The following is a 42,808-nucleotide window of genomic DNA, read 5'->3' on the forward strand; positions in this document are numbered from 1 at the left end:
CGCCTGTGGCAGAGAAGACCACGTCGGTGGAGACCAATTCGTCCAATTGATAGGTACGGCTAAAGTCGGTGATGCCGATCCGGCGGGCGCGGCCCTTTTCGTCCTCATTGCGGAAAACCAGACGACCTTGGAATTGCCCACCAACGCATTTGAGGGCTGCTGCTGCCAACACGCCTTCGGGTGCGCCGCCTTGGCCCAAATAGAGGTCGATCCCGGTTTCGGGGTCTGTCGTATAGATAACGCCAGCAACATCGCCATCAGTAATCAAATGGACCCGCGCGCCAACCGAACGCAAGCTTTCGATAATGCCGCTATGGCGCGGACGGTCGAGGACGCAAACGCCAATCTCTTGCGGCTCAACGCCTTTGGCCTTGGCCAAAGCGATGACGTTTTCCGCTGGCGTACGGTCAATATCCACAACACCCAAGGGCAGACCGGGGCCAACCGCGATTTTGTCCATATAGGTGTCTGGTGCATATAAGAGCCCGCCCTTCGGCGCGATGGCCAAAACGGCCAAGGCATTGGGCATGGCTTTTGCCGTCAAAGTTGTGCCTTCCAACGGATCGAGCGCAATATCAAACTCCGCGCCTTCACCAGTCCCGACTTCCTCGCCGATATAGAGCATGGGCGCTTCATCGCGCTCGCCCTCACCGATAACAACGCGACCTTTCATGGCGATGGCGTTGAGGCCCGTCCGCATGGCGTCCACAGCCAATTGATCGGCGGCTTTTTCGTCACCCCGACCAATGCCACGATAGGAAGCAATGGCGGCGGCCTCCGTAGCTGCCAAAGCACCTGCGGCGATATCAGGAGGAAGGTTTACGGTCATACAAGGTCCAACTTTACTAAAGATCAGGAATAGGCCGAATGGCCTCAATTAGTCTTCCAGAGGCATCAAGACGGGTGCCTCAACGAGGACATCCAGTCGAGAAAGCTCAGCCAAGGCGTCCAACAAATCCTGTTCGGCCATGGGCTGGGTGGTCAGCACGATGGGTACACGCGCTGCATCTTCGGGGGGCTTTTGCAGGAAGCTTTCGATGGAAACAAGGTGTTTTGCCAGCGTATCGGTGATTTTCGCGATGGTTCCAGCCCGATCAGGAACGCGCAGACGAACATAAAATTTCGAGTTCGCCAAAAGCCCACCCGTGGCTGCGGTCAATTGATTGGCTTGACCTGGGCCAGAGAACACGGGGCGGGAATCTTCATGCGACAAGTCGATCAAATCGCCAGCCACAGCCGAAGCGGTCGGACCCGCGCCAGCGCCTGCCCCGACAAGTGACAGGCGCCCCACAGGGTCTGCATCAATCACCACAGCATTTAACGGGCCATTGACGCGGGCAATCGGATGATCTTGCGCCAGCAAAGTTGGACGCACCGATTGAATCACACTGTCTCCCACGCGGGCAGCTTTGGCCAACAATTTCACACGGCGGCCCAAGAATTTGGCGCTTTCCAAATCAATCGGCTCAATCGCTTGAATGCCTTCCAGACGCAGCGCTTTAAAGTTCGGCGCGCCACCAAAAGCAATGGCGGAAAGAATGGCGAGCTTATGACCTGCGTCGGCCCCAGAGACATCAAGCGTTGGATCGGCTTCGGCATAGCCCAAGCGCTGCGCATCGGTCAAAACGTCGCCGAAGCTGCGCCCGGTCAGGTCCATCTCCGTCAGAATGTAGTTGCAGGTGCCATTCAAAACGCCACTGACTGCCGAAATGTGATTGGCGGCCAAGCCTTCACGCAAGGCCTTGATGACGGGGATGCCACCCGCAACGGCCGCTTCATAGCGAATTTCTGCGCCATTTTTGGCTGCGAGGGCGGCCAGCGCTGCCCCATGTTCTGCCAACAGCGCCTTATTGGCGGTGACAACATGCTTGCCAGCCGAAAGCGCAGCTTCCACGGCAGCCTTGGCACTGCCTTCAGAACCGCCCATCAGTTCGACAAACACATCAATGTCTGGGCTTTTCGCCAGCGCCACCGGATCATCAAACCAAGCAATGTCGGAAATATCGACCTCGCGCGTCCGCCCTCTGGTACGGGCCGAAACGCCTGTGACTTTCACGGTCGACGCCAAGGGCCCCTGCCCGTATGCCAGCTTCAAAAGCCCGCCACCAACTGTGCCGAGGCCGGCGATCCCAATTCTCAAGACACCCATGTAAAACTCTCTATCAGGCCCAATGGCCCGTTGATGACGACACTTGAGCAGTGCAAGCCTAAAGCGACCCGCTCTCCTCGGTCAAAAACTTCCGAACCGCGCGCGCGGCTTGGCGAATTCGTTGCTCATTCTCTACCAGAGCAATGCGGACATATTCGTCGCCATATTCACCAAAGCCTGCCCCCGGGGCGACCGCGACGCCAGCCTTTTCCACCAATCTTTTGGAGAATTCAACTGAACCAAGACCGCGGAATTTTTCTGGGATCAAAGACCAAGCAAACATAGACGCCTGGGGTTCCGGCACGTTCCAGCCTGCGCGCGAAAATGAGTCGATCAGCGCATCGCGGCGCGCCTTATAAATGCCCCGCATCTCAGCCACACAATCTTGCGGCCCATTCAGTGCTTCCACAGCGGCGACTTGCACCGGGGTGTAAGCCCCATAGTCCAGATAGGACTTGACCCGCGCCAAGGCTGCAATCACGCGTTCATTGCCTAAGGCAAAGCCAACGCGGAAACCGGCCATGGAATAGGTCTTCGACAATGTATTGACCTCCACCACCACATCCTTGGCACCTTCAACTTGCAGGATGCTGGGGGGCGGCTTGGATTCGTCAAAATAAATTTCCGAGTAGGCCATGTCGGAGATCACCAGCATATTGTGCTTTTTCGCGAGCGCGACGACTTCTTTATAATAGTCGAGCTCAACCACTTGAGCAGTTGGGTTGGCTGGATAGCAGACGATCATCGCAATGGGCGGCGGCACGGAGTGGCGAACAGCCCGGCTAATGCCAGCCAAATATTGTTCGGGACTATGGGCCTCAATCGAGCGAATAACGCCACCGGCCATGATGAATCCAAACGCATGGATCGGATAAGACGGATTGGGCGCAATGACCACATCGCCGGGCGCACAAATGGCTTGCGCCAAATTGGCAAAGCCTTCCTTCGAGCCCAATGTGGCGACAATCTCGGTGTCTGGATTGAGCTTGACGCCAAATCGGCGGTCATAATAGCCCGCCATCGCACGACGCAGGCCCGGAATACCGCGCGACGCCGAGTAGCGGTTGCTGCGGGGCTTACGCGCCGTTTCAACCAATTTTTCAACAATATGTTCTGGCACGGGCAAATCAGGATTGCCCATACCAAAGTCGATTATGTCGGTGCCTGTTGCCCGCAGGCGGGCTTTGAGTTTGTTGACTTCCTCAAACACATATGGCGGGAGGCGCTTAATCTTATAAAAATCGCCGATCATGGCGGAAAACCTTTTTATCACTTGGGACCTTATGGCCCCTTTTATCAGGGTAGATGCTCTATCGCGCGAAACTAGGTTGGAGGCAGACGCGCGATGTCCGCCTCCATTTTTGCTCGTGCGGCTGCCGCCCAAGCGTCGGACTCCGCGTTGGTTTGGGTGGTCTGAGCTGAGGCAGTATTTGTCTCAATCGCTTGCTTTTCAGCCTTTGCCCAAGTCTGATCGATCTCACCGGCAGCAACTGGCTTGGAACCAGGATTGGCTTGCATAATCTTAGCATCGGCCTGCAAACCTGCCTGCAAATCGGCCCAAGACTTTTGGCTTGGCAAATTTGTTGGGGCGTCTGGGATCTTAGTTAAATCTGGATAGTCACCGGGCTTCAGGACGGCACTGGCGGAGCGGATCGTGTCGGGCAAAAAACCTTCCTCTTGGCCGAGCGTCTGACACGCACCGAGCGGCAGGACAATGAGCCCCAGCGCGAGCATCATCGGCACGCGCCCGATCAGGCGTAGACGTTGGACGTGGGCTGGTGTCGCTTTCATCGGCATCGCCGCAGCACTTTCCTGTGTCACATCAAGGGGAGCGGCAGTGCATCCCGATCTAAACGCGTCATGTTACCGCTCAAGGTTTAGAGCCATAAGCAGTGGAAGTTCCAGCCGCAAATCGCTACAGTGTTTTATTGCGCCGCTGCGGTGTTTGCTGCAAGGCAAAGAGTGCATAAATTCATGATAATCGCGGCGAATTGGCAGAAAAGACGGGGCAAGGATAATGGCTAAACACAAATCGGATGGCCAAGATGCTGAGAAGGCCCGCAAGAGCGCTGCTGCCGAGCCACCACCTGCCAAACCCAGTGAAGCCGCAAGCTTGATGGATGCCCTGCAAGCCCAGAATCTTGAGAGCCTTGAAACCCTGACCCGAAATTTGGGTGACGCAGTTACCCGCATGGGCGCGCTGGGTGCGACGGCTGTTGATGGCGTGATGGCCGATGATGCGCGGCCCTTGCGCGCAGACCCTTATGGGCTTGCACCTTATGCCGCCGATGTCGCAACGCGGCTTGCTGGCAATCCTGAGAAGCTGATGGCTGCCCATCAACAGCTTTGGCAGGGCTTTGCCGAAATCTGGGCCGACTCCATTAAATCCAGTCTCGGGGACGGTGCCGCAGAGGCCAAGCCTGACCCCAAATATGCCGATAAGCGCTTTGCCGATCCCGATTGGCACAATTTGCCGATGTTCAATCTGCTCCAAAAAACCTATTTGCATACCGCTAATTGGTTCACGGGCCTTATTGATCATGTGGATGGCATTGATGATATGACGCGCCGCAAGGCGACTTTCTTCAACAAGCAATTTGCCGACGCTTTTGCGCCCTCCAATTTTTTGATGACCAATCCGGTTGCGCTGCGCGAGGCCTTGCGCACCGGCGGGCAAAGTGTGGTGCGCGGTCTGGCCAATCTTGAACAAGACCTCAAGCGCGGACATGGCCGCCTCACTCCGGCTCAAGTCGATGAGCGACCCTTTAAGATCGGCGAGAATATCGCCATCACACCGGGCAAAGTCATTCATCGCGGCGAGATTTTGGAGATCATCCAATATGATCCGGTGACGCCAACTGTCTTTGCGACGCCCATCCTGTTTTTCCCGCCTTGGATCAATAAATTCTACATCTTGGACATGCGCCAGGACAATTCGATGGTGAAATGGCTGACCGAACAAGGCCATAGCGTCTTTGTCGTCTCCTGGCTCAATCCGGGCGTGGAACATGCCGAAAAGACGTTTGAGGATTATTCCCGTCTGGGCATTTATGAAGCGCTCGACGTCGTCACCAAGGCCACGGGACAGGATAAGGTCAATACGGTAGGCTATTGTATCGGCGGCACGCTTCTGGCCTCGACGATGGCCGTGATGGCCCAGACTGGAGACAAACGGATCAATTCGGCCACGTTCTTTGCTTCTCAGTCTGACTTTGAAGAAGCTGGCGATTTGAAGGTCTTCACCGATGATGCCGCCATCCAATATATCAAGGATGAGATTGAACATGCGGGCGGGGTCTTGGATGCCACGGTCATGGGCGAGACGTTCAATTTCTTGCGCGCCAATGACCTCGTCTGGTCGTTTGTGGTCAATAATTATCTGATGGGCAAAGACCCCAAGCCCTTTGATCTTCTGTTCTGGAATGCAGACCAGACACGCATGCCAAAAGCCCTGCACCTCTATTATCTGGACAATTTCTACCGGCAGAACCGGTTAGGACGCGGCGAGATGACCCTTTCGGGCTATCGTCTCAATCTCAAAGACGTGGAGACGCCGATTTATATGCAGTCCTCGAAAGAGGATCATATCGCGCCTTGGCGGTCGATTTATCGCGGCGCGAAGCTGTTTGGCGGCCCAGTACGGATGATCCTTGCAGGATCTGGCCATATTGCAGGCGTGATCAATCACCCTGAAGCTAAGAAATATCAGCATTGGTTACCGCCCGAAACCATGACCGAGCTGCCAGATACGTCTGATCAATGGCAGGCGAAACTGGTGGAATTTAAAGGCTCGTGGTGGCCCGATTGGGCCAAGTGGTTGGGCGAACGCTCTGGCGCACAAGTGCCTGCCCGCGTGCCCGGTGACGGGGGTGTAAAAGTAATCGGCGATGCGCCCGGGACCTATGTGCTGGTAAAATCGTCGGACTAAGGTGCGGCGCTGGCCTGATCTCGCCTTAAACAGCCAATAGCAATCCGGCCCGAAGCTTCAGACGTAGATAGTCACATGCAACCTGCCCAATCTGGCCCTAACCCGCCTGCGCGCCCGTCCCTTGTCTGGTTTCGCGAAGACTTGCGGATAGATGATCACCCGGCTTTAGCGGCAGCTGCTCAAGCTGGCCCAGTCTGCGCTGTCTATATTCTCGAAGAGGGTGCGGATTTAGGTCGGCCCTTAGGTGGCGCGTTGAAGTGGTGGCTGCATCACAGCCTCACAAGCCTACTGGCAAGCCTTGCTGAGCACGGCATCGAACTGATCCTGTTACGGGGCGATCCGCGCCAATTGATACCCACCCTCGCTAAGTCCTTGGGTGCCGAGTCCGTCCATTGGAACCGGCGCTATTATGCTTGGTCGCGGCCTGTCGATGCCGCCATCAAAGCCGACTTGACAGGCTTAGGCGTCCAAGTCGGCACGCATAAAGCCTATGTTCTGACCGAACCTTGGGAGATCAAGACCGGTTCTGGCGGCAATTTCAAAGTCTTCACGCCGTTTTTTAGAGCAGCCCAATCCAGTTGTGACGCGTGGGCCGAGCATGCGGCCCCTGCCCCAAAGCTCACGGGTTGCACATCCTCCCAGATAAATTCAGCAGCCTTGGACGACTGGGACCTGTTGCCGATAGCACCCGATTGGTCTGGTGGCCTATCTCAGACTTGGCAGCCTGGAGAGGTTGGCGCACACAAACGGCTCAAACATTTTATCGAAAAAGCGCTTTTGGGCTATGGCGAGGGGCGAAATATCCCCAGTAAACCAGCCACTTCCTTTTTATCCCCACACCTACATTTCGGTGAAATCTCTATCCGACGGGTGTGGAATGCGGCGCGTGCAGCCATGCGAGCCAATCCTGCCCTACAGCACGACGGGCAAGTCTTTTTGTCTGAACTCGGTTGGCGGGAATTCTCTACGCAGCTGATTTATCATTATGAAGACTTCCCGCAGGAAAGCTGGAAAGAGGCCTTCCGCAGCTTCCCATGGAAAAATGATTCATCCGCTGTGCGGGCTTGGCAGCGCGGACAAACAGGTTACCCCATTGTGGACGCAGGCATGCGTCAATTATGGAAGACAGGTTGGATGCATAATCGGGTTCGCATGATTGTCGCCTCCTTCTTGGTGAAGCATTTGTTGCAAGATTGGCGCGCGGGTGAAGCTTGGTTCTGGGATACGTTGGTGGATGCCGATGTCGCCAATAATGCGGCTGGTTGGCAATGGGTTGCGGGCTGTGGCGCAGATGCTGCGCCCTATTTCCGTATCTTCAACCCAATGTCGCAAGGCGAGAAGTTTGACCCAGATGGCCACTATGTTCGCACATGGGTGCCAGAACTGGCAAAACTACCCAACAAATATCTACACCGCCCGTTTGAAGCGCCAACTGAAATCTTGCGGCTTTCGGGCGTTCATCTCGGGCGCACCTATCCGCTTCCCATCGTCAATCATGAAAAAGGCCGCAAGCAGGCACTCGATGCCCTCGCCAGCCTCAAGCAGACCCATTCTGGAGACCTAGTATGAAGATCGCAATCATTGGCACAGGGATTACAGGACTGTCTGCCGCTTGGGCCCTGAAGGACCAGCATGACGTGACGTTGTTTGAGAAAGAAGGCCGCCTTGGCGGGCATTCCAACACCGTGACGGTTGATTATGACGGCAAGAAACTCGACGTGGATACCGGATTCATTGTCTATAATGCGCTGAATTACCCCAATCTGATCGCCTTGTTTGAAGCCTTAAAGGTGCCGACACAGCAGTCGGACATGAGCTTTTCCGTGCGCGATGGCCGCCCGGGCAGCGAATGGGGTTCTGACGGTGCGCCGGGCTATTTTGCGTGGAAGCGGAACGCGTTCGACCTCAATCATTGGGCCCTTTTGGCCGATATGTTGCGCTTTAATTCCCAAGCCCAAAAGGATGTGCAGGACCCCATTTTGCATACCCTCTCGCTGGGCGACTATAGTGCGCGGCTGGGCCTGTCGCAGCGCTTTTTAGAGCGCTATCTGGTGCCAATGGGTGCCGCCATCTGGTCAACGCCTGAAAAGGGCATGTTGGATTATCCCGCTGCAAGCTTTGTCCGCTTCTTCAACAATCACCGCCTCGTGCATTTTGAGCGACCCAATTGGCGCACGGTCACGGGTGGCTCACGCCGCTATGTCGAGAAGTTTTCAGAAAGCTTGGGCGACCGCGTTCGTCTCAACGCGGCTGTTACCCAAGTTCGCCGCGATGCAAACGGTGTCGACGTGGTGGTTGGCGGGACCACGCATCGCTTTGATGAAGTTGTTCTTGCTTGCCATTCCGACGAGGCGCTTGCCCTTTTGGCTGACGCTTCAGCGCAGGAGCGCGACATTTTAGGTGCGGTCCGCTATGCGCCCAATGAAGCGATCTTGCACCGCGATGCCAGCTATATGCCGACCCGCAAAGCGGCTTGGGCGAGCTGGAATGTCTCGCGCGGCGATCCCGATGCGCCCATCGAGCTGACCTATTGGATGAACCGCCTGCAAGGCCAAGACGCCAATTGCCCGTTGTTTGTAACTTTGAACCCCGCCAAGCCAATTGATCCGGCGAACGTATTTGCCCGCTTCAATTATGCGCACCCGCAATTTGACGCACCAGCGGCAAAAGCCCAACGGCAAATCCTGTCGATTCAAGGCGTCAATAAAACGTGGTTTGCAGGTGCTTGGCAGGGTTATGGTTTCCACGAAGATGGCTTGCGGGCCGGACTGCGGGTGGCTCTGAAACTGGGTGGGCAGATCCCTTGGACATTTGTGGATGACGATATTCTGCGCGATGCACCCCAATCGTCCACAAAAACAGATACACAGGGTGCCTCTGTCCTAGAAGCAGAACCCGCCCTGTGACAGACATGACCCATCCTGGCTTGATGCGCGGTCGGACCATTCACGTCCGATTTCAGCCGTTTGAGCATCGCTTGGCTTATGACCTCTATCAGGTCTTAATCAACGTCGATGACCCCGGCAGCCAAGTTCGTGGCCTTAAATGGATGGCGCATAATCGGTTTGCGCCGTTGGCCTTTTACGACAAGGATCATGGCGACCGAACCGGTGCGCCCTTGCGGGGCTGGGTCGAAGCGCAATTGGCCGCGGCTAAGATCGCCTATGACGGTGGCCCCATCCATTTATTGACCTTCCCGCGTGTGCTGGGCTTTGTATTCAATCCAATCTCCGTTTTCTTGGCCTATCACCGCGACCTGAGTTTGGCAGCGGTGATTTATGAGGTGAACAACACCTTTGGCGAGACCCACAGCTATGTCGCCCCGGCCAGCGGCCAGATGGTTCAGCACCAAGAAGCCGACAAAATCTTCCACGTCTCGCCTTTCTTTGATGTATCTGGCCGTTATGCGTTTACCCTGCGGACAAGTGGCGAGACCCTCTCCTTGACCATCGACAAGTTTTCAGATGCAGTTCGCGATCATCTGGCCACGCTGAAATTGCGTAGAGAGGCAATGAACGACAAAAATCTGGCGCGAGCTTTTTTTGCCATCCCGTTCTTGACGTTCAAAGTTGTCTTAGGCATTCACTGGGAGGCCTTGAAATTATTAGTAAAAGGTGCACGCTACCACCACAAACCAAAACCTCCCATTGCCGCCAGTGTTGCCAGATTAAGCAGGATTCCATCGCCCCATGAGTGACGATCAAAACGCAAATACCTTGTTGATGACGCCAAAGCTGGCGCGTCAACTTCGCCAAGTCCCGATGGCCTTCAAGATGGCGGCGGTCGCGATGAGCAATATTGTGGAAGGGGAAATTCGGGTTTGGCTGCCAGATGGGCGCGAATTGATTTTCCAAGGCCACAAGCCCGGCAAAAGCGCTGTCCTTCAGATCAAGAATTTCAGCTTCATCAAGCGCGTGGCCGCCCAAGGTGATATTGGCTTTGCAGAAGGCTTGATGGCCGGTGAATGGGACACGCCAGACCTCGCCGTTTTGCTAGAGGTCTTCTCGTCCAACTTGGATCTGATGCCAAAGCTTTTGATCGGCGGTCCCCTGTGGGCGGTGATCAATAATTTCCGCCACAAATTCCTCAAGCGGAACACCAAGACCGGATCGAAGAAGAATATTCTGGCCCATTATGATCTGGGCAATAATTTCTATTCGCGTTGGCTGGATCCCAGCATGACTTATTCTTCGGCCGTCTATGAAAAGGACGGCCAAGATTTGACCAGCGCGCAAATGAACAAATATCGCGCCTTGGCAGAGCAAGTTAGCCTGAAGGCCGGACAGCATGTGCTGGAGATTGGCTGTGGCTGGGGCGGCTTCGCCGAATTTGCCGCCCGCGAATATGGCGCGCGCGTGACGGGCGTTACGATCTCCGAAGAGCAATTTAAGTATGCGACCGAACGTTTGGCCAAGGCGGGCTTAAGCCACTTGGCCGAAATCCAGCTCATGGATTATCGCGACATCAAAGGCCAGTTTGATGCCGTGGTTTCGATCGAAATGTTTGAAGCGGTCGGCGAACAATATTGGTCGACCTATTTTGATAAGGTCAATTCGGTTCTGAAGCCCGGCGGTAAAGCAGGCCTGCAAATCATTACGATTGATGAGCGCTTGTTTGAAGACTATCGCAGCCGAGCAGACTTCATTCAAAGCTATGTTTTCCCTGGCGGCATGTTGCCCAGCGTCCCCCGTTTGAAACTGGAAGTGGCACGCGCTGGCTTAGTCTGGCAGAGCACGGCGGCTTTTGGTCTCTCCTATGCCGACACCTTGGCGGCTTGGGCAAAGACCTTTTTGGCAGAATGGATCCACATCAAAGACATGGGTTTTGACGAGCGGTTCAAGCAATTGTGGCGCTTCTATTTGGCCTATTGCGAAGCAGGCTTCCGGACTGGCCGCATCGATGTCGGTCATTTCTCGATGGTCAAGCCATAAGGCGTTCAACCAAACATAAAAAAGGGCGCGAGACCAATGGTCCCGCGCCTTTTTCATTTTGAAACAAACGTTTCTTAGCGCTTGATTTGACTAGCAATATAGTCGCGCACGCCCTTGCCATAGGGTGGACGCAACGCCTTCATCGGCCCCAAATCCTTTTTCAACTGGCTATAAACCGAGCGCGCATGGCTGAATTCCTTAAAGCCATCATGGCCATGGTAAGAGCCCATGCCGGACGGGCCAATACCGCCGAATGGCAAATCTTCCATGGCGATATGGAAGATCACATCATTGACCGTCACCCCGCCCGATGTCGTGTTGGTCAGAACATATTCTTGTTCACTTGGGTCAGCCCCAAAGTAATAAAGGCCAAGCGGGCGATCATTGGCATTCACATAGCCGACCGCTTCTTTGACATCCGAATAGGTCTTAATCGGAAGCACGGGGCCAAAGATTTCTTCTTGCATGATGCTCATGTCTTCGGTGGTATCCAGCACTAGGGTTGGCGGAATCTTGCGGCCATTCTGGGTGGAGAAGTCTTCGCCCGCCGGATTAATCTCGACAATCGTCGCGCCCTTTTCTTTCGCATCGGTCAGCAAAGCTTGGATACGATCAAAATGGCGTGGTGAGATGATGGCGGTATAGTCTGGATTATCGCGCAGCTTTGGATACATAGACGTAACCGACTTGGTCAAAGCGCCAACCAATTCGTCGCGCTTTTCAGTTGGCACCAACAAATAGTCTGGAGCCAAGCAGATTTGGCCAGCGTTCAAGGTCTTGCCTGCCATGATCCGGTCTGCGGTGGTTGCAACGTCAGCTGAGCGGGAGACGATCACTGGGCTCTTGCCACCCAATTCGAGCGTCACAGGCACAAGGTTTTCAGAGGCGGCGCGCATGATGTGGCGCCCAATGGACGTGCCGCCGGTAAAGATCATGTGGTCGAACGCCAAACGCGAGAAAGCTTGGCCAACATCAGGCCCACCGGTGATCACGGCGATTTCTTCTTCCGAAAAGGCCTTGGCAAACATCTGACGCAAGAGTTCAGAAGTTACAGGCGTCAATTCCGATGGTTTGATCATAGCACGATTGCCAGCGGCCAAAATCTGGGCGAGCGGGGCAAAGGTCAGATTTACCGGGAAATTCCAAGGCGCAATAATGCCCACGACGCCCTTAGGCTGATAGCGGACCTCAGCCTTCGCACCGAGCAAGCCCAAAAGAGAGGGTGAGGTTTTGCGCTTTTCTGGGCGCATCCATTTTGCCAGATTCGCCTTGGCATCTTTAAGAGGGCCAAGCGAGCTTGCCACGTCTGTGATCAAGCTGGTTTCACGCGCACGGCACGAGAAATCCTCTGACAAGGCATCGGCGATTTGCTCGGCATGATCTACCAGCAGGCCAATACAACGATCGATACGATTGATCCGGACTTCGGCGGAGGGAATGCCATCGCGCAATTGGGCAGCCTTTTGCATGGCCAAAATCTGATTCAATCTCGCAATAGTCTCGCCGTCTCCGCGTACTGAGAAGGTCATGTCGTTCATGATGCTGGCTCCCTAAGTCTTTTATTTGCGCCGCATGGCACTTTTTCAGCGGTAACTATGCGCATGAATTGCAGTTTTTTCCAAGCCTGCAAGTAAAATTAGTCTTCGCGTTTACGCAATCTCCATACTGCCACTCCTATAAAGTAATCAAAGCAATAGGTCGCGTGGTGAAAAAAGTGGTTGAAAGCCTAATCGGTGAACAGGGGATGATGGTAGCGGATGCTGCGCTGAAATCGCTTAAAGAGCGAAAAATCACGCCTTCGCCTGAGAATTACGCCATTTGGCTGGCCTATCACTCCTCCGTTCAAGCAGCCCTACGTGCCGAACTCGACATGATGATCGCTGGCAAGCGTGCAATTGACGACCAAGTCTGCGATCAGCTCTACATCAAATATTTTGAAGATGTCGCCATCGGGTCGCGGATGATGAAAGCCGGCGGCAAAATCGCTGCCGAGATGGAAGATGTCCGCAAAGGCTTGTTGAAGGCTGGGGTCAAAACAAAGGCCTATGGCGAACAATTGGAAGTGGCCAAGCGCGAGCTCGCGAAAACAGACAGCCCGCTGATCACGCGCGAATTGGTCGATAGCCTGGTTGGCGCAACCGGTGAAATGGCGGCTCAGTCGAAGCATCTTGAAACCAAGCTCGCCGAATCAAGCGTTGAGATTGAAGCCTTGCGCGTGCAGTTGGAACAAGTTCGGATCGAAGCGGCGACAGATTCATTGACGGGTCTCGCAAATCGCAAGGAATTTGACACACGTCTCTTGGACATGTGCAACGCGTCTGATCGTGGTTCCGGCCCGGTGACCGTCATTATGGCCGATATCGACCTCTTTAAGCGCATCAATGATACATTCGGTCACCAGACTGGCGACCAAGTCATTCGCTTTGTTGCCACCGTTATGGACCGCGCCAAGCCCAAAGGCGGCATTGTCGCGCGCTTAGGCGGCGAAGAATTTGCGATGATCGCGCCAATGACAGACCGGAAAACCGCGATGGCGATTGCAGAGAAAATCCGCCAAGCTGTCGAAAGCAAACGTCTGGTGCGTCGCGCTTCAAATGAGGACTTGGGTAAAATCACGGTGTCCCTAGGTGTTTCCCAACGTCGCCCCGGCGAGAAACCAACTGACATGGTCGAGCGCGCTGACGCGGCCCTCTATGCTTCCAAGCGCAATGGCCGCAATCGGGTCAGCCAAGAAGAACTCACAAAAGCCAAAGCGGCTTAATTTCGCTACAGCCTGCCTGTTTTGCCTAAGGCAAAGATTAGGCGTGCGCGTGCTTCTGGCATGGTCTTGCGCACAGGGTTGAGCAATTCACGTTCAATGAAATGGCCCATCAGGGCAAATCCGTCCGCGACATCTCCACTGACAGGTCTGTTCTGCCCACCCAGCAGGAAAGGCGGCAGGACCAATAATTTGTCGGCAAATGGCTCGCCCGCAGCGCGAGACGCGGCGCGGCCCGTCTTGGGGCTCACCCAAGCAAGGTCATCGTGCGATCCTGTCAAAGCACATTGAGACAGATCCAACCCATAGCCCATTTCCGCCAATAGCCCCATCTCCCAGCGAATATAAAGCGCGGGCCAGGCTTGGGTATCGCTGAGGGCTTGCAGGAGAATTTCGCTGGCTTCAAACAGGCCCACACAAGGCTGACGTTCGGGGGCAACTTCTAAGAGTAAGGTCGCCACGCAAGACAAGGCCGCCAGCGCGGCAGCATCCTCCATGACATCAGCAGGCCCGCCGCCCCTGCCCTCCATCTCATCAAAGAAACCAAGCTGGTCTTCAAGACGAGACTTCCACGCGACATGCAGGCGGGTGCCGGGTTCAATCAAGGCACGCTTGCGCTTGCCTGCTCCGCCATAGACAAGCCCTGAGGCCCGACCAACTTGATCGCTGAGGACATCCAAAATGACGTCATTCTCGCCAAAGCGGCGCGCCGACAAGGCGATGGCGTTACCCGTCCACGCGCTCATCTCCGACCTCTAGGCATCAAAGTCGAGGCCCAAAGCCGTGTAGCGGGCCCGTTCTTCGATCCAGTTTTCACGTACCTTCACATGCAAGAACAGATGGACCGGCCGTTCAATGGCTTCGGCAATGTCTTTGCGAGCGTTTTGAGAAATCCATTTCAGGGTTTCACCACCCTTGCCAATGGCAATCCCTTTGTGGCCGTCGCGCATGACATAGAGGGTCTGGTCGATCCGCACCGAACCATCCTTTTTCTCGGTCCAAGCATCGGTCTCAACGGTCGCATGATAGGGCAATTCCTCATGCAAACGCAGGAATACCTTCTCACGCGTGATTTCAGACGCCATCACGCGCATCGGCGTGTCGGCCACTTGTTCTTCCGGATAAAGCCACGGCCCCAACGGCATACGCTCGGCCAACAAATCATTGAGGCGCTTCAGGCCGGACGACTTCAGAGCGGAGATCATCACGACCTCATCATAGACACCCCTCTCATAAAAGGCCTGCGACAGGTCGAGCAATTTGGCGCGATCCAGCACGTCGACCTTATTCAAGGCTAGGATTGCTTTGCGGCCTTGTTTCTGCAGACCTTCGATAACTTGTTGGACGTCCTCATGCGTGCGCTTGTCGCTGCCATCACCGCGGCCTTCGCTGGTCCGGCTAGCCGCCGGCGCATCGACGACATGGACCAATGCATCGGCATCGGCCGCCCCGCCCCAAGCCGAGGCTACCATCGCACGATCTAAGCGGCGCTTTGGCGTAAACACGCCTGGCGTGTCGACTAAGACAATTTGCGCGTCGCCATGAATAGCGACCCCACGCACGGGAAAGCGCGTGGTTTGGACTTTCTGGGTCACAATCGAAATCTTCTGCCCAACAAGCGCATTGACCAAGGTTGATTTGCCAGCATTTGGCGCACCCAATATGGCGGCAAAGCCGCAGCGGGCTTGTACCGTCGCCGCTGGTGTGGGTGTAGTTTCACTATTCTCAGACACGTAATCCGCCTTGCTTCAGAAGCGCTTGGGCCGCAGCCCGCTCTGCATTTTGTTTCGAAGAACCCTCTGCCGTCGCAACATGAGCCCCAGCCGTGACCTCTATCACAAAACGAGGCGCATGGTCAGGTCCATCGCGTTCAAGGACCTGATAAACTGGGGGCGGAAACCCGCGCTTCTGCGCCCATTCCTGAAGCGCGCTTTTGGGATTGCGATGAAGCCCAGATTGTTCTTGCTGACCGGCCTGCCAAGCCAGCTCAAACAGGCCCTGAACGGCTGGGCGGCCACCATCAAGCCAAAGCGCAGCCATCAAAGCCTCGAATGCGTCGCCTAGAATCGAGTCATTTTCGGCGACCGCATCCGCGCTAAAGCCGCGCGAAACCACCATGAGCTCAGCCATACCAATGCTGCGCGCTGCTTCCGCACAATTTTTGCCCGAGACGATGGCGTTGAATTGACGCGTCAACTCACCCTCTTCGGCCCGACCATGGCGCTCAAACAAACGCTCCGCCGCCATCAGACCCAAGACCCGGTCGCCTAGCCATTCTAGCCGCTCATTATGGGCAAAGCCCTTTTGGCCGTCGCCACGCGACTTATGCGTCAGCGCGCGCTCCAACAAGGATCGGTCCGAAAACTGATACCCGATCTTCTCTTGCAGCGCGTGAAGCTTTGCGTCTCGGCTCATCGAATAGGGACGGCGAGCCGATCCCACCGCAGGCCCGTGAACCAGGTCCATGGCAGATAGAAACGGGTGGTCTCATCAAAGGAAAGCAACACAATCCGCCCACGACCGACTAGATTTTCCGCAGGCACAAAGCCAACACCCGATTGCAGGATCGGATCGGCGCGGCTGTCGGTTGAATTGTCGCGATTGTCGCCCATCATGAAATAATGGCCTTCGGGCACCACAAAGACTTGGGTATCGTCGAACATGCCGTTGGTCTCAAAATCATAGGTCACATAGGACCGGCCGTTCGGCAGGGTTTCGCGAAAACGTGTCGTTGTACGCACATTGCCATTCTGTTCGGTGATGGTCTCAGGCTCCAGCATCTCTTGTTTGACGGGGGTGCCATTCAAAATCACTTGCCCGCCGACAACCTGAATCCGGTCACCGGGCATACCAATCAAGCGCTTGATATAGTCCTGCCGAGGGTCTGAGGGCAGCTTGAATACGACGACGTCGCCACGTTCCGGCTTAGACCCTAGGACGCGACCATTGAGGATTTTCGGCGAAAACGGAATGGAAGCATTGCTATAGCCATAGTCCCACTTCGAGGTCCAAAGGTAATCGCCAACCAAGAGGCCGGGACGCATCGATTCAGAGGGAATGTTGAACGGCTGAAACAAGAAAATCCGCAGGAAAAGCGCAATGCTCAAGGCCATCACGATGGTCTTGATGCTCTCAATCAGGCTGTCACCCTTTGGCGCTGGTTTCACCACCTTGCTTGAGGCGGCCTTAGAGTTTGTTGTGTCAACCATAGGATTCGTTTTCTTTTCAATTTGGTTCAAGGGGCCGCAGCCCGATCACCACAAAAGCCATAGCCAAAGGGTGGTCATCGGTCAGACTAAGATGAATGTCCGCAGCAAAGCCAGGTGGTATCAGTTCTTGCAACCGCTTTAGCGCGCCGCCCGTCAAACTCAAAGTCGGTCTGCCAGTTGGCAGATTGACGACTTCCATGTCGCGCCAAGCCACACCGCGCCGCATGCCTGTTCCCAGCGCTTTAGAACAGGCTTCTTTCGCGGCAAAGCGCTTGGCATAGGTATCTGCCCGTTTGGCTGGCCGACGATTGGCACGGGCTTGCTCACCCGCTGTAAAGCAGCGCGCTTCAAAGCGGCTCCCAAAGCGCGCCAGGGTCGCCTCGATCCGGTCAATCCGACACAGGTCTGAGCCAATTCCGACAATCATGCGCGCGCTTCATCCATGAGGCGACGCATACGGCCAATCGCATCTTCAAGGCCAATGAAAATTGCTTCACCTATGATGAAATGACCAATATTTAATTCAACCAGCTCGCGAATGGCCGCAATTGGCTTCACATTGTCAAAGGTCAGCCCGTGGCCGGCATGGACTTCAAGACCGCGCGCAGTGCCAATTCTTGCGGCCTCTGCCAACTTTTCAACGATCTGTTGGGCTTCCTCAACATGTCCCTCAAGCGCAGCTTCTGCATACGCGCCAGTATGCAATTCCACGACTTGCGCGCCCATGGCCTCTGCGACAGCCAATTGGATGGGGTCAGGTTCAATGAACAGCGAAACACGGCGACCAGCCGCTGCAAGCTTGCGTACCATGGGCGCAATCGAATTGTGCAAGCGCGCTACATCGAGACCGCCCTCGGTCGTCCGCTCCTCGCGCTTTTCCGGCACAATGCAGACCGCATGTGTTGGGTGACGAAGCGCGATGTCGAGCATTTCTTCGGTGGCGGCCAGTTCAAGATTGATCGGCAATTCCACTTGCGCGATGAATTTCTCAAGGTCCTCATCACGAATATGGCGACGGTCTTCACGCAGGTGAAGCGTGATGCCATCGGCACCGGCTTTGGCTGCCATATGGGCAGCGCGCAACGGATCGGGATGAGGGCCACCCCGCGCATTTCGGATCGTTGCCACGTGATCAATATTGATCCCAAGCCGCAAGCGATGGTCAAAGCTCATGAGGATGTACTTTGCGACAAGGCCCGGCTGCCGGGCTTAATGGCCGGAATGCCCTTGAGGTCATCTGGTATTTCATCGGGCGCAAAGCTTTCGACTTCAATCGAAGCCAAGGCGACCAGCTCACAGCCGACATCGGCCCGGCCTGCACTGCGATCCACAATCACAGCCGCCCCTAAGATCACGCAAGGTGCATCCTTGATCGCTTCGAGTGTTTCGCGCACCGAGATGCCCGTCGAAACGATGTCTTCAACGATCACGACGCGCGCCTCAGCTGGCAAGGTAAAGCCGCGACGCAGGCGGAACTTACCGTCTTCGCGCTCCACATAGACGGCTTTGGCACCTAAATGCCGCGCCGTTTCATAGCCTGGAATGACCGCACCCACAGCAGGCGACACCACATAATCCACGTGGCCCCAACGCTCTTTGATCTTGTCTGCCAAGCCCCGGCAGAGTTTTTCGGTTGCAGGTGGGTCCATAAACACAAAGGCCTTCTGCAAGAAGGTGCGGCTATGGCGGCCCGAAGTTAGAATGAAATGGCCCTCAAGCAGGCCACCGGCCGACTTAAAGGTGGAAAGAACGTCGTCATTGGTCATAAGGCTTATGTATCACTTTCTAAGCTGGTTTCACCAGTCCTGCGTGTTTCCGGTCCAGTCCATGAAGCGGCCGGTGCCCGATAGTTGCAAATTTTCGGCGAGTTGAATGAGGCCATCAGCGCTGGCCTTGGCGTCGATCTCGGCCCCTGCCCCGCCCATATCGGTGCGAACCCAGCCCGGGTGACACGCTACAATCGCAATGCCATCGCGCTTAAGGTCAAGCGCAAAAGTCTGCACCAGTTTGTTCAAGGCCGCCTTGGAAGCCCGGTAAGCCGGTGCCCCATCTGATGAGCCTGAAAAGCGGCCCATGCCGGACGAAATCATCAAAACCCGACCTTGGGCGGACTGCTTCAGATGCGGCAAAAAGGCTTGCAACACGCGCCACGGGCCAACCACATTGGCATTGAGGACGCCCAGAAAATCATCGGGTTCAAGATCGGCCAATTCCTGTGGACGCGGGCCAAATACCCCTGCATTTTGAATCAGGACATCGATGTTCTCGCCTACACTTTGTGCTGCCGCGCGAACCGACGCCGTGTCGTTCATATCACACGCGACGACTCGAAAATTAGGATTTTCCAAAGGTGCCTGTCCGTCGCGGGTCGTACCGATAACCGTGTGGCCCCGCGCCAACAAGCCTTCTACCAACGCACGGCCAATGCCGCGGTTCACCCCAGTCACCAAATAGGTTGCCATCTTTACGTTCCTTGCCGTCCGCTCAGCCCCGTAACCGCTTCACATCAACAACAACAGGCAAAGCCCGCAAGGATGCTGCAATCACGTTCAAATGCTTGGAATCTGCGACTTCAACGTCGACCAAGAGATCGATGAAGTCTTCGCGCCGATTTTGTGCGCGCACATTGGTAATATTGCCATCACACTCGGAAATGATTTTGCCCACTTGGGCAAACACGCCCTTGGTGTTTTCACAACTCATAACCAAGCGGCCCAGAGCCAAACCATTGCGTTTGGCCTCATCGGTCCACGCCAGATCAATCCATTGATCTTCATTGGCATCATGCTCGGCCAAATGGTCACAATCGATTGTGTGCACTTCCACCCCTCGGTCGGGCACATGAACCCCGACAATCCGGTCACCCGGCAAGGGCGAGCAACAGGGCATGAAATGGAGTGCGACGCCGGACATCAGGTCTGACCCCCGGACAAAATCTCCAGCATGGTCATTATCGATCATTAAACGCGGTTCACCCAAGACACTCTTGCGCACAAAACCAGGGACGGCCGCTTCTGCAAGGCTCGCCCCCGTTAAGCGACCGCGCCCAATGGCGGCATAAAGCTCATCCATCGTATCGTAATTCAGGCGCTGGCGCGCATCTTCGAGATTGATGTCCTCAGGATTGAGACCAACGCGGCGCAGCGCATGGCCAGCCAACCGGCGGCCCAAGGTCGCAAACTCCTCGCGCTCACTTTCACGCACCAAGCGACGGATGGCAGAACGTGCCTTACCGGTCACCGCGACAGACTCCCAATCCGCCACTGGCTTTCGCATCTCTGACCGTAAGATTTCCACGACGTCGCCATTGGAAAGCGCGGTCCGCAATGGACGCTCCTCCCCGTTGATCCGAGCACCGACTGTTGTATCGCCAATGCGGGTATGAACGGCATAGGCAAAATCCAGCGGCGTCGCGCCATACGGCAGAACAATCAAATCGCCTTTGGGCGTAAAGGCAAAAACCTGATCCTGAAACATTTCCAGCTTGGCATTTTCCAGAAACTCTTCCGGATCTCCGCCATGCTCGAGAATTTCAACCAGATTGCGCAAGGGTGCCAAGGGATCGGATTGCTTGCCGTCCATCGGGTGGTAGCCATAGGTGCTATTCTTATAGCGCCAATGCGCGGCAACCCCGTCTTCAGCGATCCGGTCCATTTCGTCGGACCGAATTTGAATATCAACCGACGTCGAGCTCGGTCCCACAACGCCGGTATGGATGGAGCGATAGCCATTGGGCTTGGGGACAGAGATAAAGTCCTTAAATCGGCCCGGCACGCACGACCAAGCTTCGTGGATCACGCCGAGGGCCGCATAGCATTGGGCGGTATCATTCACCACGACGCGGAAACCATAGAGGTCCGAGACGTCGGAAAAGGAAATCGACTTACGCTCCAGCTTCTTCCAGACCGAATAAGCGCGCTTTTCACGGCCCATCACGCGCGCTTCAATGCCTGCAGCTTCTAAAGCCGCGCCGATCTTTTGGGTAACTGCTGCCACGGCACCCGCGCGCTCTGCCCGCAGATTGGCCAATTGCTCATTTATAGTCTTACAAGCTTCGGGGTGAAGGTGCTGGAAGGCCAGCTCTTCAAGCTCCCCCGAAAAGCGCTGGATGCCCATGCGCCGCGCCAAGGGGGCGTAAATATCGGCCGTCTCGCGGGCAATCCGCTCTCGCTTTTCGCGCTTCTTAATGAAGTGAAGCGTGCGCATATTGTGCAGACGGTCCGCCAGCTTCACCAACAAAACGCGCACATCTTTCGACAAAGCGAGGATGAATTTCTGCAGGTTTTCAGCTTGCTTGGTACGGTTTGAGTTGAGCTCTAGCTGGGAAAGCTTTGTCACCCCATCAACCAATTGCGCCACTTCATCGCCAAATAACTTGCCAATCTCAGCGGTCGTGGCGGTGGTGTCTTCAACCGTGTCGTGCAACAGGCCCGTGATGATGGAAGCCGCATCGAGCCGAAGCTCGGTCAGAATACCGGCAACTTCGATTGGATGGGCAAAGTAAGGATCGCCGGAAGCCCGCAACTGGCTGCCATGGCGCTGCATCGCAAATACATAAGCGCGATTAATGGCATCCTCATTGACATGAGGATCATAGGCCCGAATGCGATCAATCAGCTCATACTGACGCAAAATTCGGCCCCGACTAGGAGGCCGCACGATTTGCGCCGGGAACGGCAATTCCCCAGATTCTTCTAACGTCTCAGAGGCCCTGCCATCGTCCATGGTGAACCTTTAAGATCAATAGGGGTCTTCGCGGACTGCTTCTTGCTCTTGCTGCAAAGCGCGCAGCACATCGTCTTCAGTTGCAAGTACAGGGGCTTCCAGAGCCAAGAGATCGCTCTCTTCTTCTTCACGCACAGCATGTGGGCGAACTTCGCGTAGCGAAGCAACCAAGCCATCGCGCAACTCTTCGGTTTCTACCGTGGCGTCGGCGATCTCGCGCAAGGCCACGACAGGATCTTTATCGCGATCGCGGTCGAGCGTGAGCGCTGCACCACCAGAAATCTGGCGGGCGCGATGCGCTGCAAACAATACCAGAGAGAATCTATTTGGGACGCGTTCAACGCAATCCTCTACCGTCACGCGGGCCATATATCTAATCCTGTCGGAAAGTGAGTAATCTCTTTACGGGAAGTCTTGTCGTTTCTCAACCATTGCACGCAGATAAAGGCGCAAGGCCCAAAAGCAAGCAAGCGCAGCTTGCCTGCCCTCAATCCAGTCGCACGCAATCGTTGAGATTTCCTGACTCTCGCAACTGTTGCAGCAAAACCCGTCCAAGCGTGCCCGACACGGGATGTCGCCAATCTGGCGCAATTTCTAACAGCGGTAGTAATACAAAGTCTCGCTCTGCTATTCGAGGATGCGGCAATGTTATAACGCTGCAATTGACACTAACAATGCCATTGTAATCGACTATATCTAAATCCAATGTTCTGTTTGCCCAACGATCATTGAGGGAACGAATGCGGTTCATCCGCGCTTCTATTACCTGACACCTTTGAAGAAGAGCCAAGGGGTCTTCGTCAGCGGTTTCAATGCGACAAATCGCATTCAAATAGTCGGGTTTTCCGCGATTTGGCGGCCAAGCTTTGGTTGACCAAAACGATGACAGAGTGGTGACACGGTCACCATTTTGTAGTAACAGATCCAAGGCGTCGAGGAGAATATCTCGCGGCGCTTTAGAGCCCAAGCCTAGGTTCGATCCTAGGCCAATAAATATTCCGGAAGGCTCTAGAGGCATTTTTGGATGGAATAGTTCAGAGGAAGGCCGCGTCACAATGACTTTTTATCCCAATGAGCGAATCGCTCTGTTTATCGATGGTGCAAACTTCTACGCAGCAGCGCGCACTTTGGGCTTCGACGTTGATTATCGCAAGCTTCTTGAAGAGTTCAAGAAGCGCGGCCGTCTCGTTCGCGCCAGCTATTACACCGCCATTCTCGAAGATGTTGAATATAGCCCAGTTCGCCCACTCGCCGATTGGCTAGACTATAATGGCTTCAACGTCATCACCAAGCCTGCCAAGGAATTCACCGACACCTTGGGCCGTCGTCGCGTCAAAGGCGACATGGATATTGAAATTGCTGTCGACATGATGGAGCTAGCCTCTCATGTTGACCATATCGTGCTGTTCTCCGGCGATGGAGACTTCCGCGTCCTGATCGAAGCGGTTCAGCGTCGGGGTCCTCGTGTCTCGGTGGTTTCCTCCATCAAGACCCAACCACCCATGATTGCCGATGAACTTCGCCGCCAGGCGGACACCTTCATCGATCTGGCGGATCTGTCGGCCCTGATTGGTCGCCCGCCGCGTCCAGATGGCTTTGAGAACCCACGCGCCAACATGCGCCCAGCACGCCCAGCAGAGGGCGATGTGTTTGTCGACGAGTTTGACGACGAGCTGGAAGGCATGGAAGACGAGCTTGAGGGCGAGACGGAAGCCTAGTTCAAAGCGGGCAGATCAGCTGTGCAACAACCCACACGCGATTGCCCGCTGTGCCCCCGATTGGTTGCTTACCGTGCAACCAATCGGCTAGAAAATCCAGACTGGTATAATGGCCCTGCCCCCTCGTTTGGGGATGACGACGCTTGGCTGTTGATCGTGGGCCTCGCCCCTGGCCGGACCGGAGCCAATCGTACGGGTCGGCCCTTTACCGGCGATTGGGCGGGCGACCTGCTCTATCAGACCCTCGCGCGCTTTGACTTGTCGGACGGCACCTATGCCGCCCATGCGGGCGACGGTTTGTCGCTAAAGGGCGCGATGATCACCAATGCCGTGCAATGCGCGCCGCCAGCCAACAAGCCTGAGCCTTCTGAAATCGCCCAATGCGCACCGTTTTTGAAGGCGCAGATTGCAGCGCTGACAAGCCTCACAAGCCTCATCTGCCTTGGCAAGATCAGCCATGATGCAACCGTTCGCGCGCTGGGGGCCAAGCCCTCTGCCTATAAGTTCGCCCATGGTGCGGTTCACCAGATTGGCGACAAGACCCTTTATGACAGCTATCATTGCAGCCGCTACAACACCAATACGGGGCGGTTGACCACGCAGATGTTTGAGGATGTGTTTGCTAAGGCCTTGGCTGACAGGGGCTAGGCCCCTGCCGTTTCAGTCCTCTGATATTTCGGCAGGCTCAACATCAAAACACCCGCCAAAACCAATCCGACAGACGATGCGATCAAGACCTGATCGTAAGATCCCAATTTGTCATAAACGATACCGAAGGCGAGCGGGCTAATCCCGGCACCCAGCGTATAGAAGACATATTGCCAGCCATAAATCTTGCCGTAATTCTTCATGCCGAAATAGCGACTGGTGAAGAAGGCGATCAAATCAAGCTCTGCGCCTAACGCCACCCCAACTAGGATGACGGCCAAAACGGCCGGCCCATGACCGCCCCCCATCAAGAGGTAGCAGCCAATGGCTGGAATGGCGAAACAGGCCGCCGCAATCGGTGGGGCGTGGAATTTGTCGATCAAATAACCAACCGCTAAACGCGCCACGAGAATCGAGACCCCAATCAGGCTAGCGATCTGGGCTGCTTGAGCACCCGACAAGCCATTGTCCTTCATCATCGCGACGATATGCACAGCAATCCCGCTCATGGCGAAGGTCACAAAGAAGAAGGCGATCCCCATTTTCCAGAAAGTGGCCGTCCGCACCGATTCGCCTAGCGTCATGCCGGTGGCAGTCAATGCCGCTTGCGCCTGATGGGCTACGCTGCGGTCCTTGAACAACGCTAGAAAGATCGGCAGCCATAGCACTAAGACTATGCCAAGCGCGACGTAGAACACACCTTTCCATCCAAAGGCATCAATGCCCATCTTGTAAAGGATCGGCAGGGTAATCGCACCGAACGACGTCCCCAAAAGCGTGAGACCAAGTGCCAGCCCGCGTGACTTATCAAACCACTGATTGATCGTGCGGGTATAGGTCAAAGGCAAGGTGCCCGCCGCCACAATCGTCATGATGAAATAGGTCAGCCAGAATTGCTGGAGATTGCCATCATTCAAGGTCAGCAGAAACAAGCACAATGCCAACAAAAGCCCTGAGACCAAGGCAACCGGGCGCGAACCAAACCGGTCCGTCACTGCGCCAGCAACATAGGACGAAAGCAGATTGCCCAGCCCCATCAAAGTCACCGCCATGGACACATCGGTGCGGCTCCAACCAAAGGCTTCTTTTAAAGGGCCAAACAAATTCTGCACCGCATAAAAGGGCAACGTCGCCAGAGACGCATAGACGCCGACAATGGAAGCCAGAAGGATAGGCCAACCGAGCACAAACTCATTGGTCGGCTTTGTCGGCATGGCTTGATCTTGTTGACCACTCTCTGTCATCTGGCGAGACTCCCCTTGCCTGCTCTAGTATCAGCAAGCCTGACAATGATATATCTTTTCAAAGAAGCAAATAAAAAGAACGCGACCCATGCCTAAAACACTGCAATCAAACGCCCTACCCGCCTCCCCAACCGCTTTAGCAGGCGTTCGGGTGCTTGATCTATCCCGCGTACTGGCCGGGCCTTGGGCAACTCAGACCTTGGGTGATTTGGGCGCTGACGTCCTTAAAATCGAAAAACCCGGCGTCGGAGATGATACGCGCAGCTGGGGCCCGCCATTTCTAATCGACGAGAGTGGTGCCCAAAGCGACGCCGCTTATTACACCTGCGCCAATCGCAACAAATCCTCCCTTACCCTCGACTTCACTTCGCCAGAAGGCAGCGAAATTTTGCGTGCACTTATCCCGCATCATGATGTGCTTGTTGAGAATTTCAAAACCGGTGGCTTGGCCAAATATGGCTTGGACTATGAGAGTGTCGCAAAGATCAATCCAAAAATGGTCTATTGCTCGATTACCGGATTTGGCCAGACTGGCCCGTATGCGCCGCGCGCTGGCTATGATTATCTGGTGCAAGCTGCAGGTGGCTTGATGAGCGTAACTGGCCAAGCGGACGGCACGCCGGGGGCAGAGCCGTTGAAAGTTGGGGTGGCGGTCGCAGACCTCTTCACCGGCCTTTATGCGACCATCGCGATCCTGGCCGCCTTGCGCCATGCCGAGGCCACGGGTCAAGGCCAGCATATTGATATGGCTTTGCTCGATTGTCAGACTTCTGTGCTCGCCAATCAGGCGGCCAATTTTCTGGTCTCGGGCAAAGCGCCGACGCGCTTGGGCAATGCACATCCAAACATCGCCCCGTATCAGGTTTTCCCAAGTGCCGATGGGCATATTGTGCTGGCGGTTGGCAATGATGGCCAGTGGCAACAATTTTGCGCCGCTGCTGGTCAAACCGAACTCGGCGCAGACGCCCGCTACAAGACCAATGCCCAGCGTGTGGCCCATCGCGACAGCCTGATCGCAGGGCTTTTGCCCGTAATGGCCAGCAAAACAACCGCGAGCTGGATTGAAGTTTTGGAACAAGCTGGCGTGCCATGCGGGCCGATCAACACGATTGATCAAGTCTTTGAGGACCCTCAAGTGATCGCACGGGGGATGCAACAAGAGCTGTCACGCGCGGATGGCACCACCATCCCGCTCGTGGCCAATCCGATCAAAATGAGCCTCACGCCCCCTATTCCGCGTCGCGCGCCACCAGCATTGGGTGCTGATACCGAAGCCGAGCTCAAAAGCCTCTTGGGCCTCAGCGATGCGCAGATTGAAGGTCTGCGCGCGAAGGGGATCATTTAGCGGTCAGGCTTGCACATTTGTCCTCGAAGACCCCTTCAGTCCGATCGGGCTCCCGTGAATGGGGAAGCGAAGCCGGTGAAGGGGTAGGAGCGCGCAGCACTAGCTGCGCCTGTTTACGCGTTAGGAAGCGCAACTCGTGTTGCGCGGTCCCTTCCGTGCTGCCACTTCCCCGTTTAAATGGTCCCAGCTTTGCTCTGACGCGGTGGCGGGGAGACGCAGCCCCCTACTCCGCCTTCTTTACATGACTGTCGTACCAGCCAATTGTGCTGAGGATTGCGGCCAGCCATTGGCTGGGGCGGCCAAAGCCGTGGCCGGCTTCGGGTAAGCGCACCAAGGCGCTTTCGACGCCTTGCAGTTGCAAAGCTTGGAAATATTGCTCGCTGTCACTCATGGGCGTGCGATAATCGCTTTCGCCTGTAATGATGATCGTTGGCGTGCGGACATTCCCCACCAAGGATAAAGGCGAGCGCGCCCAATATTTCTCCGGCTGCTCCCAAGGCTTTTTCTCAAACCAATAGCTGGTGACAACAGCGCCAATGTCGCTGGTCAACGCTTCAGACGTCCAATTAATCACCGGACGCTTGACCGAGGCGGCGGCAAAGCGGTTTGTCTTGCCAATCGCCCACGAGGACAACACGCCACCGCCAGAGCCACCGCCGATATAGAGGCGATTGGTGTCGATGAAGCCACGCGCGATAACGGCATCGACACTGCTCATCAGATCGTCATGATCTTGGCAGGGGTAGCAAAGATTGATCAGGTTCGCGAATTCTTCGCCATAACCGATTGAGCCGCGCGGATTGGTGAAGAGGGTAACATAGCCTGCTGCCGCATAGAGCTGATGAGTAATGGAGAACATCGGGCCATAATCGGTATGCGGCCCACCATGAATATCCATTGCCAGCGGGTATTTCTTGCTGGGGTCGAAATTGGGCGGATAGAGGATCCAGCCGTGCACTTTGCGGCCATCGGCAGACGATGGAGTCCAGATTTCTTCCAGCTTGCCGATGGATTTACCAGCCCGCCAAGCCGCATTCATATCCCACAGGATGGTTTCCTTGCCCTGCGACCACAGCGCCAAATTAGCCGGACGATCCGCTTCGACACTGGGATAAACCGTCTTGCTGCCATCGGTGGAATAGCTGCCGCCCGAGGATGGCAGGAGAAGACGTGTATTGCCGACTTCTGGCGTGGCAATGCTGACTGACCCGTCTAAAGGCGCAAAGCCCACCCGGCTGATGCCGACATCCTGATAAAGGAAATTCACGCCCTTCCCGTCCTTGCGCCAGCTAATCTGGCTGGCGGGGCGGTCGAGTTTCAGGGTCAGATTGCGGCTTTGGGTGGTAAGGCCTGTTGCTGGCAAAGACGCGACAAACACATCGGTGCGTTGGAACGAGGTTTGCCGATTGCGCCAGCCGACATAGGCCAAGGCCTTGCCATCTGGGCTGACAACGGGGCTGTTTTCAAAGCCATCATCGGCGGTGAGTTGGCGGGCTTTGCCGCCGCCAGCAGCGGGCCACGCATAGAGGTCGGACTGGACAGGCTTCAAATGAGCATCAGGCGCCGGATTGCCGCTGACGATGACAAATTGGCCATCGGGTGTCCAAGCGGGTTGGCCATCTTCTCGGCCCCAATCGCCACCACCGCTGGTGACTTGGGTAACAGTTCCGCTGGCGACATCGAGGGTAAAGACCTGATAGTCGCCCGGCGTCAGCCAGCCTTCGGGATCGGTGCGATAGGGAAAGGTGCGCACCACGCGCGCAGGCGCCGCCCAAGTCGCGCCCTCGGGCTTCTCCGGCAATTTATAAATGGCCTCAGGCTTTTCCTCGACCAGATTCACAAAGGCGATCTTCTTGCCGTCTGGCGACCAGGACAGAGCGCTGGGCGAGAATTTGAGCGTGGTGAGCGGCTTGGCGATGCCTTCCTTCACATCCAGCACAAAGATCTGCGACTTGGGGCCATCCTTGCCGACAAAGGCAATCGCGCTGCCATCTGGTGACCAGCGCGCAGTGGACGGTGCACGATCCGCCCCGACCAGAAGGCGACGGCCCTCACCGCTACCGCCACCGGGGACCGGCACCAGCCACAAGTCTGTCAGGACCCGGTCGGTTTGAATATCGCGGGTTTGGCGCAAGACGGCGACTTGTTTGCCATCGGGCGACAATTGCGGATCAATTGGTTGTTCGAGGCGATAAAGGTCGAGCGCTTCAACCGGCTTTGGAGCTTCTGCCCACGCAGGGCCTGCCAACACAAAGGCCAGCCCAATCAATCCCGAATAAACCCGCATGATTTCTATCCCCCAAGAACACCTAGATGCAGGTGTAGCAAGAGCTGAAAGGAAGTCGAGCGGACAGGTGACCTAAACGAAAAAAACCCTGCCAGATGGCAGGGCTTTTCCACAAGAAAAGGCGAAGGAGCCTTAGTCTTCCTTTGGGGTCAAAACCTGACGGCCGCGATACATGCCGGTCTTCAGGTCGATATGGTGTGGACGACGCAGTTCGCCCGAATCCTTGTCTTCGACATAGGAATTCACGCCCAACGCATCGTGCGAACGACGCATACCGCGACGAGAAGGAGTAGTTTTGCGCTTAGGCACTGCCATGGTGCAGGTTCCATTTCAAAAGATAAGGCGGCCCCGGTAAGAGCCGCCAGTAAAACTGAAGCGCGTCTCTACGCGTGCTCTTCCCCAAATGCAAGACACTATGCCAGTGGGAATTGAACTTATCCTAGCTCAACTGGGCTGTGCGATTGTCGGCACTTCCCAGGTCGTCGATTCCTCCGGGGTCCGGACACGTGGGTGCAAGAACCAAATGGTGCTGAGGGCAGCAGCGGCCATGGACGAGAGTGCCCAAACGAAGGCTTCAATTCCCCTTGCCAGATAAGGCAACAAGGCTTGGTCGCTATTATTTAGGGGTGCGGCAGCTTCAAGGACGTTTTGAAGCCCCCAAAATGGCAACCACAGGACAAAAAACAAGAGAAAGGACAGCCACAAACGCCATTTACGAGACGCCACCGCCTTGTAAGATCGCAAAAAGTTTGGCTGTCCATCCACCAAGACCTGAACGCACAGGCAGAAAGTGTAATGCACGTAAACAACAAAAAAGGCGATTATCGCAAGCGAGATCAACGCCTTCAAGCCAGGATGAGCTACATAGGTTAAGAGCTCTGTGACGCCCGACATAATCAGGAAAAGCCCGATTTCGAGCGCTAGGATTACGACAGCCGCCATGATTCTGGATCGCCAACTTGTCTCCACCCCGGTGAACTTTAAGAATAAGCTCGTCAAGCCAATTGCCATGGCGGCGGTTACAGTGGCTTCAAAAAGCTCATTGGGAATCACACCTTCAAGCTGTGCCGGCAACACATAACCCAAAACCAAAGCCATCAGCGTTAGCGGGATCATAAGCAACCGAAGGTGCCACATGAGGCGTAACGAAGCCCGAAGGCCCCATTCCCAATCATGCAATGGTTCAATCTTAAAGCCTGACATCACAAACCTCACATCAATCCCACAACCATAAGGCTCTATTCCGAGATGTAAAGTAAAATCAGTCGGGCAGAAACGAAAGGGGCGTTCAATCGTGCTGGATCAAACGCCCCTTGCCTGCCAACGCTTTATTTCTCGTTAGGCAGACCAATTTTGCCAACAACTGCTTGGATCGTCACCGAAACGACGCCCTCATGCGAGAATTTGCGAACGGTGGCCCCTTCCCGCCCATACTGCGTCGTATAGCTGGTGGTCCCGTAATTATAGGGATTGTAGGAATAATTGGTTTGGCTGATGAGTTGGGTCTCAAACGCCTTTACTTCGACGCCAGCTGATTGCGGGTTGGTTTGCACCAACACAAAGCGCGCATCATCACTCGGGCGAAACTGCACGCCAAACGTATTGCCCACATTGGCAAACCGATCTGCGGTGAAGGTCCGGATCGGCTGCCCGTCTGCATTGAGGACAGAGACCAAGGGCCCAAGAATTCGCAGAACCTCATATGCACCGCCAATGGTAAGTGTATGATTCGATGGCGCTGCGGGTAGTGTATAGAGGACATAATTGCTTGGCTTGCCCTCCAGATTTAGGCAAGGCGACATTGCGTCAACATCGGTCGCGATCGAGTGCCACTGCGCCTTACGCTTGGGCGTCATGGCGATCGCCTTGGTCAAATCGGGCTTATCTGTGCACGTCTTTCCCGTGATTTCAGAAACAGCCAAGGGTGGTGGCGGCGGCGGTGTTGTTGAACACGCGCTGACCAAGCCGCTAACGCTCAACACAAAAAGGGAAGCTCGCATCTTTTGCATCAGATCACCTCAACAAATCTGCTGTCGCTTTGGCCGTTGCCTGTAGAGCGGCCTTTAAGCCTTCTGCAGCTTTGGCAGGGTCTGCTTCAAGGTCGTCAATCTTCTGAAAAGCAAAAGCCTCATCAACAGGGATGGAGATCGTAACATCGGATTTAATCACTGGATTATAAGTGATTTTATTGTCCAACAGGATCTTCTTTGGATCCTTATGATCCACCATACGAACATGCAGGGTCACGAACGGACGCCATTGCGTGGAATTCCCAACCAGCTGATAGCCATAATTGAAGCCCAAAGTGTCGAGGACGGCAGAACCTGGCTCCGCGGCTTCATTCGCTGGAATGACAACCAATTCACGGGCTTTCGTCCGTGGGATCGCAATGGGCGCAACTGTGTAATTCTGTCCCTTGAGGGCTTCCTCCAAAGCGGCGTCAAAGATGGCTTCGCCGTTGAAATTCTGGGTGGCAAGCGCCTTTTGAATGCGCTCACGCTGGCCTGCCTCAATACCGGCCTCGATCCCAGCAGCCACAGCACCCACCAGCAAGCCAGCCAAGCCAGCACTTGAGGCCGCTGACATCATGTTTTCGCCATTGGTAGCCAATTTTTGGGTCCCAACTTCCGGCGGCAGCGTATTATCAACCACAGCAATCTTGGAGACGGGCGTTGCTGTCCGATCAAAAGGCACAGGTTGATAAGGTGTGACGCAACCGGCCAGCACCAACGAACTCACCACCGCCAAGATTGCAAATCTTCTCATATTTCCCCCCATGCCTCCAAACTCGACTAGAAGTTTGTTGCGATATTGTGGAGCCGACCCTAGCGGAAGGCATGGTTTGGACAAGATGGTTTCTACAGACCTAAACCAGACGGCTCTGCACCAAGGCTGCGCGAACAAAATCCGCAAACAGAGGATGTGGTTCAAAAGGACGGGACTTGAGTTCGGGGTGATACTGCACGCCGACGAACCAAGGATGGTCTGCCCGCTCAACAATTTCGGGTAAGACACCATCGGGTGACACGCCGGAGAAAATCAAGCCTTGGCCCTCAAGCATTTCCCGATAAGCCATATTGACTTCATAGCGGTGGCGATGACGCTCTTGGATGCTAAGCGCGCCGCCATAGGCGCGGGAAACAACTGAATCTGCCTTTAAAACGGCTGGATAGGCACCCAGTCGCATGGTGCCGCCCAAATCGGTCTCTTCCCCGCGCAATTGGCGTTCATTGCCCCTCACCCACTCCGTCATCAGGCCGACAACAGGCTCAGAGGTTGGACCAAATTCGGTGGAGGAGGCTTGAGAAATGCCCGCCAGATTGCGGGCCGCCTCGACACAGGCCATCTGCATGCCAAAGCAAATGCCAAAGAAGGGAATCTGACGCTCGCGCGCAAATTGAACGGCCTTGATCTTACCTTCCGCGCCAGAATCGCCAAACGCACCTGGAACCAGAATCGCATCCACGCCCTCAAGCTCTGCCGTCAGCATGTCTTGGTCGGCATCAAAGGCGCGCGCATCGACCCAATTGATATTCACCTTCACATCATTGGCGAGGCCGCCATGATGGAGGGCTTCGATCAAGGACTTATAGGCGTCCTTCATGGCGGTATATTTGCCAACAACCGCAATGGTCACATCGCCATCAGGTGCGCGCAAGCGCTTTGAGATGGCTTGCCATTTGGTCAAATCGGGCTCTGGCGCGTCGGTAATGCCAAAACGCCGCAAGACTTCGCGGTCCAAGCCTTCTGCATGATAGTCCATCGGCACTTCATAAATGTGCGCCGAATCGAGGGCTTGGATCACAGCACCTGCCCGCACATTGGTGAAGAGCGCGATCTTGCGCTTTTCATCTTCCGGGATCGGACGGTCACAACGGCAAATTAGAATATCGGGCTGAATACCGATTGAGCGCAATTCCTTCACGCTGTGCTGGGTCGGCTTGGTTTTCATTTCGCCAGCCGTGTGGATGTAGGGCAAGAGTGTCAGGTGAATATAGACCGCCTGCTGAGGATCTAATTGCTGACCAAGCTGACGAATGGCTTCGAAGAAGGGTAGGCCCTCAATGTCGCCAACCGTGCCACCAATCTCGCACAAAACAAAGTCCGCATCGCCCGCATCGGACAAGACGAAATCTTTGATCGCATTGGTGACGTGGGGAATGACCTGGATGGTCGCCCCCAAAAATTCACCCTTGCGCTCCTTGGCGATGATTTCCTGATAGATGCGCCCGGTCGTAATATTGTCTGCTTTAGCAGCAGAAACGCCGGTAAAACGCTCATAATGGCCCAAATCCAAGTCGGTCTCTGCGCCATCGTCGGTCACAAAGACTTCGCCATGTTGATACGGGCTCATCGTGCCGGGATCGACATTGAGATAAGGATCGAGTTTACGCAGCCTCACTTTATAGCCACGAGCTTGCAGCAGCGCGCCTAACGCGGCTGATGCAATGCCTTTTCCGAGCGAGGAAACCACGCCCCCAGTGATGAACACATATCGGGTCATGGGAGGTCGTTCTAAGCCGCAACGCCTGTAAAAGGGAAGAGGCGCAACTGGAAAGAAATGGGGGTTAGCCGCTTATTTTTTTTCTGCTGGTGCTGGCTCGGTCGCTGGCGCGGCAGGCGTCGCAGGGAATAGAGGCGCAGGCTGAGGTGCTGTTGGCGCCGAAGCTGGTATTCCGCCAGTGGGTGCAGCAGGAACTGGCGCAATGGCATTGGCCGGCGTGGTTGGCACGGAAAGATCAATGCCCTTGGTTGGCAAGCCATCCTTGGTACGGCCGTCCTGCATCAAGGAATCAGCGGGCTTGGTCGCGGATTTGTTCATGATGGTCAAGGTGACGCTGGTCAGCAAGAATGCTGCCCCCAACAAAGTCGTGGTGCGCGTCATGAAGTTAGCCGCAGATCGGCCAGACATCATGGAAGAAGGACCCCCGCCCATACCCAAGGCCCCGCCGCCTTCCGAACGCTGCAACAAAATGGCACCAATCAGCGCCAAACAGATCAGCAGGTGGAGAATGAGAACAGCTTGGATGAACATGGAACGGGCCTAAAGGTGAATGGATGGGGCGCAAAACCCTGCGCTCGAGGCTGCTATGTCGCTCTTTCGAGGCCGAACTTCAAGAGACCAACGACAGCGCCAAGGTATGACGGCGTTTCGCGCGCTCTTTTGCCTTGTCCAATCGACCGCGGACTTTGTCCAAAGTCGTCTCCAATTCCGCCTTGAATGCCTCTCCACCTTCAACCGCATAGGCGACATAAAGCGCGAGGGCGAGTTGCCGCGTTAGATTGGCGTTTTCGACGCGTTCTGGCCCTGGCGCACTGGTGCGAGCAGCGACATTTTCCAAAACCATGGCAATTTCTTGCACTTCATCAATATCCAGACGCTTTGCAGCGCGAACAAGCTCGGCCGAGCTTTCCAGCAAATCGACCACAAAGCCTGCGTTTGCATCCCCACGGCCTTGGGCTTGGATGATGACTTCGGCAGCCATGGCAATGCGACGGGCAAGCTTTGCCAACCGATCTTGGTCGACTTTCCGGCGCGCGGTGGCCAAGATTTCAGATTGAGTCACCGGATCATAATTGCTCATCAAGACCCGGTCGCGCAGCGTGTTTGGCGGATCAAAGGTCTCTGGGGCCATTTGGTTACTCGATGAACGACCACGGTCTGGCCCCACATAGTCCGAAGTCACAACAAATTGTTTGCGCGCAGAGATGATCGCGCGGACCCGCTCTAGGGTTTGAATTTGAGAGAAGGGCCGCAAAAGCACATCATCACAGCCAACATTCATCAGGTCGGCGACCAAGTCGGTTGATCCAGCCCACAGGGTGGCAATGACAGGAATGAATGGATTAACCCCCAACTCGCCCAGACGCTGCGCGCGCAGCAATTGGACCACTTCGCTGTGATTTTCGGTGGCTTCAACAACCAAAAGGGAAATGTCGACGTCGCGCAGCCGGCGGGTCAATTCGCTTAGCGAGGTCATCCCCTCGATACGGCGAAACCCAATCCCATGCAAAACAGAACGTGTCATCAGCATGTTGCCGCGCACAGGATCATAAATCAGCACGGTCGCTGCTGCGAGTCTTTGCTTGTCCAAAGGACTTTCACCCCTCAATCCGGATATACCGTTTGCCACAGGGTTGTTGCTAAGAGGTTACGATGATTGCTTCATTCTTGAATTGCGTGCAAAATTTTCAAGAATCCATCCGCTGTGAGGCTCGCGCCGCCGACCAAAGCCCCGTCGACATGGGCCAAATGCAACAGGTCACCCGCATTTTGTCCATTGACCGAGCCGCCGTATAGAATCTGGATGCTGGCACCTTTTGCGCCAAAGCGGCTGACCAAACTTTCGTGAACGGCTTGATGCATCGCCAAGACGTCTGCCGCGCTCGGGACCAAGCCCGTCCCGATCGCCCAAACCGGCTCATAGGCAATCACCAGACCACCGTCTGGGAAAGTCTCTGGCACTGAGCCTTCAACTTGGGACAGAACGATCGCTTCGGCTTGGCCTGCTTCTCGCTCGGCGCGGGTTTCGCCGACGCAAACAATGGGAACAAGACCCGCCTCTAGGGCTGCTTGCGCCTTGTTGCGAACCATCTCGCTGCTCTCGCCATGATCGGCACGACGCTCAGAATGGCCGACGATGACAAAATGGCCGCCTGCATCCTTGACCATGGCAGCAGAGATATCGCCGGTATGCGCGCCAGATGCTTTCGCATGGCAATCTTGCGCGCCGGTCAAAAGCCCGGTGCCAGCTGTCGCTTCACTTAAACGCGCTAACAACGTAGCCGGAGGGCAAATGGCCAGTTGGATCGATTGGCCCAGAGCGGTCTTAGCAGCAGCGGCAATCAGGTCCGCCTCCTGCAAGGCCAACTTCACCCCATTCATTTTCCAGTTTCCAACCAACAGTTTCGCCACAATTTTCTCCATCGTAGAGCTTAGCAGACACCCTCTTTTGAGCATCAATTCCAGTCTGGCATAGGCAGGTGAGTCACACTTTGCAAATCACCAGACCGAGACCTGCAGTCTAAGGCCCGCGCTGTGCAGGCCTTGCCTTGCCCCCTCATCCAACGATCCTTATGCTAAGGACAGTTTTCATCAGGATCTTCCATGCTCACAGCGTTTCGAAAATTTGCCCGCTCATGGGTCTCCGGCATCATCATTGGCCTTTTGGTTATCTCGTTCGGGATCTGGGGGATCAATGATATCTTCACCCGGGGCAGCCCTGACGCCGTCGCGAAGGTCGCGGGCGAGTCGATCACGCAAGGCGAATATCGCAAGGAATTTGATCGGCTCTTAAAACGCGCGAAAGCCGATGCGAAACGCGACATCTCAACTGAAGAGGCTCGGGCCCAAGGTCTGGATAGCGCCGTGCTCGAGCAAATGGTCGCAAGCCGCGCTTTTGCAGCGATGACCGACAAACTCGGCCTGAAGGCGGCAAATAGCGTGGTTCAGGCTGAAATCGCGAAAATCCCAGCCTTCCAAGACCAAATCACCCGCCGCTTCAGTCAAGACTCCTATCAAATGGCGTTGCGCGAAAATGGTTTTACGCCGGTTGAGTTTGAGGGCAGCGTGCGTTCCGATCTGACCCGCCAAAGCCTGACCTTGGCCGTAAGCTCTGGCTTCCGCGCGCCACGTGTGTTTGCCAGCCAGACATTGGCCTATGGCACCGAGCGCCGCATGGTTACGATTATTCCGGTTCCTGCAGGCTTTGTCGGCGGCCCACGTCAACCAACCGACGCGCAGTTAAAAGCTTTATATGACGAAAGCCGGACCCAATTAATGCGTCCGGAATCGCGCAATCTCACGATGGTTGTTGCCAGCCTTGCCGACTTTGAAACCAAAGTGAAGGTGGATGAAGCTCAGGCTCAAGAAATTTTTGGGCGCAACAAAGAACGTCTTTCAACCCCAGCCAAGCGCGGCTTGATCCAATTGGTAGCTTCTGATCGCGCAAAAGCTGATCAAGCTGCTGCGCGCTTGCGTGCCGGTGAAGCCCCAGAAGCCATTGCCAAAGCGCTTGGTCTTTCCGTCCCAGTGGTGCTGTCAAACGTGACCATCGGCGGCATCCCCGATCAGAACGTGGCCAAAGCTGCCTTCGAGATGAAGCAAGGCGATGTGCAAGTCGTGGCCGCTAAGCTCCAGCCCTTCGCAGCGATCAAGGTTACCGAAGCAGTGGCAGCCAAGGAAGCCAAGTTTGAGGATTCTGCGGAGGAGATCCGCACGCAGTTGCGCCAAACCGCAGCCGGCGAACTTTTGACCGACGCGACGGAAGCCTATGACAAGGCGATCACCGAAGGTGCCACACTCGAGGCAGCCGCCGCTAAAGCAGGCTTCAAATTGGTGCAGATTAAGGACGTGATGGCCGACGGCAATTCAGCCATGACTGGCCAGCCAGCGCCCGAATTTGCCGAAGCACCGAACGTTTTGAAAGATGCCTTCACAGGCGGCAAAGGCGATACGTCGGACTTGGCCCCTATTCCGGGCGACAGCTATGTAGCGGTTCGTATTGACGCCATCACGGCTGCAGCGCCACCTCCGTTTGACACCATCCGTACCGAACTCACCAATGAGTGGGTTCGTCGCGATGTTCGTGCCCGGGCAGAAGCCAAAGCTAAGGAAATTTTGGCTGAAGCCAAGAAGACCAGCATGGAGGCAGCTGCTGCCAAATATAAACTTCCTGTCGCCAAGCAGGCGCAGCCGCTCCTGCGCGGTCAAGGTGGCCAAGAGTTGAGCCAAGCGGTGTTTGCCGCGAAAAAGGGTGACTTGGTCTTAGCGCCAACCGCGAACGGGGTGGAATATACCGTTGTCCGGATCGACGACATCTTGAAGGATGACGAGGGTACGGTTCCAGATCGTCTGGTACAGGCTGAGACCGCGGTTCGTGCCTCTGTTCAACGCGACTTGATCGCTTCGCTAGAGCGAGTCGCCCGAGATCGCGCCAAAGCACAGCTCTTCACCAAAATGATGGGTCGTGCGCTGGGCGATACGGAAGAAACCGCTGCACCTGCCAAAGCCGCTACGCCGGCCAAACAGCCGTAGCCGATCGTGTTATCGATTGAGCCCAGTTTTGATCAGTTCGAAGCCGCCTATGTTCAAGGGCGCGGCGTGCCTTTGCGCGCCAAACGGATCGATGATCTAGAAACACCGGTCTCAGCTATTGCTAAATTGGGCGCAGACCGCTTGGGTTCATGCCTATTTGAGAGTGTAGAGGGCGGGGAGACGCGGGGGCGCTATTCCATCGTCGCTTGTGACCCCGATCTGATTTACCGGGTCGATCAATCGGGTGCGGCCAAGGCACCCATTGATGAGGCTGGCAAAGTCGGTGCCTATATTCCCTGCGGCGAAGAACCTCTGGCAGCTTTGCGGACCTTGATCGCTGAAAGCGCTCTCGATTTCCCAAATGACTTACCGCCCCCTGCAGCAGGCCTGTTCGGCTATCTCGCCTATGAGACTGTCCGCCGGGTTGAGCGTCTGCCCGAGACCGTCGCCGACCCAATTGGCGTGCCCGAAGCCCTTCTCGTTCGCCCCCGTCTTGTCATCGTGTTTGATGGGGTAAAGCAGGAATTGCTGTTGGTGACGCCTGTGCGACCTAAAGCGGGTGTCTCTGCCCGTGACGCCTATGAGCAGGGCCGCACGCGGTTGGAACAAGCTTGGGCGACCTTGGATGGCCCCTCGCCCTTGCGCGTCCCATCCTATACCGCCAAGCCCAGCCCCTTGGGCGAAGCGACCCCGAATATGAGCCCTGAGGCCTATATGACGAAGGTGGAGACGGCGAAGGACTACATCCGCGCCGGCGATATCTTCCAAGTGGTGCCCAGCCAGCGATTTTCAGCCCCCTTCTCAGGCTCTGCGATATCGCTTTATCGCTCGCTCCGCCGCACCAACCCATCGCCTTTCCTGTTCCTCCTGCGGATGGACGGGTTTGATATTGTCGGCTCCAGCCCCGAAATTTTGGTGCGTTTGCGAGATGGCACCGTGACGATGCGCCCAATTGCCGGAACCAAACCGCGCGGGGCCACCCCTGCCCTTGACGAGGCCTTGGCAGAGGAGCTTTTGAACGACCCCAAAGAGCGGGCCGAACATCTCATGCTGCTCGACCTAGGTCGCAATGACGTTGGCCGGGTGTCGCGGTCGAAACCCGGTGGCAATGACGGCCCGGTTGGTATTGGGCGCGGTGGGGTCCGCGTGACCGAGAGCTTCAAGGTCGAACGCTATAGCCACGTCATGCACATTGTCTCCAATGTTGAGGGCAGCTTGAAGCCCGGCCTCGACGCCCTGGATGCGCTGCTCGCGGGCTTTCCAGCAGGCACGGTCTCGGGCGCACCCAAGGTGCGCGCGATGGAAATCATTGCAGAGCTTGAGCCACATGGTCGCGGGGTTTACGCCGGGGGTGTCGGCTATTTCTCGGCCGGTGGCGACATGGACTTGTGCATCGCTTTGCGCACGGGCGTTTTGAAGGATGGTGTCCTTCATGCCCAAGCAGGAGCCGGTGTCGTGCTCGATTCCATTCCGCTTAGTGAGCACAATGAGTGCGTCAATAAGGCCAAAGCCTTGTTGCGCGCGGCTGAAGATGCGGGTCGCTATGATGAGAAGGATGGACGCGCATGAAAATCCTGCTCATCGATAATTACGACAGCTTCACCTATAATCTCGTCCATTATGTCGAGGAATTGGGGGCGGAAACCCATGTGGTGCGCAATGACCGCTTGAGTGTTGAAGAGGCCATCGCCCAAGCCGGCGACGGGATCATCATTTCGCCCGGCCCCTGCACGCCGAATGAGGCCGGCATCTGCCTCGACCTGATCAAGGCTCTGCCCGACGACATCCCGCTGCTTGGCGTCTGCCTCGGCCATCAGGCGATTGGCCAAGCCTATGGCGGCAAGGTCTTGCGCGCGAAGACCATCATGCATGGCAAGACGTCGATCATCACGCACGCCAATACAGGCCTGTTTGAAGGCCTGCCCGAACAATTTGAAGTGACGCGCTATCACTCCTTGTCGGTTGAGCGTGAAAGTCTGCCCAATTCCTTGCGCGTCGATGCATGGACGGCCGATGGAGAGATTATGGGCATGAGCCATGTCGCCAAACCAATCTTTGGCGTGCAATTTCATCCCGAAAGCATCGCTTCAGAGCATGGTCACGCCCTGATCCAGCGCTTCTTAAAGTCAACCAAAGTTGCCCAATCGTGAGTGAGGCGATTAAGCCAGCTTTAGCTCTCTTGCGCGACGGCGAGGCTCCAACGCCTGCCCTCTTGGACCAAGCCTTTGCCGCCATTTTGAGCGGGGAAGCCACCCAAGCCCAAATCGGGGCCTTCCTAATGGGGCTCGAACGTCTGACCTTAACCAGCGACATGATCGCCTCGGGTGCTTCTGCGATGCGCGCGGCCATGACGCGGGTGGACACGCCCTTTGCCTGCATCGATGTCTGCGGCACGGGTGGCGATGGCTCCCACACGTTGAACATCTCCACCGCCGTTTCCTTTGTGCTGGCGGGGGCAGGTCTTAAGGTTGCCAAGCATGGCAATCGCGCCATGAGCTCTAAATCTGGGGCAGCGGATGTGTTGGAAGCTTTAGGCGTCAAGCTGGAACTCTCGCCCGCCCAATGCGCGCAAGCCCTAGAGGAAGTCGGTCTTGTCTTCCTGTTTGCCCAAGCCCATCACCCCGCCATGCGCCATGTTGGCCCTGCGCGGCGCGAACTGGGTTTTCGTACGATTTTCAACCTATTAGGGCCACTTTCTAATCCGGCAAATGCACAGCGCCAATTGGTTGGCGTGTTTGCCGATGACAAGCGCGGCCCCATTGCGCACGCGCTGATGCGCCTTGGGTGCGAGAGCGCTTGGGTTGTCCATGGCCATGGTGGATTGGATGAGTTGTCGCTGTCCGGCCCAACCCAAGTCACGGCCCTGAAGGACAAGACCCTGTCTGAACTTGAGATCCACCCCAGCGATCTTGGCCTTACAACCGCGCCACTTGACGCGTTGAAGGGCGGCGATGCGGTTTACAATGCACGGGCCTTGCTGCAACTTCTGCAGGGTGAGACTGGCCCCTACCGTGATGTGGTGCTGTTGAATGCCGCAGCCGCACTGGTGGCCACCGCTGCAGCCCCAGACCTGACCGAAGCCTTGGCGCGCGCCACCACAAGCCTTAATTCCCGCGCAGCTCTGTCCAAATTGGATCAGTTGATCGCCTTCACCCATCGGACGCCATCATGAGCGACACCCTCTCCAAAATCATCGCCTATAAGCGCGAGGAAGTGGCCACTCGAAAATCACTCCAATCCGTCGCGGCGCTGGAGGCTTATATCCGCGAGGAGACCCCGCCGCGCGGCTTTACTGCCGCGCTTGTGGAAGCTGCTAAGACCCGCCCTGCCTTGATCGCCGAGATCAAAAAGGCCAGTCCGTCCAAAGGTCTGATCCGAGCAGATTTTAAGCCTATAGAACTCGCCCAAGCCTATGAACAAGGCGGGGCGGCCTGCCTCTCCGTGCTCACCGACGCGCCTAGCTTCCAAGGCCATGAAAGCTTTTTGGTCGCTGCACGCGCCGCCACCAGCCTGCCCTGCTTGCGCAAGGATTTCATGGTCGACGTGTGGCAGATCGCCGAAAGCCGCGCCTTTGGCGCAGATGCCATCCTGGTCATTATGGCCGCGCTCGACGATGCGCTCGCCACCGATCTGGTCGCCGCAGCCAAGCATTATGGCATGGATGCCTTGATCGAGACCCATGATGAAGCCGAGATGGAGCGCGCCTTGAAGCTCGATGCAGAGCTGATTGGCGTCAACAACCGCAATCTCAAGACCTTCGTCACAGACCTCTCCACCACCGCGCGCCTTTCAGCCATGGTTCCGCCGACGCGCCTCCTCGTAGCTGAAAGCGGCATCAATACACACGCCGACATCGCCCAGCTGCAAGCCGCTGGGGCCAAAGCGTTTCTGATCGGCGAGAGCTTGATGCGCCAAGAAGATGTCTGCGCGGCGACGCGGGAGATTTTGTCGCTGGCTTGAACGGGGGTTGAACCCTAGACGATTTCATCCCTTGTACCGCAAAGTCCCTTGAGCTCCCCGCTCGCAGCTTACGCTTCAGCGGGTCTGACAGGCGCGGTCCTTTTGGTGGGGTTTCTATCTAGAAGCGGTTTTGGTGATCCTGCTGTCTCACCAAACCGCTGTCTCAATTGTTCTTGCGACCTCTGGGCAGTCAAGTGTCCGTTTTCTCTGAAAACGGATCGCTTAGCGACGCAGCAAAGCTGCGCACTTGACGACCCAGATGTCGCGGGCATGCTCGATGATCTATTTTGGTGAAACCTAGGTTGCACCAGAATAGGTCCAGATCGGCAGCACAAATTCGCCCCGCAACACCCTAAGGCTAAGGCGCGCTCCCCTCTCCCTTTGGGAGAGGGGTGGGGGTGAGGGCTGACGCGCGCAATAATTGAGGGCTGAGGGCTAATCTAAATCCCTAAATACAATAAGCTTTTACGCCCGTAAGCCCTCACCCCCTACCCGTCGACCTACAGGTCGACCCCACAGGGAGAAGGGGAGCGCATAAAACAAAACTTATCCCCCACCCATCAAACCTCGCATAACTTAAGGCCATCTCCGACGAGAGGGCGTTGTTGCTGCAGCGGCGACACCGGTTGGGGATGGTAAGCGGGATTAATCGAGGTTGAAGTGGCGACCTCGTGTTTCATTGGGATTAGCTGTCCTGATGCCCGAGTGTGCTTGTGCCCGACTGCCGTGTGAAGCCCTTGGTCAAGAACTTAGGCGATGCCTTTGAGACGCCTTGGGGAAGCCTTATGTATTTTTAGAAGCGCAAGCTTCTAGGATGAGGCCTTTACGTACTAGGCGGGGGAAGAACCAAACCACAAGGTGGCCTCGTT

General features: G+C 55.9%; 40 protein-coding genes. 14 read left to right on the forward strand and 26 right to left on the reverse strand.

The genetic code is table 11. From position 1 onward, the window contains the following. The 4 genes from glpX to ACOVRA_RS01960 all read right to left on the reverse strand — a co-directional run. The coding region (glpX, locus tag ACOVRA_RS01945) for a class II fructose-bisphosphatase (protein WP_421718833.1) at positions 1–829 on the reverse strand (829 nt) is incomplete at its 3' end. Positions 830–877: 48 nt separating this feature from the next. Further along, positions 878–2,149, reverse strand: coding sequence for a homoserine dehydrogenase (locus ACOVRA_RS01950; protein ID WP_421718834.1), 1,272 nt, complete (start codon positions 2,147–2,149; stop codon positions 878–880). 58 nt (positions 2,150–2,207) lie between these two features. Next, the gene (locus ACOVRA_RS01955) at positions 2,208–3,401 is read right to left on the reverse strand and encodes an LL-diaminopimelate aminotransferase (protein ID WP_290803997.1); all 1,194 of its coding nucleotides are present in this window, start codon (positions 3,399–3,401) and stop codon (positions 2,208–2,210) included. A 71-nt stretch (positions 3,402–3,472) separates the two neighbouring features. After that, on the reverse strand, positions 3,473–3,946 hold the full coding sequence (locus ACOVRA_RS01960) for a hypothetical protein (protein WP_421718835.1): 474 nt from the start codon (positions 3,944–3,946) through the stop codon (positions 3,473–3,475). Positions 3,947–4,166: 220 nt separating this feature from the next. On the opposite strand from ACOVRA_RS01960, the gene phaC reads away from it, so the two are divergent. The 5 genes from phaC (at position 4,167) to ACOVRA_RS01985 (ending at position 11,008) form a co-directional block, all read left to right on the forward strand. After that, the gene (gene phaC / locus ACOVRA_RS01965; RefSeq protein ID WP_421718836.1) at positions 4,167–6,077 is read left to right on the forward strand and encodes a class I poly(R)-hydroxyalkanoic acid synthase; all 1,911 of its coding nucleotides are present in this window, start codon (positions 4,167–4,169) and stop codon (positions 6,075–6,077) included. 75 nt (positions 6,078–6,152) lie between these two features. Continuing rightward, positions 6,153–7,646: a cryptochrome/photolyase family protein gene (locus ACOVRA_RS01970; RefSeq protein ID WP_421718837.1), complete on the forward strand. Its 1,494-nt coding sequence runs from the start codon at positions 6,153–6,155 to the stop codon at positions 7,644–7,646. After that, positions 7,643–8,983, forward strand: a complete 1,341-nt coding sequence (locus ACOVRA_RS01975) for an NAD(P)/FAD-dependent oxidoreductase (RefSeq protein ID WP_421718838.1) — start codon at positions 7,643–7,645, stop codon at positions 8,981–8,983. Before ACOVRA_RS01970 ends, ACOVRA_RS01975 begins: the two co-directional genes overlap by 4 nt. A gap of 5 nt (positions 8,984–8,988) precedes the next feature. Beyond that, the gene (locus ACOVRA_RS01980) at positions 8,989–9,774 is read left to right on the forward strand and encodes a DUF1365 domain-containing protein (protein WP_421718839.1); all 786 of its coding nucleotides are present in this window, start codon (positions 8,989–8,991) and stop codon (positions 9,772–9,774) included. Then, positions 9,767–11,008 carry a class I SAM-dependent methyltransferase gene (locus tag ACOVRA_RS01985; RefSeq protein ID WP_421718840.1) on the forward strand — a complete coding sequence of 414 codons (1,242 nt, stop codon included), beginning with the start codon at positions 9,767–9,769 and terminating at the stop codon, positions 11,006–11,008. The genes ACOVRA_RS01980 and ACOVRA_RS01985 overlap by 8 nt, the downstream gene beginning before the upstream one ends. Positions 11,009–11,082: 74 nt before the next feature. Here the strand turns inward: ACOVRA_RS01985 and ACOVRA_RS01990 are convergent, their stop codons facing one another. Beyond that, positions 11,083–12,537 carry a coniferyl aldehyde dehydrogenase gene (locus ACOVRA_RS01990; protein WP_421718864.1) on the reverse strand — a complete coding sequence of 485 codons (1,455 nt, stop codon included), beginning with the start codon at positions 12,535–12,537 and terminating at the stop codon, positions 11,083–11,085. A gap of 176 nt (positions 12,538–12,713) precedes the next feature. Here ACOVRA_RS01990 and ACOVRA_RS01995 point away from each other — a divergent pair, with 176 nt between their 5' ends. Further along, a complete protein-coding gene (locus ACOVRA_RS01995; protein ID WP_421718841.1) occupies positions 12,714–13,769 on the forward strand; it encodes a GGDEF domain-containing protein in 1,056 nt (351 codons plus the stop codon). A gap of 5 nt (positions 13,770–13,774) precedes the next feature. On the opposite strand, the gene recO is transcribed toward ACOVRA_RS01995, so the two are convergent. The 11 genes from recO to folK all read right to left on the reverse strand — a co-directional run bounded on the left by recO (position 13,775) and on the right by folK (position 22,718). Further along, a complete protein-coding gene (recO, locus tag ACOVRA_RS02000; RefSeq protein WP_421718842.1) occupies positions 13,775–14,512 on the reverse strand; it encodes a DNA repair protein RecO in 738 nt (245 codons plus the stop codon). Positions 14,513–14,521: 9 nt separating this feature from the next. Beyond that, entirely contained in the window at positions 14,522–15,499 is a 978-nt protein-coding gene (era, locus tag ACOVRA_RS02005; protein WP_421718843.1) for a GTPase Era, read from the reverse strand. Further along, positions 15,492–16,181: a ribonuclease III gene (gene rnc, locus ACOVRA_RS02010; protein WP_421718844.1), complete on the reverse strand. Its 690-nt coding sequence runs from the start codon at positions 16,179–16,181 to the stop codon at positions 15,492–15,494. Before rnc ends, era begins: the two co-directional genes overlap by 8 nt. Continuing rightward, entirely contained in the window at positions 16,178–16,975 is a 798-nt protein-coding gene (gene lepB / locus ACOVRA_RS02015) for a signal peptidase I (protein ID WP_290808710.1), read from the reverse strand. The genes rnc and lepB overlap by 4 nt, the downstream gene beginning before the upstream one ends. A gap of 16 nt (positions 16,976–16,991) precedes the next feature. After that, positions 16,992–17,402, reverse strand: a complete 411-nt coding sequence (acpS, locus tag ACOVRA_RS02020) for a holo-ACP synthase (protein WP_290808713.1) — start codon at positions 17,400–17,402, stop codon at positions 16,992–16,994. Next, entirely contained in the window at positions 17,399–18,148 is a 750-nt protein-coding gene (locus tag ACOVRA_RS02025) for a pyridoxine 5'-phosphate synthase (protein ID WP_421718845.1), read from the reverse strand. Before ACOVRA_RS02025 ends, acpS begins: the two co-directional genes overlap by 4 nt. After that, positions 18,145–18,741, reverse strand: a complete 597-nt coding sequence (gene pyrE / locus ACOVRA_RS02030; protein ID WP_290801105.1) for an orotate phosphoribosyltransferase — start codon at positions 18,739–18,741, stop codon at positions 18,145–18,147. Before pyrE ends, ACOVRA_RS02025 begins: the two co-directional genes overlap by 4 nt. A gap of 30 nt (positions 18,742–18,771) precedes the next feature. Continuing rightward, entirely contained in the window at positions 18,772–19,437 is a 666-nt protein-coding gene (locus ACOVRA_RS02035) for an SDR family oxidoreductase (protein ID WP_421718846.1), read from the reverse strand. A gap of 22 nt (positions 19,438–19,459) precedes the next feature. Then, positions 19,460–21,700 (reverse strand): RelA/SpoT family protein, encoded by a 2,241-nt coding sequence (locus ACOVRA_RS02040; protein ID WP_421718847.1) that lies wholly within the window; start codon positions 21,698–21,700, stop codon positions 19,460–19,462. 15 nt (positions 21,701–21,715) lie between these two features. Next, positions 21,716–22,069 carry a DNA-directed RNA polymerase subunit omega gene (gene rpoZ / locus ACOVRA_RS02045; RefSeq protein WP_085340083.1) on the reverse strand — a complete coding sequence of 118 codons (354 nt, stop codon included), beginning with the start codon at positions 22,067–22,069 and terminating at the stop codon, positions 21,716–21,718. A 118-nt stretch (positions 22,070–22,187) separates the two neighbouring features. Further along, positions 22,188–22,718: a 2-amino-4-hydroxy-6-hydroxymethyldihydropteridine diphosphokinase gene (gene folK / locus ACOVRA_RS02050; RefSeq protein WP_421718865.1), complete on the reverse strand. Its 531-nt coding sequence runs from the start codon at positions 22,716–22,718 to the stop codon at positions 22,188–22,190. A 37-nt stretch (positions 22,719–22,755) separates the two neighbouring features. On the opposite strand from folK, the gene ACOVRA_RS02055 reads away from it, so the two are divergent. After that, entirely contained in the window at positions 22,756–23,418 is a 663-nt protein-coding gene (locus tag ACOVRA_RS02055; protein ID WP_421718848.1) for an NYN domain-containing protein, read from the forward strand. A gap of 21 nt (positions 23,419–23,439) precedes the next feature. After that, on the forward strand, positions 23,440–24,066 hold the full coding sequence (locus ACOVRA_RS02060; RefSeq protein ID WP_421718849.1) for a uracil-DNA glycosylase: 627 nt from the start codon (positions 23,440–23,442) through the stop codon (positions 24,064–24,066). On the opposite strand, the gene ACOVRA_RS02065 is transcribed toward ACOVRA_RS02060, so the two are convergent. Beyond that, positions 24,063–25,310: an MFS transporter gene (locus ACOVRA_RS02065; protein ID WP_421718850.1), complete on the reverse strand. Its 1,248-nt coding sequence runs from the start codon at positions 25,308–25,310 to the stop codon at positions 24,063–24,065. The genes ACOVRA_RS02060 and ACOVRA_RS02065 overlap by 4 nt on opposite strands. A gap of 88 nt (positions 25,311–25,398) precedes the next feature. On the opposite strand from ACOVRA_RS02065, the gene ACOVRA_RS02070 reads away from it, so the two are divergent. After that, positions 25,399–26,655: a CaiB/BaiF CoA transferase family protein gene (locus ACOVRA_RS02070; protein ID WP_421718852.1), complete on the forward strand. Its 1,257-nt coding sequence runs from the start codon at positions 25,399–25,401 to the stop codon at positions 26,653–26,655. Positions 26,656–26,878: 223 nt separating this feature from the next. Here the strand turns inward: ACOVRA_RS02070 and ACOVRA_RS02075 are convergent, their stop codons facing one another. The 9 genes from ACOVRA_RS02075 to tpiA form a co-directional block, all read right to left on the reverse strand. Continuing rightward, positions 26,879–28,942, reverse strand: coding sequence for a prolyl oligopeptidase family serine peptidase (locus tag ACOVRA_RS02075; RefSeq protein ID WP_421718853.1), 2,064 nt, complete (start codon positions 28,940–28,942; stop codon positions 26,879–26,881). Positions 28,943–29,074: 132 nt separating this feature from the next. Then, complete coding sequence (gene rpmF / locus ACOVRA_RS02080) at positions 29,075–29,257, reverse strand: 50S ribosomal protein L32 (protein WP_085340090.1); 183 nt, start codon at positions 29,255–29,257, stop codon at positions 29,075–29,077. A 129-nt stretch (positions 29,258–29,386) separates the two neighbouring features. Beyond that, positions 29,387–30,145, reverse strand: coding sequence for a hypothetical protein (locus ACOVRA_RS02085; protein ID WP_421718854.1), 759 nt, complete (start codon positions 30,143–30,145; stop codon positions 29,387–29,389). Between the two features lie 125 nt (positions 30,146–30,270). Beyond that, positions 30,271–30,951 (reverse strand): hypothetical protein, encoded by a 681-nt coding sequence (locus ACOVRA_RS02090; protein ID WP_421718855.1) that lies wholly within the window; start codon positions 30,949–30,951, stop codon positions 30,271–30,273. 4 nt (positions 30,952–30,955) lie between these two features. Then, positions 30,956–31,708 (reverse strand): hypothetical protein, encoded by a 753-nt coding sequence (locus tag ACOVRA_RS02095; protein WP_421718856.1) that lies wholly within the window; start codon positions 31,706–31,708, stop codon positions 30,956–30,958. Between the two features lie 100 nt (positions 31,709–31,808). Next, positions 31,809–33,446 carry a CTP synthase gene (locus ACOVRA_RS02100; protein ID WP_421718857.1) on the reverse strand — a complete coding sequence of 546 codons (1,638 nt, stop codon included), beginning with the start codon at positions 33,444–33,446 and terminating at the stop codon, positions 31,809–31,811. A 72-nt stretch (positions 33,447–33,518) separates the two neighbouring features. Next, positions 33,519–33,977, reverse strand: a complete 459-nt coding sequence (gene secG, locus ACOVRA_RS02105) for a preprotein translocase subunit SecG (protein ID WP_421718858.1) — start codon at positions 33,975–33,977, stop codon at positions 33,519–33,521. Between the two features lie 79 nt (positions 33,978–34,056). Beyond that, positions 34,057–35,037: a hypothetical protein gene (locus ACOVRA_RS02110; RefSeq protein ID WP_290802420.1), complete on the reverse strand. Its 981-nt coding sequence runs from the start codon at positions 35,035–35,037 to the stop codon at positions 34,057–34,059. A 71-nt stretch (positions 35,038–35,108) separates the two neighbouring features. After that, entirely contained in the window at positions 35,109–35,903 is a 795-nt protein-coding gene (gene tpiA, locus ACOVRA_RS02115) for a triose-phosphate isomerase (RefSeq protein ID WP_421718859.1), read from the reverse strand. A gap of 147 nt (positions 35,904–36,050) precedes the next feature. Between tpiA and ACOVRA_RS02120 the strand changes: the two genes are divergently transcribed. From ACOVRA_RS02120 to trpC, 5 genes are read left to right on the forward strand one after another with little or no spacing between them, the layout of a single operon-like run. Further along, entirely contained in the window at positions 36,051–37,979 is a 1,929-nt protein-coding gene (locus ACOVRA_RS02120; protein ID WP_421718860.1) for a SurA N-terminal domain-containing protein, read from the forward strand. A 6-nt stretch (positions 37,980–37,985) separates the two neighbouring features. Further along, positions 37,986–39,548 carry an anthranilate synthase component I gene (gene trpE, locus ACOVRA_RS02125; RefSeq protein ID WP_421718861.1) on the forward strand — a complete coding sequence of 521 codons (1,563 nt, stop codon included), beginning with the start codon at positions 37,986–37,988 and terminating at the stop codon, positions 39,546–39,548. Then, positions 39,545–40,129 carry an anthranilate synthase component II gene (locus ACOVRA_RS02130; protein WP_290807384.1) on the forward strand — a complete coding sequence of 195 codons (585 nt, stop codon included), beginning with the start codon at positions 39,545–39,547 and terminating at the stop codon, positions 40,127–40,129. The genes trpE and ACOVRA_RS02130 overlap by 4 nt, the downstream gene beginning before the upstream one ends. Beyond that, complete coding sequence (trpD, locus tag ACOVRA_RS02135) at positions 40,126–41,151, forward strand: anthranilate phosphoribosyltransferase (protein ID WP_421718862.1); 1,026 nt, start codon at positions 40,126–40,128, stop codon at positions 41,149–41,151. Before ACOVRA_RS02130 ends, trpD begins: the two co-directional genes overlap by 4 nt. After that, complete coding sequence (trpC, locus tag ACOVRA_RS02140) at positions 41,148–41,939, forward strand: indole-3-glycerol phosphate synthase TrpC (RefSeq protein ID WP_421718863.1); 792 nt, start codon at positions 41,148–41,150, stop codon at positions 41,937–41,939. The genes trpD and trpC overlap by 4 nt, the downstream gene beginning before the upstream one ends. The last annotated feature ends 869 nt before the right edge of the window (positions 41,940–42,808 follow it).

The sequence above is a fragment of the Aquidulcibacter sp. genome (assembly GCF_049239865.1).
Taxonomy (GTDB): Bacteria; Pseudomonadota; Alphaproteobacteria; order Caulobacterales; family Aquidulcibacteraceae; genus Aquidulcibacter.

Bases quoted from the DNA above. Each gene is read 5' to 3' on its own strand.
- ACOVRA_RS01980 (WP_421718839.1), top strand. From the start codon at position 8,989: ATGACCCATCCTGGCTTGATGCGCGGTCGGACCATTCACGTCCGATTT.
- folK (WP_421718865.1), bottom strand. From the start codon at position 22,718: ATGCCTCTAGAGCCTTCCGGAATATTTATTGGCCTAGGATCGAACCTA.
- ACOVRA_RS02065 (WP_421718850.1), bottom strand. From the start codon at position 25,310: ATGACAGAGAGTGGTCAACAAGATCAAGCCATGCCGACAAAGCCGACC.
- ACOVRA_RS01975 (WP_421718838.1), top strand. From the start codon at position 7,643: ATGAAGATCGCAATCATTGGCACAGGGATTACAGGACTGTCTGCCGCT.
- recO (WP_421718842.1), bottom strand. From the start codon at position 14,512: ATGAGCGCGTGGACGGGTAACGCCATCGCCTTGTCGGCGCGCCGCTTT.
- lepB (WP_290808710.1), bottom strand. From the start codon at position 16,975: ATGGTTGACACAACAAACTCTAAGGCCGCCTCAAGCAAGGTGGTGAAA.
- ACOVRA_RS02130 (WP_290807384.1), top strand. From the start codon at position 39,545: ATGAAAATCCTGCTCATCGATAATTACGACAGCTTCACCTATAATCTC.
- trpC (WP_421718863.1), top strand. From the start codon at position 41,148: ATGAGCGACACCCTCTCCAAAATCATCGCCTATAAGCGCGAGGAAGTG.
- ACOVRA_RS01960 (WP_421718835.1), bottom strand. From the start codon at position 3,946: ATGCCGATGAAAGCGACACCAGCCCACGTCCAACGTCTACGCCTGATC.
- ACOVRA_RS02100 (WP_421718857.1), bottom strand. From the start codon at position 33,446: ATGACCCGATATGTGTTCATCACTGGGGGCGTGGTTTCCTCGCTCGGA.
- ACOVRA_RS02035 (WP_421718846.1), bottom strand. From the start codon at position 19,437: ATGGCAACCTATTTGGTGACTGGGGTGAACCGCGGCATTGGCCGTGCG.
- ACOVRA_RS02070 (WP_421718852.1), top strand. From the start codon at position 25,399: ATGCCTAAAACACTGCAATCAAACGCCCTACCCGCCTCCCCAACCGCT.
- secG (WP_421718858.1), bottom strand. From the start codon at position 33,977: ATGTTCATCCAAGCTGTTCTCATTCTCCACCTGCTGATCTGTTTGGCG.
- phaC (WP_421718836.1), top strand. From the start codon at position 4,167: ATGGCTAAACACAAATCGGATGGCCAAGATGCTGAGAAGGCCCGCAAG.
- pyrE (WP_290801105.1), bottom strand. From the start codon at position 18,741: ATGACCAATGACGACGTTCTTTCCACCTTTAAGTCGGCCGGTGGCCTG.
- ACOVRA_RS02075 (WP_421718853.1), bottom strand. From the start codon at position 28,942: ATGCGGGTTTATTCGGGATTGATTGGGCTGGCCTTTGTGTTGGCAGGC.
- ACOVRA_RS01985 (WP_421718840.1), top strand. From the start codon at position 9,767: ATGAGTGACGATCAAAACGCAAATACCTTGTTGATGACGCCAAAGCTG.
- ACOVRA_RS02040 (WP_421718847.1), bottom strand. From the start codon at position 21,700: ATGGACGATGGCAGGGCCTCTGAGACGTTAGAAGAATCTGGGGAATTG.
- acpS (WP_290808713.1), bottom strand. From the start codon at position 17,402: ATGATTGTCGGAATTGGCTCAGACCTGTGTCGGATTGACCGGATCGAG.
- rpmF (WP_085340090.1), bottom strand. From the start codon at position 29,257: ATGGCAGTGCCTAAGCGCAAAACTACTCCTTCTCGTCGCGGTATGCGT.
- ACOVRA_RS01970 (WP_421718837.1), top strand. From the start codon at position 6,153: ATGCAACCTGCCCAATCTGGCCCTAACCCGCCTGCGCGCCCGTCCCTT.
- ACOVRA_RS02085 (WP_421718854.1), bottom strand. From the start codon at position 30,145: ATGTCAGGCTTTAAGATTGAACCATTGCATGATTGGGAATGGGGCCTT.
- tpiA (WP_421718859.1), bottom strand. From the start codon at position 35,903: ATGCTCAAAAGAGGGTGTCTGCTAAGCTCTACGATGGAGAAAATTGTG.
- ACOVRA_RS01955 (WP_290803997.1), bottom strand. From the start codon at position 3,401: ATGATCGGCGATTTTTATAAGATTAAGCGCCTCCCGCCATATGTGTTT.
- ACOVRA_RS01990 (WP_421718864.1), bottom strand. From the start codon at position 12,537: ATGACCTTCTCAGTACGCGGAGACGGCGAGACTATTGCGAGATTGAAT.
- ACOVRA_RS01950 (WP_421718834.1), bottom strand. From the start codon at position 2,149: ATGGGTGTCTTGAGAATTGGGATCGCCGGCCTCGGCACAGTTGGTGGC.
- ACOVRA_RS02055 (WP_421718848.1), top strand. From the start codon at position 22,756: ATGACTTTTTATCCCAATGAGCGAATCGCTCTGTTTATCGATGGTGCA.
- ACOVRA_RS02120 (WP_421718860.1), top strand. From the start codon at position 36,051: ATGCTCACAGCGTTTCGAAAATTTGCCCGCTCATGGGTCTCCGGCATC.
- ACOVRA_RS02025 (WP_421718845.1), bottom strand. From the start codon at position 18,148: ATGAGCTTTGACCATCGCTTGCGGCTTGGGATCAATATTGATCACGTG.
- ACOVRA_RS02095 (WP_421718856.1), bottom strand. From the start codon at position 31,708: ATGAGAAGATTTGCAATCTTGGCGGTGGTGAGTTCGTTGGTGCTGGCC.
- rpoZ (WP_085340083.1), bottom strand. From the start codon at position 22,069: ATGGCCCGCGTGACGGTAGAGGATTGCGTTGAACGCGTCCCAAATAGA.
- rnc (WP_421718844.1), bottom strand. From the start codon at position 16,181: ATGAGCCGAGACGCAAAGCTTCACGCGCTGCAAGAGAAGATCGGGTAT.
- ACOVRA_RS02090 (WP_421718855.1), bottom strand. From the start codon at position 30,951: ATGCAAAAGATGCGAGCTTCCCTTTTTGTGTTGAGCGTTAGCGGCTTG.